Genomic DNA, 55,286 nt, shown 5'->3' with positions numbered 1-55,286 from the left:
ATCCAGACGGATGCGCTCTCGGGCATGCCGCCCGGTACGGCGAAATAGTCGCCGAGCGCGCTCAGGCGGATGGCGAAGGTCCGGCTGCGGCGCTGGGCTTCGGGATGAAACCGCAGGTTCTCGAGAAGCGCGATCGCGCCGTCGGGTGTTGCGGCAAGACCGGATTCGGCCACCGGACCGACACAGTCGCCGACGAAATGCACCGGAAGTCCAGTCAGTTGCTCAAGCGGTTCAACCAGATGGCGCAGCGACAGGGTCGGATTCACATCCCCACCCGGATTGTCATAGCCGGCGATCACCGCCACCCTGGCGCCGCGAACGGCGAGATCGCGCAGGCCGGCGGCGAAATGGGCATTGAGCCCTTGGCTCAGGTCGCAGCGGACCAGCACCGTCCGGTCCTGAAGGTCGGTCACGCCGCTCATGCCCCGGCCCTGCCTGTCAGTTCAAGCGCCAGTCCGGCAACCCGTTCGGCGGTGATGCCGAAATGCTCGTAGAGTTCCGCGGCGGGCGCGGATGCGCCGAAACCGTCCATGCCGACGAATGCGCCCTCCGGGCCGATCCAGCGGTCCCAGCCCATCCGGGCCGCGGCTTCGACCGCAATCCGCGGAGCGGTTCCAAGCACCTCGTCGCGGTAGCCCTGATCCTGCGCTGCAAACTTTTCCCAGCACGGCATCGAGACGACTGCGGCGCTGATCCCGTTGAGGTCGAGCAACTGCTCGGCCGCCTTGCGGGCGATCTCGACTTCCGATCCGGTCGCAAGCAGCGTGACATCGCGCTTGCCTTTCGGCTGGTGCAGCACATAGCCGCCCCGCGCCGAAAGGTTTTCGGACGACCCGCTCTCGCGCAGCATCGGCAATCCCTGACGCGACAGCGCCAGCACACTCGGCGTCGACCGGTCCCTGAGCGCCAGTTCCCAGCATTCCGCCGTCTCGATGATATCCGCGGGCCGATAGACATTGATGTTGGGCGTCGCCCGAAGCATGGCCAGATGCTCGACCGGCTGATGCGTCGGCCCGTCCTCGCCAAGCCCGATGGAATCGTGCGTCAGCACATAGACCACCCCCTGCTGCATCAGTGCCGACAGCCGCATGCCGCCGCGCGCGTAATCGGAGAACACCAGGAAGGTGCCGCCATAGGGAATGAACCCGCCATGCAACGCCAGCCCGTTCATTACCGCCGCCATGGCATGTTCGCGAATGCCGTAGTGAACGTACCGGCCCTTGAACCGTTTCGGCCGGATGCTCTCGGTCTGCGACGTCTGGGTCAGGTTGGAACCGGTAAGGTCCGCCGATCCGCCGATCGTCAGCGTCGTCGCGCCGTTGATCACCTCGAGCGCCATCTGCGAGGCCTGGCGGGTGGCGACCTTGGTCGCCTTCTCAAGATGCTCCTTGCGGAAGGCGGCCAGCTTGCGGAACACGCTCTCCGGCAGCTCTCCCGACAGCGTGCGGTCAAACGCAGCCGCATTGCGCGCCGCTGCATGCCGCTCCTGCCATTGCTTGCGGGCGGCAAGACCACGGTTCGCCACCGATTCCCAGGCGGATTTGATGCCGGCAGGAACGGCAAACGGCTCATGCGGCCAGCCGAGCGCCTCGCGGGCTCCGGCGATTTCCTCCTTGCCCAGCGGCGCGCCATGGGTCTTGTGCGACCCTTGCATTGTCGGCGCGCCCTTGCCGATCGTGGTCCGGCAGGCAATCAGGGAGGGCCTGGCGCTCTTGCGCGCCGTCTCGATGGCGGCGGCAACGGCCTCGGGGTCATGGCCATCGACCTTCTGAACATCCCAGCCCGCGGCCTTGAACCGCATGGGCTGGTTCATCGACGTGGAGAGGGAAGTGGCTCCGTCGATGGAGATTTCATTGTCGTCCCACAGCACGATCAGCTTTTTCAGCTTCAGGTGCCCTGCGAGATCGATCGCCTCATGGCTGATGCCCTCCTGCAGGCAGCCGTCGCCGGCGATCACATAGGTGAAATGGTCGACAAGCTTGCGGCCGAACCGGGCAGCCATCATTTCCTCGCCGAGCGCCATGCCGACGGCTGTCGTAATCCCCTGCCCCAGCGGACCGGTGGTGGTCTCCACGCCGAGCGTGTGGCCGTATTCCGGATGACCGGGGGTTTTCGATCCCCATTGCCGGAAGTTCCGCAGCTGGTCCATCGTCATGTCGGAATAGCCGACAAGATGATGGATGGCGTAGATCAGCATCGAACCGTGCCCGGCCGACAGAACGAACCGGTCGCGGTCGGCCCAGTCCGGCATCGACGGGTCGATGCTGATGAAGCGGTTGAACAGCACCGTGGCGACATCGGCCATGCCCATCGGCATGCCGGGATGGCCCGAATTGGCCGTCTGGACTGCGTCCATGGCCAGGAAACGGATGGCGTTCGCCATGTCGCGTTCGCTGGTGGTGCCGGAAGCTGCGATGGCTTGGGAAATGTTCATTTCTGCCTCCTCAGGACATGCGGCGCTTGCGCTCGACCAGCTTGTGGATCAGCGGCGTGAAGATGAGCTGCATGGCGAGATCGAGCTTGTCGCCCGGCACGACGATGGAATTGGCGCGCGACATGTAGCTGTTCTGGATCATCGACAGCAGGTAAGGGAAATCGATGCCGCGCGGATTGGCGAAGCGGATCACCAGGATCGATTCAGCCGGCGTGGGGATCCAGCGCGCGATGAAGGGATTTGACGTGTCGACGATCGGCACCCGCTGAAAGTTGATATCGGTCAGCGAAAACTGCGGGCAGATATAGTGAACGTAGTCCGGCATCCGCCTGAGGATCGTGTCAGTGACAGCCTCAGTGGAATAGCCGCGCGCCGCCTTGTCGCGATGGATCTTCTGGATCCATTCGAGATTGATCACCGGCACCACGCCGATCTTCAGATCGCAATGCTGCGCCAGGTTGACCTCGTCGGTGACGACGCAGCCATGCAGGCCCTCGTAGAACAGCACGTCGCTGTCGCCGAATTCCTCCCACTCAGTGAAGGTGCCCGGCGCCGTGCCATAGCGCTCGGCCTCCTCGTCGTCGTGGATGTAGTGCCGGGTCCGGCCCTTGCCGCGCCTTCCATACTCCTCGAACACGCTTTCGAGGATTTTCAGCTCGTTGGCTTCGGCGTTGAAATGGGTGAAGTCACGGCCTTGTGCCTTTTCCTCGGCGATCTTCTCCTTCATCGCCTGGCGGTCGAAACGGTGGAAAGCATCGCCCTCGATAAAGGACGCGGTGACCTTCTCGCGGGCGAAGATCTTCTTGAAGGTCTGCTCGACCGTCGTGGTGCCCGCGCCTGAAGACCCGGTGATGGAAATGATGGGAAATTTAGCTGACATGATGGATCAAACCCTGAAAAGACCGCGGTTACCGAACAAGGGCGAGCGCTCGCTGATCATCTCCGGATCGACGTGATAGCGGGCGATGCGCTCGACCTTAGATTTCGAACCGAAGACCAGCGGAATGCGCTGGTGCAGGCTGGTGGGCTGGATATCGAGGATGCGGTTGACGGAATCGGTCGCTGCACCGTCGGCCTGCTCGACCAGAAAGGCGATCGGGTTGGCCTCGTAGACCAGCCGGATGCGGCCCGAGCCGTAGCCCTTGCGCTTGTCGGCCGGATAGAGAAACACGCCGCCGCGGATGAGAATCCGGTAACAATCGGCCACCAGCGACGCGATCCAGCGCATGTTGAAGTCTTTCTCCCGCGGCCCCTCGCTGCCGGCGAAACAATCGTCGACATAGAGCCGGATCGGTTCTTCCCAATGCCGGTAATTCGAGACGTTGATTGCGAATTCCGACGCATTGTTCGGGATCGCCACCGAATCGTAAGCCTCGATGAAATCGCCGAATTTGCTCGAATGAATGAAGATCCGGGTGCCGGTGCCGACGCTCAGGACCAGCGCCAGTTGTGGTCCGTAGATGAAGAAACCGGCGGCCAGTTGCGTCGTCCCGGGCTGCAGAAAGGACCGCTCCGGATCGGATTTCGGATCACCGGTGACCGGTAGGATGGAAAAGATCGTGCCGATCGAGACGTTGGTCTCGATGTTGGAAGAGCCGTCGAGCGGATCGATCGCCAGCGCCAGCGGCTTGGCCGGATCGATCAGGATCGCGCCGGTGTTTTCCTCCGAGCCGTAGAGCGCCACCGGCACCTCCCGGATGGCCTGGAGAAAGATGCCGTCGGCAACGACATCAAGATCCTTCTGGATGTCGCCATCGGTGTTTTCGCTGCCGCGCGAGGCCGCAAAGCCTGCATTGAGCGCGCCCTGCGTCGTCAGCTTGCGGACCTCAAGCGCGGCCTTGGCCAGAGCCCCAATGGTTGCCGAAACGGCTTCACTGTGCGGCTTCTGGGTGAACGATCCTGAACGCAAGAATGCGAGTAAAGATTGCCCTGACATTGCGGTTCTCCTCCCGAGCCACAATGAATAGGCACTTCCACATATTTGTAAATTTTAACTTATTGACAGTTTATATAAGTTTTTCTTACACTTCATTGATGCTCAATATCTCCATCCGCCAGATGCACACGCTGCTCGCCATCCAGAAGCACGGCAAGATTTCCGCCGCGGCGAAGTCGCTCGGGCTGACCTCGCCGGCCGTGACGCTGCAATTGCAGCAGCTGGAACAGGAGCTTGGCTGCCAGTTGTTCCTGCGCTCCAAGTCCGGTGCACAACCGACCGAGATCGGCGAGATCGCCATTCAAACCGCGCGCCGCATTGTCAACGAGGTGACCTCGCTCGGCGAAACCGTCCAGGCTCACAAGGGCGTTGCTGCAGGCACGATCCGGCTGGGCGTGGTCTCGACCGGCAAGTATTTCGCGCCGCGCGTCATCGCGGCCTTCACGGCTCTCCATCCCGGCATAGCGATGACGCTGGTCGCGGCCAACCGCTCCGAAATCATTCAGAAGCTGCACGATCACGATATCGATATCGCCCTGATGGGGCGCCCGCCGACATCGTTCAGGGTCAACGCGACGCTGTTCGGCGACCATCCGCTGGTCTTCATCGCCAGTCCGGATCACCCGCTGGTCGGCAAACTCGACATCAGCAGGGAGGAACTGGCGGAGCAGAAGTTCATCGTCAGGGAGAGAGGCTCCGGCACACGCTCGTCATTCGAATTCTTCATGGCCGACACGATCGAGGGCATGCGCACGGTGCCCACGGAAATGGATTCAAACGAGACCATCAAGCAGGCGGTGATTGCCGGTCTGGGCATTGCCTTCATCTCCGGCCACACCATCGAACAGGAATGCCAGGCCGGCCGCATCGCCATCCTCGATGTGGTGGAAACCCCGATCCGCCGACAATGGTTCGCGATCCGGCACGCCAACCGGTCCGCCACTCCGGCGCTGCAGGCGCTGGACGATTTCCTCAGAGTCCGCGGCCCCAGCCTGCTGCCGGTGATGAGCAAGCCCTACCAGGCAATGCTGCCCGTACAGACCTGAGCGTCCCGCAGCCCAAGCCTGAGTTCGGCATACACTCAGGCAATCGCCTCACTTCGCCCCGCCTGCCGGCCCGAGAAGATGCAGCCGCCGAGGAAACTGCCTTCGAGCGCGTTGTAGCCGTGATAGCCGCCACCGCCGAAACCGCTGACCTCGCCGGCGGCAAACAATCCCTCGATCCGCTCTCCACGCGCATTGAGCACCTGGCCGTTGAGGTCGGTCTCGAAACCGCCGAGCGTCTTGCGGGTGATGATGTGCAGCTTGATCGCAATCAGCGGCCCGTTTTCAGGATCGAGGAAACGATGCGGCTTTGCCGTTCGCATCAGCCTGTCGCCGCGATAGTTGCGCGCCGCATGCACTGCCATCAGTTGCGCGTCCTTGGTGAACGGGTTGGCCACCTGACTGTCCCGCGCCACGATCTGCGCCCGGATCTTCTCCAGATCGACGAGGCCGCCGCCTTTCCGGTTCATCCCCTCGACCAGCTCCTCCAACGTGTTGGCAACGATGAAATCCTCGCCATGCCGCTTGAAGGCTTCGACCGCCGGTATGGCCTGCTTGTTGAGGATCCGCTGCCGGATCACCTTGAGCCAGCTTTTCGACGCAAAATCCGGGTTCTGCTCCGACCCCGAAAGCGCCACCTCCTTCTTGAGGATCTTCTGCGTCATGATGAACCAGGAATGGTCATGACCCGTCGACAGGATCTCCCTCAGTGTCGACAGGGTGTCAAATCCGGGCATGCAGGGCGGCTTCAGCCGGTTGCCTTCGGCATCGAGCCACATCGACGACGGACCCGGCAGGATGCGGATTCCATGGTTGGGCCAGATCGGGTTCCAGTTCTTCACGCCTTCGGTGTAGTGCCACATCCGGTCGGCATTGATCACCCGGCCGCCGGCGGCTTCGGTGATCGCGATCATGCGCCCGTCGACATGGGCCGGCACCCCGGCAATCATCTCGCGCGGCGGCTCGCCCAGCCGGTCACGCGGCCAGACCTTGCGCACCAGATCGAAGTTTCCGCCGATGCCGCCCGATGTGACCAGCACGCTCGGCGCGCGGATTTCGAAGTCGCCGCTGATCTCGCGGCTGGTCGACTGGCCGCGCTCCTTGATATCATCGACAAGCACTTCCCCCGAGACGCCCTTGACCGCATTGTTCTCGGTGATGATGGCCGAGCAGCGATGCCGGAACCTGAGCTCGATCAGGCCGGTCTTCACATGGGCCCGCACTCGCTTTTCGAACGGCTCTACCGTACCCGGCCCGACGCCCCAGGTGATGTGAAACCGCGGCACCGAATTGCCATGGCCGTTTGCAAACGAACCGCCCCGCTCGGCCCATCCCACGACCGGGAACCAGCGCATGCCCATATCGTAGAGCCACGGCCGCATCTCGCCGGCAGCAAAGTTGACATAGGCCTCGGCCCATTTGCGCGGCCAGTAGTCTTCCTTGCGGTCAAACTGTGCAGACCCCATCCAGTCGCCAAGCGCCAGCTCACGGCTGTCCTTGATGCCCATCCGCCGCTGCTCGGGCGTATCGACCAGGAACAGGCCGCCGAGCGACCAGAAGGCCTGCCCGCCGAGAAAGTTCTCAGGCTCCTGATCGAGAAGGATGACCCGTTTGCCCCGATCAGCGAGCTCTGCCGCCGCCACAAGCCCGGCAAGCCCGCCGCCAACCAAGATCACATCACAACTGTCCATTTGCCCTCGTCCCGATCCATGTCCGTGCACCCTGTCCCGATCTCTTTGGCTCAGGCAAGGCTGCTCATATCAGTAAACCATCTGATCCAAGCGGCAACCACCGCAGCAATCGCTAGAAGCTCTTGATAAGCTGGTTCGCCGAGAACGCGGCCCGGTAGAAGCCGGCTTTCAGGCCCCTCATCGTCTCGGGCTTCACCCCGGTCACCGGCATCGGCAGGTCCGCCTCGCTGCCGCCGGCAATCAGCTCGGCCATGGCCTTGCCGAACACCGTTCCCGGCGCAATCCCCCGACCATTGTAGCCGATCGGCGTGTAGAGCCCCTCGTCCAGCCGGTGAATGCGCGGCAGGTGGTCACCCGTCATGGCGATCTGCCCGTGCCAGCTTTTCTCGAATTCCACCGGTCCCAGACCGGGAAAAAGCCGCTTGAGCTTGCGCGCCGCCCAGCGCTCCGAAAGCCCTTTCTCGCCGCCGATTACAGCGCCCATCGAGCCGATGATCAGCCTGTCCGCCGCATCGCGCCGGAGCGAGAACATGATCTGCCCGGTGTCCCAGATCCCCTGCCGCTCGGGTAGAATGCCCTGAACCCGGGCGCCCAGTGGAACGGTCGCCACCTGGAAATAGTGGATCGGGACGAAGCTCTGTTTCAGTCCCGGCCAGAGATCATCGGAATAGGCGTTGGTCGCCAGCACCACCGACTTCGCCCGGACCACGCCCGCCCCGGTTTCGAGCAGCCAGCCATCCGGCTGCTTGACCAGTTTTGTCACCGCTGCGCCCGTGTGAATGCGCGCGCCGGCGGCGTGGGCGGCACGGGCCAGGCCACGCACATAGCCCATCGGGTTGATCGTTCCGGCACGGGCGTCCAGTAGGCCGCCATGAAACGCGCTCGACCCGATTTTCTCCTCGGCCTCCTGCCGCGACAGAAGCCGCACCGGCGCGCCGAGCCGGGTCCATTCCTCGGCGCGCCGCGCCAGATCCTTGAAACCGCTTTGGGAATGGGCCGCATGAATGGTGCCGGACCGGGTCAGTTCACAGCGGATCTGGTGCCGTTCGACCAGCGACATCACGCAGTCAGGCCCCTCGCCCAGGATATCCACCAGGCGCGCGCCGCGCTCGCCGCCAAGCTTCGCCCGCACGTCCTGCGGCGGCAGCCACAGCCCGGCATTGACCAGCCCGACATTGCGTCCGGACCCGCCAAAACCGATCTGCCGGGCTTCCAGCACGCAGGCGTCAAGGCCCTTTTCCGCCGCATGCAGCGCCGTAGAAAGACCGGTATAGCCTCCGCCAACGATCGCCACTTCGGTCTTGATATCAGCCGTCATCGGCAACGCCTGAAAGCCCTCCTCCGAGGTCTCGTCCCACAAGGACACTGCCGACGAACCTGTCATCACCTGGCTTCCTTCATTCTACTTGCGTCTGTTGGCGGCGACATAATCTGCCTCCCCGACTTCAGGACTGTTGAACCAAGCGCCCGGTTGCGTCAATCATGCGCACGAACCCATTTCACGTTTGAACAGGTATCCTCATGGCCAAGACCATAACCCCGGTAGCCGACCTTGTCGCGGCCGCCCGCGCCCGCATCGAGGAGATCGAAACCGAGGACGCCATCGCCATGGTCAGTGACCCCGAGGTCGTCATCGTCGATCTGCGCGATGTTCGCGAACGCCAGCGCTCGGGCTTCATTCCCGGCAGCTTCCACTGCCCGCGCGGCATGGTCGAGTTCTGGGTGGATCCGCAAAGCCCCTACTACAAGGAGGTATTCGGACAGGACAAGAAATTCGTCTTCCATTGCGCCTCGGGCTGGCGCTCGGCGCTGACAACGGCAACGCTCAATGACATGGGCTTCGACGCCGCCCACATCAAGGAAGGTTTCTCGACCTGGGAAGCCCAGGGGGGCCCCATCGAATTTCCACCCGAGCACAAGCCGTGACGTCACAAACCGCGGCGACTGCCCCGTCAGCAGATATCAGTGCTGGTTAAAATCGGTATCGATCCGCCACTTGACCCTGTCAGCCTCGAGAAAGTCGATCGAATGCACCACCGTGCTGTTCTCGTTGAGGAAACAGACATTGTAGTTCGGCGCCAGGTCACCGTACCCCATCCGGTTGATCTCGCCTGAAAACTCAGGCCAGCAGGTGTGATTGGTCGAGCGCGGAGCCGAATAGGGAATGCCGCAGACTGCGCCGCTGAGAGTATAGTGGCAGTGACCGAAAAACAGATGGGCGACGGTGTCTTTGTACTCCGAGAGCAGCGCCTGGAGCGCCCGCTCGTCGATGATCCCGATGATATCGGCATTGGCCACGTGCACCCGCACCGGATTGTGGTGCATGAACAGGTAAGCCCGCTGGCCTTTGGCCCTTGCTCCGTCGAGCACGGCCCTGAGCCAATCCATCCGCTGCTGGCAATATCGCCCGCTGTGCTTTCCCTGATCAACCGTGTCCATGTAGACAAACAATCCGGCCGGCGTTTCCTCCGTCCACTGGACAAAGCCCGCCGCGTCCCGGCTGGTTTCCGCAAACATCGAGGCAAACATCTCGCGATTGTCATGATTGCCGATCATCAGCCGGGGCGCGAGCTTGCCCTTGAGTGAACTGGCTTCGAGGATGACCTGGAGCTCACGGTAGCTCTCCTCAAGCCCGTAATGGGTCAGATCGCCTGTGATCACCACCCGGTCGGCATCATGGTCATGCGCCTCGACATAGGCCAGGCATTTCTTGAAATTCGCAATTGAATCATGACCAAGGATGGGCCCGGCGTTGATATGGATATCGGAAATATGCACCAGCTTCATGAAAGTCTCCTTTGCGGCGGCGCAAGGACTACCGGCAATGTGTTGCGGCGCTATGACGGACGCCTTGGCACCATCGACCACGAGGCAAAACGCTGCGCAAGTCCTCTCCATACTGATCCCGGTATTTGGCTTTCAAAGCTGCCCTGGCGCTGCGGTCAAACCACCACGGCCTTGACTTCGTTCAAACGCAAAACGCCGCGCCTGTCCCGTAAAAGACGGAAAAGCGCGGCGTCGGACTGGTATTCAGTCACTCCCGGCCATCGTGCCAGCCCCGCGGGGATGGCACACCGGCCCGGACAGCTCCTTAGAGCATGTCGAGGTTGATCCCGACGGTGATCGCACCGATCGGCTCACCGGTTTCCGGATCCGAAATGGTCACGCTGGCCTGCGACTGCAGCGCCTGGGTGGATTCGTCTTCCTCGACGCCATCGACAAAGACCACGCCGGGGCCGGCGCCGTAGGTCTTCTGCCACTTGGCTTCGTCACCCTGCCAGTAGTCGGAAGTGACATCGCTCTGGCCGACATTGAGGCCCTTGGCATCCATCACGAACATTTCGGTGATCATGCCCTGGCTGCCATCCTTCTTTTCCATCAGGAACTTCGACAGTTCGCGTGCAAGCACCTCGTTGACGAAAGGCTTGTCCGAAGCCGTCGCCTGTGCGCGCCACTCCTTGTCCAGCTTGTCGATTGCCGCCTCATCCAGGCCACTGGTCTTGGCGTTCTGCTCCTTGATCGCGCCAACCACGACCGGGTCGGTCAGCCAGGCTTCGACGTTCTGGCTGATAAATTCCTTGACCGGTGCCACATGTGCGTCTTCGGCCTGTACGGTCACCGGTGCAAACGCGATCGTGGCGGCCGCAAGCATGGCAGATGCAAAAAGCTTGGTTTTCATTGGGGTCTTCTCCTCGTTTTGAAGTGGTTTGCGATCACCTCTGATCGCTGTTGGCTTGGGTACGCGGGCTTAAAACTCTTCCCATGTCTCCGTGCTCTGAGCGAGCGCGGCATTGCCCTGGGTCTGGTACTGGGGCTGGGCGGACGGTCGTGCTGCAGCCGCTTTGGCCGCAGCCGCCGGAGCGGGTCTTGGCGTCCCGGCGGTTCGTGCCTGGGCCGCCGTTCCGGTCAACTTGAAAGACCTCACAACATCGGCCAGGCGTTCGCATTCACCCGCAAGATTCTGGGACGATGCGTTGCTGTCCTGGACCATGGCCGCGTTCTTCTGGGTCATGGTATCCATCTCGTTGATGGCCATATTGACCTGGGACAGCCCGGTCGCCTGTTCGCGCGAAGCCCGGGAAATGGCATCGATCTTCTGGGCGACCGCAGTGATCTGCTCCTCGATCTGCTCCATGGATTTTCCGGTCTTGTTGACCAGGTCGACACCATTGCTCACCTGGGCGCCGCTCTCCTCGATCAGGTCCTTGATCTCCTTGGCCGCATTGGCCGAACGCCCAGCCAGGTCACGCACCTCCTGCGCGACAACGGCAAATCCCTTGCCTGCCTCTCCGGCTCGCGCCGCCTCGACACCGGCATTGAGCGCCAGCAGGTTGGTCTGGAAGGCAATGTCATCGATCACCTTGAGGATCTGCGCGATTTTCGAGGAGGACTCCTCGATCCCGCCCATCGCCGTGATCGCCGAACGGACGATCTGCGAAGACGATGTCGCTGCATCGCGGGTCGAGCCGACAAGATCGCCGGCTTCGGTCGCCTGTTCGGACGAGGCCTTGACGGTTGCGGTGATCTCGTCGAGCGCCGCAGCGGTCTGTTCGAGCGCAGCGGCCTGCTGTTCGGTCCGGCGCGCCAGTTCGTCTGTCGAGCCGCCCAGGCTGTCGGAAGCCTGCTTGACGGCGTGCTGGGCGCTGTCGATGGTGCCGACAGTTGCCTCCAGCGCCGACAACGCCTTGTTGAAATTGTCCTGCAGCGCGGCGAACTCGCCACCAAGGTCTGGAACCCGGGCCGTAAGGTCTCCCGAAGCCAGCTTCTCCAGTGCGGTGCCGAGCTCTTCGACCACCTTGCGCTGGGCCTGTGACGACCGCTCGGTCTCACTCATGTTTGCCTGCCGCTCCGCATCAAGCTGCTCGCGTTGCCGGACCATCTCGGCATCGGCTTCGAGCTTCATCCGCGCGGCGTCGCAGAATTCCGTCAGGGCGCGCGCCACGACACCGATCTCGTCGCCTTTTTCAGCGTGCGGAACAGGCGTTGTAATGTCACCGGCTTGCAGCTCGCCTATGCGTCGATTGACATCGGCCAACGGCCTGCCGACAAACTTGCGCATGGCAAACAGCAGGATCGCAACAGCAATGATCAGCACGGCGATCTGGGAAGCCATCGCCTTGAGCGCAAAATCGCGCGACGACATTGCAATATCGGCTGTCGACCAGACAGTCTTGACCTGCCCCAGCGACACGCCGTCCTTGCCCGCTGGCAACGGTGCAGAAACCACGACCCAGGAGGACGCCTCCTCGATACTCGCTTCCTTCATTTCACCCGGATTGACATTCAGCGCCTGCGCAAGGGCCGAATCAGGCGTTTCGGAGCGCGACCAGACGTCGACCTGGTCTCCGGCCTGGTTGAAGGCGGCGAACCCGATCAGCGCAAGCTTCGGATCATCCTGGAAAATTTCATAGGCCGAGCGGATCGCTTCGGTCTTGCCCCACTTCACCCCGCCGGCGGCCTGGGCACCGATCTGGGCGGTGTCCTTGAGCCAGTTGCGTTCTGCAGTCGCCATCTGGCTCGCACCAGACATCTGCGAGATCGCAAAGCTGATGACGACAAGGCCAAGCAGATTGATCAGAATCACGGTGATTGCAATTTTCTGCGTGATGCTTCGCGCTGCCCCCTTGGCTTTTTCAGCCAGGCCCTTTGTCGGATTGAACCCCATGAAACCCCCTCAACAATTACAGTAGCCAGTTGCCGGTTGTGCAATCATTGCGGGCCGACAGACGTCATGTCCGCCGAATGGCCTAGCATTCAAGATCTCTAATCTGTTCGAGAGTGGTTTAATTACCCTTAATTGTTAGGGGGTCATAACTTGCTAAAATGTGTCGTTTTCGGTCAATTTGTCTCTTTTGCAGGACCTGCGCCCTTTGGTCTGTACCTTGCTTGAGAATTTGATGACAACATCACAGCAGGCGAGCCCTGCTCGGCGAAATGAAGCGCGGTTGTTTGTGACAAAGGCTGTCGGTACAGCTCAGGAGAGGATGCTTGAACGTCTAAACCGCAAGAGAAGCCGATGCCGAAAAAGAAGATCCGCAAAATCTACGACGCATTGATCGAGGGGGCCTACCAGGGACTCAGCGATGTCGAACTGCATGACTATGTTTTTGAGCAGTGTCCCAAGGCAACGAGCAAGCGTCTTGTCCGTGCCGCCCTTCTTGCCCTGAGCGACCCCCAGGTCCAGGACCGCAATGTACTCAATGTTATTTATGCGCTGGCGATCAAGCACCGCCTGGATGGCGGACCCGACAGTGACGAGGATGACGACTGAGCGCGCCAGGCCCCGTTGATCCATGTTCAGGACTGAACATCCGCCCTTTGCGTCAGGTAGCCAACCAGAGCCAGACCGGCGCGCTCCAGCGTCCCGGAATTGTCGATGACGACATCAGCCTCGAAGCCCGTTTCCAGCGCGGCAGCACGGACCAGCCTGGCTTCAATCTCCTGAGCGCTCTCCCTGCCTCGCGATTGCAGCCGCTGTGCCAGAATGGATCTATCCACCCGGATTTCAACCGCCACGGCAGTCGGGAACACCTGCCGGATAACACCCCATGCCCCTCTCGATCCGTTGACAACGGCCGGCTTGCCCTGGCCCAGATGAGCTTCGATCGTGCGCGGCAGCCCGTAGCGCAAACCGTTTGCTGCCCAGGTCAGGGAAAAGTCGCCACGGTCGATCGCCGCGTCGAACTCGACATCTGTCATCGGCAGATGGTCTTCACTGCCCGCATCCGCCGGTCGCGTGATGGTGCGCCTTACGAACAATACGTCGTCGCGCGCGGCAAGCTCGTTGCGTGCATAGGACATCAGCGTGTCCTTGCCCGAGCCGCTCGGCCCGAGCACCACGATCAGAGGTCCCGGCACCGTGCTCGTCAGTTTCCGGGATGCCTGCATCACGCCACCCGCTCGCCCTGACGCCAGACCGAACGCACCACCGGAACCCCACTCTCACGGCGCACCCTGACCAGGTCCGCGCGTTTGCCGGCCTGGAGACTGCCACGGTCATCGAGACCGACTGTCCTGGCAGGCGTTGCGGTCACCAGCCGGATCGCTGTCGGCAGATCGAGATCATCGATCTCGTCGGCCAGCACGAACGGCGCGTGGATGAGGCTGAACGGAACATAGTCCGACGAAAGCACGTCGAGAACGCCGGACCGTGCGAGATCGGTGGCGGCGATGTTGCCGGAATGCGATCCGCCGCGCACCACGTTCGGCGCTCCCATCAGAACACTCATGCCGGCCTTGTGGGAAGCCTTCGCGGCCTCGATGCTGGTCGGGAATTCGGCCAGCCTGACACCAAAACCCACGGCTTCGTCAACATGATCGAGCGTCGCATCATCGTGGCTCGCAATCGTGATGCCTCGCTCGGCGCAGGCGCTCGCGATCGCCCTGCGATGCGCCTCGGAATACTGCGCCGAAGCCTCCTGCCGCCGGTTTACAAAATGGGCAAACGCCTCGTCGGACAAACCACGCTTGGTCTTGTAGTAGAGCGTGTACTGCTCCATCGTCTGGAACTGCCGCTGACCCGGCGCATGGTCCATCAAAGACGCCAGCCGCACCTGGGTATCGGTCTGGAAGTCGGCAAAATGGTCGAGCACGTCCGACGCCGAGACCTCGCAGCGCAGGTGAATGAGATGATCGGCCCGCAGCCGGTTTTCCGATCTCGCCTTGGCGATGGCATCGGCAATCGCCCGCATCTCGCCCATCCGGAATCCGTCATCCTCATCCGAGCCAAGCCGCAGACAGTCAAACACCGTGGTGATGCCGGAGGAAGCGATCTGTGCATCATGCGACTGGATTGCCGAAATCGCGTTCCAGCGCACGCCTGGACGTGGCGAATAATGCGCCTCGAGATGATCGGTGTGCAACTCCACCAAACCGGGAAGAATGTAGTCCCCTTCCATGTCCACACCGCTTGCCGAATTGCCTTCGGCGATCTCGGCAATCACGCCATCCCTGAACACCAGGCTGCCGGCAACGATCCGGTCCTCGAGAACAAGCCGGGCATTGGTCAAAACTGTTTCGGTGGTCATTCAGGCAGTCTTTCTGTGCTGGCCGAGCGCGAGCGGCGTCCGGCGTCTGATTACGAATGGCGCGCCGGGTTCCGGCTCGACAAACAGGGCAAGTTCGCGCACGGCGACCGGACCGGCCAGAACCGACGCGAAATGGGCACTGGCGGCGGCCTCGACACGTGTGATCTGCGGCCCCGCAAGCCGCGTGGTCAGGGTCATGTGAAAGCGGAAGCGATCAAAAACGTAAGGATACCCCCACCGCATCAGGTTTCTCAGTTCCTCTGACGAGAGCGAAACGGGATTGCGGCGCTCGATCTCCCTGTCGGTCAGCGGTGCACGCAATGGTTCAAACGCTTCGACGACGGAATTGGCGAATGCATTGAGCGCAGGCGCCGGACCAGCCGGCACAAGCGCCAGGAAGCCTTCCAGCCGGCCAACCTTCAGCGCCGGAATCTCGAACGTGCTGGTCTGCTCAGCGAAGACTTCCATAGCGTCGGTCAGGTCCGTTTCGCTGGCACCTTCAGCCAGGCGAAACGGGGCCTTCAGAGTTGCGTGAAAGCCATAGCGGCGGGCTGGGCCGGTGATCTCGGCCAGCTCGGTTGCGCCGAGCCCTTCGAGGTTGGGATGCTCGACGGACTTTCCCATCGCCGCATCCCGGCCCAGCCAGCTGGCAGCCAGCGCTTCGAACGACGAAGCAGCCTCCGGTGCAAAATAGATCGCGTATCTCATGCGTGCCCCGTTCGTCCAATCAGGCGGCTTCTGAGCCAGCCCGACAACGTGTCCATCGCCATCACCATCAGCACGATCAGGATAATGTAGTAGCTCACCTCTTCCCAATCCTTCTGGGTGGCGATGGCCTGGGTAAGCAACAATCCGATGCCGCCGCCAACGATGGCGCCGATGATTGTGGCGGAGCGGGTGTTCGATTCGAAATAATACAGAACCTGACTCAAAAACACAGGCGTGACTTGCGGGATGACGCCAAAACGGGCCTGCTGAATGCGCGACGCACCCGTCGACTGGACGCCTTCCACCTGCTTGTTGTCGATGTTTTCCAAGGCCTCGGAGAAGGTCTTGCCGAAGGTGCCGGTGTCGGTCAGCAAAATGGCCAGCGCGCCTGTCATCGGCCCCGGCCCAAAGGCACGCGACAGGATGATGGTCCAGATCAGCCCATCGACGCCACGCAGGAAATCGAAGATTCGGCGCAGCGTGAACAGGATCGGACGCGACGGCGAAAAGTTCGTGGCTGCGAAGAACGCCAGCGGCAGCGCAATCATGGCCGCACCCATGGTGCCGAGGAAAGCCATCAGTACGGTCTCGAACAAAGCCCACGCCACATCGCCATGCCGCCACATCGCATTGGTCCAGAAGTCATGCAGCATAGCTGAGAGATTCGAGCGATCCGGCGTGATCCGTTCGCCAATCGTTGCAAGCTTGACGAGCTCGACGAATGACTTTCCGTAAAACGGGCTGTCCAGCGTGAAGAAGAACAGCTCCCACCCGGCCTGGTATTTGAACACTTCGGTGCGGTTGCGGGTGTAGCTGAAGCGTCCCTGTTCGGTGGTCACCGACACGCGGGTGTCCGATGCATTGATCCAGTCGGGGATTCCGCCCTCCGGCAGGACAAGTTGCAGCTTGCCTGCCTGGGGCGAAATGTCGATCACGCCGTAGCCGGGAACCGTGTAGCGCGCGCCATCAGCATCAAATATCACTTCATGGCCCCGGTCGAGGTCGATCCGCGTCACGCCGTCCTGCATGGTCACCCAGTCAGGCAGCATGCCTTCGGGATAGGTGCCCTTATTCTCGCCCTCGATGGCGACCGTCACTTCGTTGACGCGGTTGTCGCGCGTCACATGGGTCTTGTGGGACCAGAAGTCCGAAACCAGGATCGCCGCATTGTCGAGCCTTGCACGCGACGCGATGCCGGCAATGTCAAACGCGAAGAACACGTAAACCAGGTAGGCCAGGATCAGCGCGGGAGCGCCGAAGCCAATCATTTGCTTGCGGCTGAACCCCTTGAGCACGTGCTGGCGCAAATCGTCCGGTGTGAGCGTCGCCGTATCGAGAGTGGTCATGTCAGTGTCCTTTGACCAGACGGTTGCGGTAGTGGCTCGACAACTGGTCGAAGAACACGATTGTCACGAAAAGCAGGATGAAGATCGCCACCACTTCGTCGTAGCGCCCCTGCCCCCACTGCATGGCGATCCTGAGATCGTGACCAATGCCGCCCGAACCGACGAAACCGAGAATGGCGGAAGCGCGAATGTTGATTTCGAAACGCAGCAATCCGTAGGACAGCCAGTTCGGCGCGACCTGCGGGATGACCCCCAGCCACATTTTCTGGATCCAGCTCGCTCCCACCGACGACAAGCCCTCGACCGGCTTGAGATCAGCGTTCTCCGAGACCTCGGAAAAAAGCTTGCCGAGCGCACCCGCGGTGTGAAAGGCAATCGCGATCATCGCCGGGACAGGTCCGCCGCCAAGGATGAAGATCAGCACCAGCGCAATGACGATTTCCGGGATCGCGCGCATGCCGTCCATTGACCGCCGGAACAGCGGAATCAATCGCGGCCAGCGCGCCAGCCCCCTGGTTGAGAGCAGCGCCAGAACGATGGCAAAGGCGGCTCCGATCAATGTGGATACCGCAGCGATGTTCAGGGTTTCGATGAGCGACGGAAGGAATTCCAGAAACAACGCAGGCAGCAACGCCGCCTTCTCGATCCCCTCGGCCAGAACCTCCGAGGGAAAGTCAAACACCTGGGTAAAGCCGGTCCAGAAACCGCCGGCATTGCGCGCATCCGCAAGCTGAAAGCCTGACACCATCATTGCGATGAAGACGATCAGCAGGATACCGCCATACATCTGTTTTTGGCGGGCCATCGCCAGATAATTTTCGCGGATGGCCATCGAGGCGGCGCTGCCGCCATGATGTGTGGTCATATCGCTCATCGGCGGACGCCCTTCCTGAATAGAAAGCGGGGAGCCGGACGGCCCCCCGCGATAGTTTTGGAAACCTTAGTTGCTCTGCGCCTTGCGGACGGCGACGATGGTCTCGTAAGCGTCATGGGTGATTGGCTTGAAACCGGCGGTTTCGCCAGCAGCGATGTTGTAGGCGCACTGTGCGTCCTTCTCGTGCATCGAGCCGACGAGTTCGATCATCTTGTCCTTGACATCCTGCGGCAGCGCCTTGCGCAGAGTGACCGGACCTTCAGGGATCGGCTTCGACTTCCAGATTTCCACGATGTCATTCATGTCAACGAGACCGGAGTCGACTGCCTTGCGCAGTGCACCCGAATTGTAGCCGTCTTCCCAGTTGCCCTGGCCATCGGCCCAAGTCACGCCGGCGTCGATTTCGCCGTTTGCAACCGCAACAATGGTCTGCTCGTGACCGCCAGTGAACTTGACTTCACCGAAATAGTCGCCGCTCTCCATGGAGGCACCGGTTGCCTGGGGAATTTCGATCGATGGGATCAGGTAGCCCGAGGTCGAGTTGGGATCACCAAAACCGAAAGCCTTGCCCTTCATATCATCCAGCGAGGTGATGTTACGGTCCTTGCGGGCAAAGCCGATCGAGTGATAGCTGAACGAGCCGTCGAGGTTGGTCTTGACCAGAACCGGCTCTACGGCTTCAGGATCGGTCAGGAAGGCCTTGGCATAAGAGGAAGCTCCGAGCCACGCCATATCGATCGAACCACCGAGCATGCCCTGGATCACGCCATCATAATCGGCCGGCGTGAACAGCTTGACCGGAACGCCAAGGGCTTCCTCGGCATAGGCGCGCAGGCATTCGTTCGAGGTCAGACGGTCCTGGGCGTTTTCGCCGCCGAGGATGCCGATGCGGAATTCGGTGATCGCGTCCTGCGCGAAAGCGCTGGTGGACAAGAGGGCTGCCGTGGCGGCCACGAGGATGGTCTTCATCATAATCTAGTCTCCGTACAAGGGTTGACAGTGGGGTAGGAAAACTGGCGTCTCGGGCCGGAACCGCAGGATGGTCCCGGCAACCGCGAGGTCAGATCGATTCCAGCGCTACGCCGGAAGGAGTGAGTTTCGCTTTGACGTCGGCCGGACGCCCGCGTGCGTGCAGGCTGGTGGACGTCATCGATTCAGAGATTTCCTCGCCGTCGGCACCCGCTCCATAGATCGCGCGAACTGCTTCCGTGGTCAGCTCCTCCGGCCTGCCGTCAAAGACGACCTTTCCGGCTGCCATACCGATGATGCGCTCACAATAATTGCGTGCTGTGTCGAGCGTGTGAAGGTTGGTGACCACCGTGATACCTTCCTGCTCGTTGATGTCCTTGAGCGCATCCATGACGATCTGGGCATTGAGCGGATCGAGCGAGGCGATCGGTTCGTCAGCGAGGATAAGCTTCGGCGATTGCATCAGCGCCCGAGCGATCGCCACCCGCTGCTGCTGGCCACCAGAAAGCGCCTCGGCCCGCTTCGGCGCGTTCTCGGCGACGCCGAGCCGTTCGAGGATCGAGATCGCCCTGAGGATGTCCTCGCGTGGAAACAGGTTGAACATGGTTGCGAACGTCGAACGCATGTTGAGTGTCCCGTGCAGCACGTTGGACACCACATCGAGACGCGGGACCAGGTTGAACTGCTGGAAGATCATGGCGCAATCGCGCTGCCAGCTGCGCAGTTCGCGCCCGGTCAGCGTCGAGACCGGACGTCCGTGATGGGATATTACACCGCCGCTGACGCCGGTCAGTCGGTTGATCATTCTCAGAAGGGTCGACTTGCCGGCGCCGGAGCGGCCAATGATACCGACCATCTGCCCCTCGGGAATAGACAGGGTCACTGAGTCAACAGCGGTGTTGGCGCCAAAGCGGCGGGTCACATCGGTCAATTCAAGCATAAGCAAATCCCCATGGGTCACGGCGGGTTTCGTGACTTTCGAGGATTGGACTAGCCCAGCCGTATGAAGGGCCGATGTCGGTTTGATGTCAGTTTTGTTACGATCCACAGCTGCCCGTCCCGATATGTCAAAACCCTTTGTTTTCCTTGTTTTTCCGGCTTGCGCTCAGGCCCCGGTCATGACCCTATGGCTGCATCTGGTGCCTGCATTGTGCGGGAGAATCGGGAATCCGGTGCAATTCCGGAACGTGCCCAACGCTGTGACGGGGACGGCAAGCGCAAGACGCCACTGGGAAAGTCCCGGGAAGGCGCGCCTGCCGGCGGAACCGAAGTCAGAAGACCGGCCAGATGTCATAGCCTTGCCGCGCATGGACAGCGCGGCGGGTTTTCACGGATTGTTGGGGATCAGACAATGCCGAACACATCAATGCTGGCCGCAGCACAACCATTCACAACAGGTGAACGTGACGCCGTTTACAAGGCCATCTTCACCCGCCGCGACGTGCGCGACCAGTTCCTTCCGGAGCCGATACCGAATGATGTGATCCGGCGGCTGCTTGAAGCCGCGCACAACGCGCCGTCGGTTGGCTTCATGCAGCCCTGGAACTTCATCACCATCAGGAATCAGACCGTTCGCGATCGGGTCGCCGATGCCTTTGCCCGCGCCAATGAGGAAGCCGCGGCCATGTTTACCGGGGAGCGGCAGTCCAGGTACAAGTCCCTGAAACTCGAAGGCATCCGCAAGGCCCCGCTCAACATCTGCGTCACCTGCGACCGGGAACGCGGCGGGAAAGTCGTTCTGGGGCGTACCCACAATTCCTCGATGGATCTCTACAGCACCGTCTGCGCGGTGCAGAACCTGTGGCTCGCAGCCCGCGCGGAAGGCATCGGCATGGGCTGGGTCAGCATCTTCCGCGATGCCGATCTAAAATCCATCCTTGGCATTCCGGACCGCATCGAAATCGTCGCCTATCTCTGTTTGGGCTATGTCGACGAACTCTATGAGCGGCCGGAACTCGAGGTCAAAGGCTGGAACCGCAGGCTGCCGCTCGATGATCTTATCTTCGAGGACAGATGGCGGGGAGGCGATTAGGCTCTCCGGAATGGCGAGGCAGGCGCTAACGAACCTGCCTCGCCAGTATCACTTTGCGGCCATCGCCTTGATGTCGGCGGCGCTCGGCGTATTGCCGCCGATGCCCCATTGGCCGCTGCGGATCTCCTTGACGCGAACCCATGTCACGCCGCGCATGGCCTCGCCTTCCACTTCGACCATGGCGTTGGTGACCTTTTCGATCATCTGCGCCTTCTGGGCGGTATCGAACACACCCTCGATCACTTCGATGTCTACCAATGGCATTGTCTCTCTCCTGTTTCTGACCGGCACAGGCTGGGCCTGAAACCTGCTTCGGTCCACTCCGGAAAGTGAAGCGACCCGCTACAGATTCTGTACTGGACCGCACCGGCCCGCCATGACACCCTCACCTTGGAGGTGCATCATGCCGCAGTCCGCCTATCCGCTGTTTTGTCCCGTCGCCATGGCGGCCGAGATGATCGAACCACGCTGGACCATGCTCGTGCTGTGCGAGTTGTGGTCGGGCTCCACCCGTTTCAATCAGATCCAGCGAGGCGTTCCCGGAATGTCGCCGGGACTGCTTGCCAAGCGGCTACGTGACCTGGAAGCAAGGGGCCTCGTGGTCAAGACCGGCGCCAACGGCAAGGAGCATTCGGAGTATTGCACCACGCCACTTGCCGACGAGCTGGAACCGATTGTGCGCAAGCTCGGCGAATGGGCCCACCGCAACATCAACAGCGAGGTGTCGCTCGAGCGTCTCGACGCCAGGATGCTGATGTGGAACATCCGCCGCAAGATCAACCGGCTGGAGCTGCCGCCAGGCCAAAGCGTCATTCAGTTCACGCTGAACGATCCGCCCAACGACACCGTCAATTACTGGCTGGTCTTCAAGCCGGGGATGGAGCCGGACCTGTGCTATTCCGACCAGGGCTTCAATGTCGACCTGTTCATCGTCAGCCCGTTGCGCAACTTGACCTCGGCCTGGATGGGCCACACCAGCTTCGACAACGAGATCGCTGCAGGCAACATCACCTTGATCGGCCATCAGATCATGGCCCGCAATCTCACCAGGTGGTTGATTACCAGCAGCTACGCGGAGGTCTGCGGGACGGCCAGGAACAATCGTCCCGGATTGCGGGTGGCAGCCGAATAGCCGCCTCTAGACCGACCGGACGGCAACCCGCTTGCGCCGGAAATGGCGGCGCCTTCAGCCGCCGTGCCGCTCGAGAAATTCTTCGGCCGGCAGCGACCGGAAATCCTTGAGCGCCGCGTGCAGCTTCTCATGCTCCCAGTCCCACCAGGCGAGTGCATCGAGCCGGCTGGCGATAGCGTCTGAAAAGCGCTGCCGGATCGTCCGCGCCGGCACGCCGACGGCAATGGCGAAATCGGCAACGTCTTTGGTCACCACCGCGTTGGCGCCGATGCTGGCGCCGTTGCCGATTGTTACTCCGGGCATCACCACCGCGCCGTGGCCGATCCAGGTGTCGTGGCCGATCGTGATCCCCTGCCCGGCGCGCCAGTCGAAGAAATCCTGGTCGTCGCTCTCGCCTTCGAAATACCACGACGAGCGATAGCTGAAGTGATGCAGCGACGCCCGCTCCATCGGATGCATGCTGGCGTAAATCCGCACATGGGCGGCGATGTTGGCGAACTTGCCGATCGTCGCATAGGCGATCTGGGTTCCCTCGACGCAATAGGAATAGTCGCCCATGCTTGAATGCGCGACGGTGCAGCGGGCGCCTACTTCGGTGTAGCGGCCCAGCGTCGAGTCGACGATCTTCGCGGTGGGATCGACCAGCGGCGTGTCGGAGAGCCGGGTCATGCCGCGGCCTTCCCGGCGGCAAAGGCCGAGACGTCGATGACGTGATCCGCCACCGCGTTGCGGACATCATGATCGTGGAAAATCCCAAGCAGCGCCGTACCTTCCGCCTTCTTGCGGGCGATCAGCTCGATGACCACGGCCCGGTTCGCTGCATCCAGCGACGCGGTCGGCTCGTCAAGCAGCAGGATCGGATGGTCGGTGATGAAGCCGCGCGCAATGTTGACCCGCTGCTGCTCGCCGCCCGAAAACGTCGCCGGCGGCAGCGACCAGAGTTTTTCCGGCAGATTGAGTTCGGCAAACAGCTCCCGCGCCCGCTGATGCGCGATCGCCTGGCTCACGCCGCGGATCAGCAGCGGCTCGGCTGCCACGTCGAGCGCGGAAACCCGCGGCACCGCGCGCAAAAACTGGCTGACATAGCCGATCGTGTCGCGCCGGATTTCGAGCACGGTGCGCGGGGATGCGCTGGCGACATCGACATGGCGGCCATGGTGTTGAACCAGGATCTGGCCGCTGTCGGTGCCGTAATTGCCGTAGAGCATCTTCAGGATCGAGCTCTTGCCGACGCCCGACGGGCCGCCCAGCACCGCGCAGGAGCCGGCTTTCAGCGAAAACGACACATTGGCAACGACAGGCAGTTCGACACCGCCGCGCATGTGCATGATGAAGGTTTTTTTGACTTCCGAAGCTACGAGAACCGTGGTCATGGGTCAGACCTGCAGGATGGAGGAAACGAGGAGCTGGGTGTAGGGCGCGCGCGGATCGTCAAGCACCCGGTCGGTGAGGCCCGCCTCGATCACCCGGCCCTCTTTCATCACGATCATCCGGTCCGACAGAAGCCGGGCCACGGCGAGATCGTGGGTGACGACGATGACGGCGAGGCCGAGATCGGAGACAAGCCCGCGCAACAGGTCGAGAAGCCGAGCCTGAACCGAGACATCTAGACCGCCGGTGGGTTCATCCATGAACACCAGCCGCGGTTCGGTCACCAGGTTGCGGGCGATCTGCAGCCGTTGCCGCATGCCGCCGGAGAAGGTGCGCGGCTGGTCGTCAACCCGGTCCTCGTCGATCTCGACCCGCGACAGCCATTCAATCGCGGTGTTGCGGATGTTGCCGTAATGCCGGTTCCCCACCGCCATCAGCCGCTCGCCGACATTGGCGCCGGCCGAGACCGTCATCCGCAAGCCGTCGATCGGGTTCTGGTGCACGAAGCCCCAGTCGGTGCGCATAAGGTAGCGCCGCTCGGCCTCGGCCATCTTGTAGATGTCGGCAGTCGCGCCGTCGCGCATCCGGTAGTGGACCGTGCCGCAGGTCGGCGTCAGCCGCGAGGAAATGCAGTTGAGCAGCGTCGTCTTGCCGGAGCCGGATTCGCCGACGATCGCCAGCACTTCGCCCGGCCACAGGTCGAAGCTGACATCGGCGCAGCCGATGCGCTTGCCGTAGACCCGGGTCAGGCCCTCGACGCTGAGCAGCGGCTTGACCGGCGCCGCGATGCCGGCCGCGGCAAGCGCTTCAAGTGTGTCGGAATGGCTCATCGAATTGCCTCCTTTTCGGCGCCCGCGTCATCGCCGGCCCCCGGACTTTCGCCAAGCAGCGCTCCGCGGTGCCCATCAGCCTGGCGGCTTTCGCAATGGTGGGTGTCGGAGCAGACGAACATCCGTCCGCCCTTGTCGTCGAGCACCACCTCGTCGAGATAGACCTCGACGGCGCCGCACATGGCGCAGGGCTGATCGAAATGCTGGATCTCGAAAGGATGATCCTCGAAATCGAGGCTCACAACCTCGGTGTGCGGCGGGATCGCGTAGATCCGCTTCTCGCGGCCTGCGCCGAACAGCTGCAGCGCCTCGGACTGGTGCATTTTCGGATTGTCGAATTTCGGCGTCGGCGACGGGTCCATCACGTAGCGCCCCTCGACCTTGACCGGGTAGGCATAGGTCGTGGCGATGTGGCCGTTGCGGGCGATGTCCTCGTAGAGCTTGACGTGCATCAGGCCATACTCCTCGAGCGCATGCATCTTGCGGGTCTCGGTCTCGCGCGGCTCGAGGAACCGCAACGGCTCCGGGATCGGCACCTGGTAGACCAGCACCTGGCCTTGGGTCAGCGGCGTTTCCGGAATGCGGTGACGAGTCTGGATGATCGTTGCATCCGGCGTCGCGGTCGTCGTTGCAACGCCTGCGGTCTTGGCGAAGAAGGCCCGGATCGACACGGCGTTGGTGGTGTCGTCGGCGCCCTGGTCGATGACCTTGAGTACATCGTCAGGACCTATGATCGCCGCCGTCACCTGCACTCCGCCGGTGCCCCAGCCATAGGGCATCGGCATCTCGCGGGACGCGAACGGCACCTGGTAGCCGGGCACGGCGATCCCCTTGAGGATAGCCCGGCGGATCATCCGCTTGGTCTGCTCATCGAGATAGGCGAAATTGTAGGTCGCCAGATTCTGCGAACCCTCGTCCTGTGCCAGCGCGTTCATTCCGCAGCCTCCTTTGTGTCGTCCGTTGCGGATGTCTCGCCATCGGCCCTTGCCGCATTGGCGAAATGCTCGGCACGCATGCGCCGCACCAGGTCGAGCTCGGCCTGGAAGTCGACGTAATGCGGCAGCTTGAGATGCTCGACGAAGCCGGTCGCCTGCACATTGTCACAATGCGACAACACGAATTCCTCGTCCTGGGCGGGCGCAACGATGTCCTCGCCGAGTTCGCTCGCCCTGAGCGCCCGGTCGCACAGCGACATTGCCATCGCCTTGCGCTCGGCCTGGCCGAACACCAGGCCATAGCCGCGGGTGAACTGCGGTGGCACCTTGGCCGATCCCTGGAACTGGTTGACCATCTGGCACTCGGTCAGCTTGACCCGCCCGATCACCACCGTGAAGCCGAGTTCCGGGATCATCACCTCGACATCGACGTCACCAATGCGGATTTCGCCCACAAACGGGTGGGTGCGCGCATAGCCGCGCTGGGTCGAATAGGCGAGCGCCAGCAGGAAGCCCTCATCGCCCCGCGCAAGCGTCTGCAGCCGCGCGTCCCGGCCCATCGGATATTCGGTCGGCGTCCGCGTGATATCGGCGACCGGCAGCGAGGCATCCGTCACCGGATCGTCCTCAATCAGCCCCTCGTCACCGAGAATGTCTGAAACGCGGATCACCCGCTCGTTGCTGTCCTGACCGGTTTCGGGTGCGTCCACCGGCGCGTCACCGGCGAGCACCGGATCGAGCAGCCGGTGGGTATAGTCGAATGTCGGACCGAGCAGCTGGCCGCCGGGCAGATCCTTGTAGATCGCCGAGATCCGCCGCTCCACAAGCATCTCGCCTGTGTCCATCGGCTCCGAATGACCAAACCGCGGCAGGGTGGTGCGGTAGGCGCGGAGCAGGAACACAGCCTCGATCAGATCGCCGCGGGCCTGCTTGATCGCCAGCGCGGCCAGTTCCGGATCGTAGAGCGAGCCCTCGCCCATCACACGGTCGACGGCAAGCGACAATTGCCCGGCGATCTGCTCGAGCGTCAGCCCCGGCACATCCGCGTCGCCGCGGCGGCGCGCGGCGAGCAGGCGGTGGGCATTGGCGATGGCGGTTTCGCCGCCCTTGACAGCAACATACATGACTTACGCCTCCCTGCGGACTAGACGGGTGCTGCGCGGCAATGCCGCCACGCATCCCGGAGCTGCGAGGATCAGGTCGACGCCGCGCGGAAACGCCGCCCGGTTGGCCCGCCATTGGTTTTCGAAATGCTGCGGCAGCGGATCGGGCGCCAATTGCGCCTGGTCCTTGATCCCGGGACCTTCGAGCGTCAGCTGGGCACCGTCCGAAAGGGTCGAGACCTGCAGGATGATCGTCGTCGAGCGGTCCGGAAACTCCTGGGTGCCGAGCGAGAAGCCGTTCAGCGCCGAGAGATTCTGGGGTGCGGCGACCAGCGCGAATGCCGCATCGGACGGATTGCTTACAACCGGCGCGCCGGTGTGAAACACGATCCAGTCCCTGATGGCGGAGGATTTGGTCAGCGCCGCATCGAGCCAGACCGGCGTGTCGGCATCGGCAAGGGTCGCGATCAGCGCGGACGCCGAGGCAGACAACGGCGCCGGCGGGGCGGTCACATCCGGCAGGACCTGGATCGTACCGGGGCGCGCCATGGCGTCCATCAGCGCCCGGAAGACCACTTGCGAGGCGCCGACGGGATCGGAGAAACCGCCCTCATAGACAGCGTTTGTTTGCGGGATCGCGGTCATCAGTCTTCCCCTCGCACCATGGTGAAAAAGTTGACCCTTGTGGCCGCGGTTTCGCGGCGGGCCCTGGCGTCGCCGGCACCAACCAGCTGTTCGAGCGGCGCAACGATCTCGCGCTCGACCAGTTCGGCATGGCCAGGGTCCTGGGCGAGCGCATCGATGACGGCGACCAGTTGCGCCTTGCGCGCGTCGCGGCCGCTGATCATAGCATGCCCCACCTGCCCCGACCCGATCCGGACGGTCACGCGGGTGGCCGAAACCTCTCCGACATGAAACGGCTGACCGGTGCCGCCGGCGCGCCCCTGAAGTGCCACAAGCCCGGACTCCGGACCGCGCAGCAATTCAACGGAGGGGTCGAGGCCAGTCTGCTTCCAGCACGACAGCAGATCCTTGCCTGGCGCCTTTGCGAGCACTGACAGCAGCCTCTGCCGTTGGGCAAAGCCCATGCCGGAATCCTCACCCGGCGTTTCATCCAGCCCATTCCCTGAAAGCGCCATCGAAATCTCCTTATTTGTCTATTTATCTAGACAACCATATCAATTACGATACACTTAAACCGCTCATGTGACGAGCCTGTGACATCACGAAGGGAAACTCCGGTGAAAGCACTGCAGAGACGGACCGGGATCGCGCTCTGGCGGCAGGTTGCCGACCAGATCCGCCAGTCGGTTCTCACCGGACTGGCAGCCAATGAGCGGCTCCCGGCAGAGGCCGAACTGGCCAGCCGGTTCGGGGTCAACCGTCACACGGTTCGCTCGGCGATCGCGGCGCTTGAGAAGGAAGGTATCCTGCGCGCCGAGCAGGGCCGCGGCACCTTCCTCAACGACCGCAAGCGCCTGCGTTACCCGATTGGCCAGCGCACCCGCTTTTCCTCGGGCCTTCAGGATCAGGCCCGGACCCGGTCAGGCAGGCTGCTTTCGAGCGAGACCCTGCCCGCTCCGCCCCACATCGCGAAGGCCCTGTCCCTGCCTTCCGGTGCGCCCGTCATCAAGCTCTCGACGCTCTCGACCGCCGACGCCGTACCAATCTCGGCGGCTACCTCCTGGTTTGACGCCAGCCGGTTTGGCGAAATTGCCAGCCTCTACGCAAAGACTGGCTCGATCACCGCCTCGCTGGTCCGCCTCGGAGTGGAGGATTACACCCGCAAGTCAACGGGCGTGGAGGCCCGGCATGCCAGCAACGAAGATCTCGATCTGCTTGCCCTGTCGCCCGGCGCCATCGTGCTGCTGACCCGCGGAATCGACATCGATCCGGCAGGCAGGCCTGTCCTCTACGGCGAATCCCGGTTTGCCGCCGACCGCGTCGAACTCGTCATCGAGAACCAGGCCGCGGAAACACTTGCCTGATCAGCCTGCCTCGACGTGTCACAATGACCGTCACAAAACTGAGAACTGAATCGTGTTTAAGCCTGCCAGCAGGACGATAGCTCAAAGTTCAGGCGGGGCCAGTGACCCAGACTTACCGGACCATTTTTCTTTCCGACATTCACTTGGGTACCCCCGATTGCCAGGCGGAGATCCTGATCGACTTCCTGCGCCAGCATGACGCTCCGACCATCTATCTTGTCGGCGATATCGTCGACTGCTGGCGCATGAAGCGCAAAGGCTTCTATTGGCCGCAATCCCACAATGACGTGGTGCAGAAACTCTTGCGCAAGGCCCGCAAGGGCACCCGCATCATCTATGTTCCCGGCAATCACGACGAGTTGCTGCGCGAGTATCAGGGCGTTCATTTCGGCGGCATCGAGGTGCGCGAACGCGATGTGTTCGAGACAGCAGATGGCAAGCGCCTGCTGGTCATCCACGGCGACGAATTCGACATGGTGGTGATGAACCACCGCTGGCTCGCTCATCTGGGCGACATCGCCTACGGCTTCGCGATGTGGACCAACAAGTGGCACAACCGTTCCCGCAAGCTGCTTGGACTGCGCTACTGGTCGTTCTCCCGCTGGGCCAAGCTGAAGGTCAAGAGCGCAGTCAACTTCATTTCGGACTTCGAGGAAGTGCTGGCGGACGAAGCCCGCAAGCACGGCGCCGACGGCGTCATCTGCGGTCACATCCACCACGCCGCCAACGAGATGCGCGGCGGCATCCGCTACATCAACACCGGCGACTGGGTGGAGAGCTGCACGGCCGTGGTCGAGCATTCCGACGGCCGCATGGAGATCATCGACTGGTCGCGCCGGATTTCCGATAAAGCCGGACAACTGGCGAAGGTCGAACCTCTCAAACAGATCACCGGCACGCGGGACCAGGCGGCATGAAGTCCGCGCCCATTTCTCCGATGGAGTCTTGATAAATGACCATGATTGAAGCAACAGCCGTCGGCGCCCGCATCGATGGCGCGGTCGTGCGCAACACAGCCCTGTCCTCCACCGGCATCCTGGAACGGGTGTTCTCCGCAGCGTTTCGCGGCCTCGTCTATCCGCAGATCTGGGAAGATCCGCTCATCGACATGGAGGCGCTCGAGCTCAAATCCACTGACACGCTCGTCACCATCGCTTCTGGCTCCTGCAATGTCATGTCCTACCTGACGGCCAGTCCGGCCGAGATCATCGCAGTCGACCTGTCACCCGCCCATGTCGCGCTCGGCAAGCTCAAGCTCGCCGCCGCCACCCATCTGCCTGGCCACACGGCGTTCTCCAACATGTTCCGCCATGCCAATCTGAAGACAAATCTGGCACTGTATGACCGTCACATCCGCCCGCATCTCGATGACGAGACGCGCAGATACTGGGACGGACGGGAAATCAACGGCCGCCGACGGGTCAGCCGCTTCACCCGCGGCTTCTACACCACCGGCCTGCTCGGCCGCTTCATCTCGGTCGCCCATGTGCTGGGCAAGCTCTACGGCGTCGATCCGCGCGAGCTGCTGCGGATGGACAGCGTCGAAAAGCAGCGCGAGTTCTTCAACACCCGGATCGCGCCGGTGTTCGACAGCCGCAGCTTCAAGGCGCTGACCTCGCTGCGCGCCTCGCTGTTCGGCCTGGGCATCCCGCCAGCGCAGTATGAAGCTCTCGCCGGCGACTCGACCGACGGGATGATCGGGGCTCTGCGGATCCGCACCGAGCGGCTCGCTTGCGGGTTTCCGCTCAAGGACAATTACTTTGCCTGGCAGGCCTTTGGCCGCGGCTACCAGCCCGGCGAGGCCGCCAGCCTGCCGCCCTATCTCGAAGCCCGCCATTTCGAAACCGTTCGCCGCAATGCCGGCCGCGTGTCCGTCGTCAACGAGAGCATCACCACCCTGCTCGCAGCAAGGCCGGCAGCCTCCGTCGACGCCTTCGTGCTGCTTGACGCCCAGGACTGGATGACCGACGCCCAGCTCTCAGAACTCTGGGCCGAGATCACCCGGACGGCGGCACCCGGAGCGCGCGTCATCTACCGCACCGCCGCCGCTCCGTCTCCGCTGCCCGGACATGTTCCCGATGGCATTCTCGACAAGTGGAATTACCAGGCTGAGCGCAGTCTGGAGCTCGGCGCACGCGATCGCTCGGCGATTTACGGCGGTTTTCATCTCCACGTAAAGCGCGACCAGGCCGCATGAGCGCCGTCTCCGCCAATGCGTCGGTGATGGATGGCATCTACCGCCACCAACGCCACATCTACGATCTGACGCGCAAATACTACCTGCTCGGACGCAACGACTTGATCGCAGCGCTGAAACCGCCCGTCGGCGGCTCGGTGCTCGAAATCGGCTGCGGCACCGCGCGCAATCTGCTGCTGGCGGCGCGGCACTACCCCGATGCGCGGCTCTTCGGCATCGACATCTCGGCGGAAATGCTCAAGTCCGCCGAGGCGACCATCGCGAAAAACCGCATCGGCGATCGCGTCACCCTGGCCCAGGGCGACGCCACCCGGTTTGACGCGGACGACCTGTTCGCTGTTGGGCGGTTCGACCGGGTGTTCTTTTCCTACAGCCTGTCGATGATCCCCGGCTGGGAAGCTGCGCTCGACCAGGCGATCCAGGCCGTGGCACCCGGAGGCGAATTGCATGTCGTCGATTTCGGCCAGCAGATCGCCCTGCCCGGCTGGTTCGGCAGGGGATTGAAAGCCTGGCTCGCCCGTTTTCATGTCACGCCCCGCTCAAGCCTCGGCGACGCCATGGCTGCCATCGCGCAGCAGCACCACGGTGAGTTGAGATTTTCGACGCTGTATCGGGACTATGCCCGGATCGGCGTCATCAGGCTGCCGCGGGACTGACCCATTGGAGCGCCGTGCGTCCCAGTGGACCCCCAAAGCACGCTCCGGCACTTTGAAATTAGAGCACCTTGTCTGCGTTCAGACGGTTTCGCCTGAACGCAGACAAGATGCTCTAGCCGGCTCCGCCGACTTCCGACTGGGCAACCGCGACTGATTTCAAGATGGCGAAACAGTCTGCACCGGGCGCAAGCTCAAGCGCCTGTGCCGACCGCCGCGTGATCCGCGCCAGCAGCAGGTCGTCCCCTGCCCTGAGCTGAATGACCGCCCCCGGACCCTCGCCGAGCCGCACCGCGGTCACCGTTGCCGGCAGGATGTTGAGCGCCGACAGGCCCTCGGGCCGTGTTCGTGACAGGATCACGTCTTGCGCCAGAATTCGGATGGACAGACGCGCGCCGAGCGGCGCGTCCACATGCGGCAGGAACAGCGGGCCAGCCGATGCCTCGAGCCGTGTCAGCCCGTCCTCTTCCTGAGTGGTCACGGTTGCATGCAGCGAAGCTCCGGCGGCGCGAATTCCAAGCGCCGGCACATTTTCGGGATCGGAGAGCACTTCGTGAGCCAGGCCGGACCGGACCACCCGTCCCTTGTCCATCAGAACCAGTGTCGTCGCCAGCCGCGCCACTTCCGCCATCGAATGGCTGACATAGAGAACCGGGATATCGGTTTCACCCCGCAACCGCTCGAGATAGGGCAGGATCTCGGCCTTGCGTTCCTCATCCAGTGCTGCAAGCGGTTCATCCATCAGCAGCAGCCGCGGATTTGCCAGGAGCGCCCGGCCGATGGCCACCCGCTGTTTCTCGCCGCCGGACAATCCGGCCGGCCTGCGCTCAAGCAATCCGTCGATGCCGAGCATGCCGACCACGTGATCAAAGCTCTCCCCCGGTCTGCGCGGCGCGAACCAGCGACTGTAAGTGAGGTTCTGCCGCACGCTGAGATGCGGAAACAGACGCCCTTCCTGAAACACGTAGCCCAGACGGCGCTGGTGCACCGGGACCCAGATGCGCCGCTCCGCGTCGAACAGCACGGTCTCCCCCAGCTGGATGCGCCCCGCCTCGGGTCTGATCAGCCCTGCCACGGCATTGATCACCGAGGTCTTGCCCGACCCCGAACGGCCGAACAGGGCGGTCACACCCGCGGGCGCCTCGAACGCAACGTCGAGAGAGAAATCGCCGAAGCGATGCGCGAAGCGGACCGAGAGGCTCATGAACCCGCAATCCTGCGCGCCACGGCCCGCCCGACCCATTCGGACAGCAGCAGCGCCAGAAGCGCGATTGCCACCGCGATCAGCACCAGTTGCGCCGCCTGGGCGTCGCCACCCGGGACCTGCAGGAAACTGTAGATCGCCGACGGAAGCGTCTGGGTCTGTCCGGGAATGTTGGAGACGAAGGTAATCGTCGCGCCGAACTCGCCCATCGCCTTGGCAAAGGCGAGGATCGCCCCGGCGATCACGCCGGGCAGGATCAGCGGCAGGGTGACCGTGACAAACACCCAGCCCGGGGATGCGCCGAGCGTCGACGCCGCCTGTTCGAGCTTTGGATCGACTGCCTCGATGGCCAGCCGGATCGCCCGCACCATCAGCGGAAACGCCATCACCGCAGCCGCCAGTGCAGCACCGGTCCAGCGGAAGGCGAACACCAGTCCAAAAGTGTCTTCGAGGAAACTACCAACAGCGCCACGCCGGCCGAATGTCAGCAGGAGCAAATATCCAGTCACCACCGGCGGCAGGATCAGAGGCAGATGCACCAGGCCGTTGAGCGCCTGCTTGCCCCAGAATTCACGGCGCGCCAGGACATAGGCCACCGCTACGCCCACCGGCAGGCTCAGGGCCGTTGCCCAGAACGACACCTTGAGCGACAGGGTCACCGCGCTCCACTGGTCCGGTGTGAGCCAGTCAGCCATTGCCCTGCCCGAAAAGGGGCGTGAATCCCTGCGCCTTGAACACCTCTTCCGCCGCGGGACTGCTCAGATAGGAAAAAAAATTGTCTGCATCGGGGGCAACAGAGGTCGCCACAATCGCCCCCGGATAGATAATCGGAGCGTGTGAACCTTCAGGAAACCCGGCCACCACACTGACACCGGCATCGGCCATGGCATCGCTGGCATAGACAATCCCGAATGGCGCTTCGCCGGAGGACACCAGCGCCAGTGCCGCGCGGACATTGTCGGTCTGCGCCACCTTAGAGACGACCCGGTCCCAAAGACCGAGGCTGCTCAGCGCCTGCTTGCCGTAAACCCCTGCCGGTACGGAATCGACCAGCGCCATCACAAGCCGTCCGTCACCGAGCAATTCTGCCAGGTCGGCACCTGCCTCCAGATCGACATCGGCAGCCTCCCGGCCGTGCGCGATCAGCACCAGACGGTTGCCGAGCAACTCCCTGCGGCTGCCGGTTCGGATCATTTCCGCTGACTGAAGATAGTCCATCCAGTCCACCGACGCCGAGATGAAGATGTCGGCAGGCGCGCCCTGCTCTATCTGACGTGCCAGACTGGAGCTGCCCGCATAGGAAATCGTCACGGTCTTGCCGGTTCGCGCGCGCCAGTCCTCGGCGATCTGGTCAAGAACGGTTTTCAGGCTGGCTGCGGCGAACACCAACAGGCCCTCCGCCCGCGCCTGTGCGGGCAAGACCAGCAACCAGGCCAGCACAAGGGCCGCGGCCATCCGGACCAACGAACGGGAAAACATCAGATACGCTCCGGCTCACTCATGTCCAACCGACGTACCAGCGCGGCCCCTGCACTGGCAAGCTTTATGCGGCAGAACGGCCGGCCTCGATCAGCCAGCCGTCAGCTACCGGAAGCGACGCCATCCGCTTCCGGTCGTTTTGCAAGGATGCACAGGGTCAGCCGAACATGTCTGCGGTAATGCCCGCATACCAGCCCACCGACTCCTCGTAGTTGGCCTTGCGCAGCGCATCCTCCTCGTTCATCTGGCTGATGAAACTCTGGGTCGATGCGATCTTGCCGTCTCCGGGCGCATACTGCGCACCGACCTTGATGGCGTCTCCGGTCTCGATCAGGCTCCAGCAGGTATTGGCATACTTCGCCGGGAACACCTTCGATCCGACCAGGTCGCCACGAATGTTCATCGAAGCAACCTTGGCCTGGCTGTTGGCGGAGAAGCCCGATTTCGGCATGTCGCCGGCGATGCAGGCATCTCCGATCACGAAGATCGCCTCGTCGACAGTCGAGCGCATGCTGGCGGCATCGATGGGACAGAAGCCACTGTCATCCGTCAGACCGGCACTGGCGGCGATTTCACCCGCTTTCTGTGCCGGAATTACGTTCATCATCGCCCCCTTGAAAGTATCGAGACCGGTTTCAACGGTGCCGGCATTCACATCGATCCCCTCGATGCCGCCATGCACGTCCGGCCCGTACCATTCGATCATGCCGGGATAGTATTTTTCCCAGCCCTCCTGGAAGACGCCCTGCTTGGAGAATTTCGGCTTCGGATCCAGAATGATCACCTTCGCATCCGTGAGCCCCTTCTCTTTGAGCACATGCGCCATCATCGAAGCCCGTTCATAGGGACCGGGCGGGCAGCGGTAGGGATTGGGCGGAGCCACCATCAGGATCTGCTGTCCGTTCTCGATCGCATCGAGCTTGGCCTTGAGCAATTGCGTCTGCGGCCCTGCCTTCCATGCGTGCGGGGCAATCTCCGACAATTCCTCGGAATAGCCCGCCACCGAATCCCAGATCAGATCGATACCCGGCGAGACCACCAGCCTGTCATAGGGGATCGAGGAGCCGTCAGCCATCGTCACCGTCTTCGCGGCGCGATCGACGCTGCTCGCCCGTCCCGTCACCTTGGTGATGCCGTAGCTCGATTGCAGCGTGTCATAGCTGTGGGTGATCGATTCGAAGCTGCGGTACCCCCCGACATAGAGGTTGGAAAAGAAGCAGGTGGTGAACATTTCCGAATCATCGATCAGCGTGACGTCGATCGCACCGTCCGAATCCTTGGCGATGTAGCGCGCTGCCGTGGCTCCGCCGGCCCCGCCGCCGATGACGACCACACGCGGCTTTCCCTGCGCACGCAAATAGGTTGGAAGCGAAAGCGCCGCGGCACTCGCACCGGCAAACAATCCGAATTGGCGTCTAGTCAGGCCTGTCATGATATCCTCCCGGGTTGCAAATTCTTTCTCGGTTTCTCTTTATTGCGGTTCAAGCGAACTGAAGTAGGCCGCCAGCGCCGCAATTTCCTCGTTCGAGAGGTTTGCGACGCGCAATTTCATCACGTCATTGGAACGCACATTGTTGAGATATTCAAACAGTGAAGTGACAAAGTAATCCTTTGGCAGTCCGACAATCGATGGAATGCCATCGGCATGCCCGGAGGCCTGGTGACAGGTCACGCACTCTCCGGCGAGATACTCGCCATATTCCGGATCGCCGTCCATCTGAAGCACGATATCGGCAAAGCCGCTCACCGGCCCGGAAGTGGAAACTTCCTCGACTGTGGGGTCAGCCGCTGGTGCTTGTTGTGTCGCGGTTTCAAGCCATGAAATCAGCGCCTGGCGATCCGCCGGATCGGCCATGCCCCGGAACGACATGCGGTTGCCCTTGATGAAATCGCGCGGCCTCTCGAGGTACTGGTCGAGTGTATCCGCGGTCCAGACCAGACCTGCCTCGCCCGCCGCCCGCATGCTTTCGGAATAGCGGAAATCGTCAAGCCCGCCGGCCTTCCGGCCAAACAGCTCGTCGAGATGCGGACCGACCTTGTGCTTCGCTCCCTCACCGATTTCATGACAGGTGGCGCAGCGCTTGTAGAGCGTCTCGGGTTCGGCTGCACCCACTCCATGCGGAGACGCCGCCCAGAGCACAATCCCAATGAAAATGGCAGGCACCGATGCGGGCAAACTCGAGATGTGCCAACGGTACCTGCCAAATGCTGCCATGTAGTGTCTCCTCCGGGAGTGCCCTCCAGCACGCCCCTTGTATTTCCCGTCAGTCGATACTGCCTCCGGAGTTCTCGTCGCCTTCCCCCTCCGGCGTCACGTCGATGACCTGTGCGCGGGCGGTGATTTCCACCGGACCCGGCTTGCAGTCGGTCATGCACGGCTCGACGCTCTTTGCGTAATGCGGCTCGTCCGCCCGGCCATCCGCAATGAAGTTGGCTTCATTTGGCAACCGCACGGACGCAAAGTTCTCCTTGGAAAGTTCAAACTCTTCATCATCGACCACGTCGTTAAGATACAACAGATAGGCCGTCAGCGCATAGACGTCATCGTCAGACATCGACCGGGCATTGCCGAACGGCATGGCCCGGCGGACATAATCGAAGACGGTCGACAGATAGGGCCAGTAGGACCCGATCGTCTTTTCGGGACGATCATTGCGAAGTGTATCCTGTCCACCGGCCAGCACAGGCCAGCGGCCGGCACCCTCGCCGAAATCGCCGTGACAGACAGCGCAGTTGTCGGTGTAGATCGGCTCGCCCTGGGCTACGGTGCCGCTCCCTTCGGGAAGGCCGGTCCCATCCGGACGGATATCGATGTCCCAGGCAGCAATTTCCTCGGGAAGTGCCTTGCGACCCAGTCCGAAGGCACCCTGGCTCTTCTCGACGACCATGTCCGCAGCGGGTGCAGGCTCGGGCGGAGCGGCCGCAGCGGCAGTTTCAACAGGTGCTTCACCGGTTTCCGCCGCCGCCGGGGCCGCCGCCGCCTCCTGGGAGAAGGTTCTGAGATACGCGAGCACATTGGCGACTTCGTCATCCTTCTTGAGCCCTGCAAAGGCCATCTTCGTGCCCTTGATCATGCCCTTCGGGTTGGTCAGATACTCGCCCAGCGTCGCCGCATCCCAGACCAGACCGGCGTCACCGGCCTCGATCATCGCCTTGGAGTACTTGTAGCCCTCAGCCGATCCGGCCGCGCGGCCGAAGATCTCGTTCAGCTCGGGGCCGACCTTGTGCTTGGCGCCTTCGCCGACAGCGTGGCAGGCGGCGCATTTCTTGAACACTTTCTGGCCCGCATCGGCGTCACCCTCGGCGAGCGACGGACTGGAAAGCGTAGCGAGCGCCAGAACGGCAAACGCCGCAGACTTAGGAAACTTCAACATTTTCAACCACCCCGTCGTTGTTGACGTGCCATGTCTGGATGCCATTGTTGTGATAGATCGAGTTCTCGCCACGCGCCAGGCGCAGCTCGTTCTTGGTCGGCTGAACCAGCCCCTGGTCATCCATGGCACGCGATTGCAGCAACAACTCCGAACCGTCCCAGTTGATGTCGAGATAGAACCGGTGCAGCGCCTTGGGCAGGCTTGGGCCGTCAAGCCGCGCGGTTTGCCAGGTCCGACCGCCGTCGAGCGTGACATCGACGCGTTTGATGGTGCCGTTTCCGGACCAGGCGAGACCCGTGATGACCAGCGGCCCCTTGCCATGGGTTACCGGCGCCTGCGGACTCGGGCTGGTGATGACCGATTTCACGTCCATCACCCAGGTGTGGCGGCGTGCTTTGCCATCGGCGAGAAGGTCGGTGTATTTCGAGGTTTCCTCGCGCTGGGCCCAGGGCTCGTCACCCACTTCCAGACGGCGCAGCCACTTGACCCACATGTTGCCTTCCCAGCCGGGAACGCAAAGCCGGAGCGGATACCCCTGCTCGGGGCGCAGCGCCTCGCCGTTCATCTTGAACGCGACAAGGCAGTCGTCCAGAGCCTTTTCCATCGGGATAGAGCGGGTCATCGCCGAAGCGTCAGCACCCTCGGCAAGCAACCACTTGCCGTTGGTCTTGACGCCGGCCTCTTCCAGCAGATAGCGCAACGGAACACCGGTATAGACCACGCAATGGATCATGCCGTGGGTGAACTGGCAGCCGTTGAGCTGAGCGCCGCGCCACTCCATGCCGCCATTGGCGGCGCATTCGAGGAAGTAAACGCGGTTTTCGCGCGGGAACCGTTTCAGGTCTTCCATGGTGAAGACGAGAGGCGTGTCGACCAAGCCGTTGATCATCAGCCGGTGATCGGCAGGGTTGATGATCGCGGTGCCGCCATGGTGACGCTCGAAACACAGGCCATTGGGCGTGATGATGCCATCAAGCTCATGCAGCGGTGTGAAATTGATCGAGGAAACCGGATCGGCGGTCAGCCACGGCACATTGCGGCGCACGACATTGGCTTCAAACTCCGAAGGCTTGCCATAGGGCGCGACATCGACACCTTCGCCAAGATAGCGGTTCCAGTCCTGGATCTCGGTGATCAGCGGGTCGCCCGCCGCCCGCGCGGCACCGGCGCTGGCTGCCACAGCCGCGCCGCCAAGCAGCCCGGCCTTGAGGAAGTCGCGACGCGACGCTGCCTTTTTCGTCGGTTTCGGGTCGGTGATATCTACCATGAGATCCTCCCGGTTTGCTTGTTCAGCATTGTTGTCTCCGTCTTCATCGCCGCGGCGTCATGGCCCGGCCTTTCAGTCGCGATCGGCATCACCGGATCACCCGGACGGCCGCAGCCTCCGGATCCAGCGAAACCACCGATTTCTTGGTGATGTAGTCTTCCATGAGGTCGTAGATCGCAGGACCTTCGACCCCTTCATTGACCGACGCCCAGCCACCGACCACATAAGTCTTGTCCGCTTCGATCGGCTCGCCGCTGCCTGTCAGCCGCATCTCCGAAATCCGGTCACCCATTTCCGCTTCCGGCGCGCAGGCGTAGCTGAACCCGCCAACCCGGACCATGTCGCCACCCTGCTGCAGGAACGGGTCCTTGTTGAACAGGTTGTCACAGACATCTTCCATGATGTCCTTGATCTGCGCTCCGGTGAACTCCAACCGATAGACGGAAGGGTAGTTCATCGAGGTTTCACTATAGAGATCGTCGATGGTGATGTCGGAGCCCGGCAGCAGTGTCGTGCCCCAGCGGAAACCGGGCGACAGCGCAATCTGCGTGTCGCGTTCTTCCATGATGCCCTGACAGATCAGGTCATCCCAGGTTCCGTTGAAATTGCCGCGCCGGTAAAGCAGGCTGTCGGTCCGCCCGATCACGCGTTGCGTTTCGGCCTCGTAGGGTGCGCGCACCTCGTCGATCTTGGCTGCCATCTCAGGATCCGGCGTGATGACATCCGAGAAGACCGGGATGAGATTGGAGCTGTAGCCCGCCACCTTGCCATCCTTCACCTCGAGATCGATGCGGCCGAGATACTTGCCGTGCGATCCCGAAGACATCAGCAGCGTGCCGTCGACCTCAAGCGCAAAGGGTGTCGCATCATGGGTGTGGCCGGTGACGATCACGTCCAGCCCGCTGACCGTTGAGGCGATCTTGCGGTCGACATCGAATCCGTTGTGCGACAGCATCACCACCACCTCGGCGCCTTCGGCGCGGGCGGCATCGACATTTTCCTGCAGCACTTCGGGGCGGATGCCGAAAGACCATTTCGGGAACATCCAGCTTGGGTTGGCAATCGGCGTGTAGGGCATGGCCTGGCCGATGACGGCGACCTTGACCCCGCCCCGCTCGAAATAGGCAGTCGGCTCGAACGCCGGCTCGTCCCACTCGGCGTCAAAGATGTTCGACGCCAGGAACGGGTAGCCCATGGCTTCGATCAGTTCGAGGAAGCGGTCTTCGCCGAAGGTGAATTCCCAGTGCCCGGTCATGGCGTCGGGCTTGAGCAGCTTCATGCACTCGACCATGTCCATGCCGTTGGTCTTCAGCGACGTGTAGGAACCCTGCCAGGTGTCGCCGCCGTCAAGGAACAGAACCTTGTCGTCACCGCGATCGGCACGGATCGCCTTGACCAGCGTCGCCGTGCGGTCAAGACCGCCAAGCTTGCCGTAGGTCCGCGCCAGATCGACATAGTCGACCATTGTGTGCGCGTAGGCGTAAGGGCTGCCTCTCTCGATGTTGAAGTAATCGAGGAATTCCTGCGCCACCAGGTGCGGCGGAACCCCTGCATAGGCGCCAACCCCGATATTGGTGTCCGGCGGCCGGAAGTAGACCGGCTTGAGCTGCGCATGGCAGTCGGTAAAATGCAGCAGCGTCACCTGCCCCTTGGAATCGAACTTGAGCAGGTCGTCCTGCGTCAGCTTCTGCTGCGCCAGCGCGCGCGTGGGGTTCGCCCCCAGCCCGGCGGCGCCGAGCACGAAACCGGCATTCAGGGCATATTGCAGAAAATCTCGCCTGGTATGCATCCCATTCTCCATTTGGGGTGAAAAACGGACAAACGACCTCGCTCCAGCAAATGCCAGAATCCGTATTTTCTTTTATTTTCAATCCGTTAACGCAAAACTCTTCAAGTCGTGTCGATCTGAAGAACGGTGATCGCGTATTGCTCCAGCAGCAAATCTGCTGGCACTGCAGGCCCCGAGGGGCACTTCTGTCAGGGGCTGGAGGCGCCGAAACGCCTCCAGCAAATTCAAGGCCTACTGGCGGACCGACGGGGTTTCGACCGAAAGGCCGGTACCGCGCCATGTCACGTAGGTTTCAAGCGCCATCAAATCGTCCGAGAATGCCTTGGGCTGCTCGGCGCGGGTATCGCGGATACAGCCGCGGAACCGCTGATGAAGAGATGTCAGACCACTCTTCAGACGATAGGTCGGGAACCCGTTGACCTGACCCTGGCTCAGATGGTCAGCGCGGATCATCTTGCCCATTGCTGTTTCGTGGCAGCTGGCGCAGGCGAGGTTCAACTGGCCTGTACGGGTGTAGTAGACGTCCTTGCCCTTTTCCCACCAGCTCTGCATGTCGCCCTGAGAAAGGTCCATCTCCACCGGCAAGCCAAGCGACTGATGCTTGATGTAGGCGGTCAGTTCCTGCTGGCCGCCCTTGTTGAAGGGCAGCGCTTCAGCGCCCATCTGCTCGGTCAGGCACTTGTTGATCTGCAGCTCGACATTGATCGGTTTTTGCGAATCCGCATCCCATTTCGGAAACTTCGCGCCAACACCCTTCATGCTCACAGCAGCATCTTCATGACAGGTCGCGCAGGACTTGCCTTCAGTGCCCATGACCGTATTCCACAGCGCCTCGCCATCTTCGACAGCGATCATGCCAGGGTTCTCGAACGAATCACGCGACAAGTCGCGGGTTTCGCTCTCACGGAAAAGCCAGCCCGAATACAGTTCATCGAAGGGATGCCCCTCGGGCGCAGCTGTCCGCGTGATGATTGGCGTGCCATCGATCTCGAGTGTATCGTCCACTGGATCGGCCAAAACCGGACCAGCCCCCGCGAATGTGGCTGCCAACACGACGCCGGCTATCAAAAGTCTTTTCATAACGTTCTCCGTCCTCCCGGGACTTCCCGTTGCAGGAACCTCCCCCGCCCGGGATCCCTCCCAAAGTTACTTGACTTCGATCGGCGCCTCGGCCTCGTAGACCGACCCGTCATCATCGAGCCAGGTGAACTTGAATGTCCCGCTGGAGGGCACCTTGGCGTTGAACTCGAAATAAGGGTTGGCGGAAACTGCCGGATCCAGATCGCACTCGAACACCATTTGCCCCTCGAAGGTGCAGGTGAATTTGTTGATGATCTGGCGCGGGATGGGGTTGCCATCCTTGTCCTTGCGCTGGCCTGATTCCATCTCGTGGCTGATCAGGGTCTTGATGGTGATCACCTCACCGGCCGAAGCCGACTTGGGCACCTTGATGCGTGGTTTTGATGCCATTTTCGTAAATCCTGTCCTGGCTCAGCCGCCGCAGCCGCCGATGGTTACCTTGACTTCCTTCTTGTCCATGAAGACCGAACCGTCTTTCATCTTCGCAACAGCGATGACGTTCTGGGTCTTGGCAAGTCGGATACGGGTCGTTGCGAGTGCTTCACCGCTCATTTCGGTAAAGTGGAACGTGGCGACGGCCGGGTTCGGGTTTCCATCGGCAAAGATGATGACCGATTCCACCAGATCGTCGCCTTCCATGGCGCTTTCGACAGTGACCGAAACCGGCACGGTATTGCCGTTCTCGGCAATTTCCGGCGTGTTCAGCGAGACCTTGCCTTCGCCGGGGGTAACACCACCGGTGAAGTCCATGACCATCTTTTCAGCATCTTCAGCGGATGCCAGAGCCGGCGAAAACCGTCCGCCGGCCATTGCGAAAGCAGCCGCACCGGCTGTCAGTCCTAAGACATTTCGTCTTGTCAGTTGCATTGGGTTCGAGCTCCTTTGCTCCGGTTTATTCCTTGAGTGTACCGAGATAGGCGACAACATCCTCAACCTGCTGCGCGGTCAGGATCGTCTTGCCGACGAAATCTTTGGCCACATCTTTCCCGGCATCCAGCGAATAGAAGCCGGGCATGACGGTCTCGTCGGTGAAGACGTGCTTCGAATTGACCACGATGGCCCTCAGCATCGGCTCTTCCCAGCGATCTGCCACACCATCAAGCTCGGGCCCGACATTGCCGTGAAACAACTCACCCGCCATATCGGCATTCGCATGGCAGGCCAGGCAATTGCCGAGACGGCGGTTCTTGAACGCCTCCGCACCGGCAACCGGGTCGCCGGCCACACCGGTCAGCGATACAGCCACGCCGTCATCGGTGAACTCCACCGTCTCGGGCGAAACCTCGCTCGCAATGGCTGCAGTCGACAGCGCAACTGCCGCTATCGCCCCCAGTGTGATTTTCATTCGCCTTGTCATCTGGCGCTCCCTCCTCCAATTGCCCGGACACATTACGTCCGGATCCGCTCCGATTCCAAGATACCCATACTTTGCCGCACAATCAATGCAAAAATATGATTTCTTGAATGTATGACTTGCGGGGATTACTCCGCCTCAAGCCGACCCTGTGCCCGCAATTCGTTAATGATCCGGGCATGGTATTTCTGAAAATGCTCGTCACTGTCGTAGCCTTTCTCGGCTACCCATTTGAACATATTGAGAAATGTCCACTTTCCGAAGGCGCCCGGCATGGTCGCAACCGCAGCTTCGGCGACGGTCATCCCTTCCGGCGCCTCCTCCGGCAGGAACACCAGCGTCGGCGTGAACACATAGCCCCATTTACGTGCCGCGGTCTTCTCTGTCAGCACGTCGCCGTCGAGATCGGTGACTTCCTCATCGCCAAACATGTTGTATTGCACGACCTTGAAGTTCGCCTTGATGAAATCCGAGACTTCCGGGTCTGACAACAGATCCTCGTGCATCTTGGCGCAATAGATGCAGCCGCGCTGTTCGAAGACCATAACCAGCCGCTTGCCCTCGTCCTTCGCGGCCTCGATGTCTTCGGCCACGTCCCGGAATGTCAGGGCAAACCAGTCCTGCTTGTGCAGACCATCCTCGCCGATCTCCGCCGACCATGCCTGGACGGAAAAGGCTACAAGGGCAACAGCTGCAATTATCACGCGTCTGATCATCATGTGTCTCCTATCCAATCGTAGCGAATGCCGGGAACATCTCAAGCAGCCATTGTGCGATCCGTGACATCTGACCGGTCATGAACAGGATACCGGTGATCACCAGAAGTAGGCCCATGGCTTTTTCGATGACAGCCATATGTTTCTTGATTCGGGTCGAAAACCGGATGAAACGGCTCGCGAAAAAGCCCGCGATGACAAAAGGGATGCCGATTCCGAGTGCGTAGAGCCCGAGCAGAAGCGCCCCCTGCCCCGCACTCTCCTTGGCCGCGGCCATGAACAGGATCGCCGCAAGGATCGGTCCGACGCAGGGTGTCCAGCCGAAGGCAAAGGCCAGCCCCATGACATAGGCGCCAACCATGCCCGCGGGCTTGCGCTCGACCTGTACCCGGGCTTCCCGGTAGAGCAGCGCAAAGCGGAACACCCCGAGAAAATGCAGTCCCATCAACAAGATGAGAACGCCAGCGACCACCGCAAGGACATCGAAATAGCGGGCGACGGACTGACCGATGACGCTGGCGGTCGCGCCAAGAGATACGAAAACGGTGCTGAAACCCAGAACAAAGGCTACGGAGGCCAGCGCGATCCGGCGCGAGGCCACGTTGTCTGCATCCGCATTCTTGACCTCATTGAAGCTCATGCCGGCCAGGTAGGCCAGATACGGCGGCACGATCGGCAGCACGCAGGGCGAGAAGAACGACAACAACCCCGCCAGAAACGCGGCGCCGTACCCGACATCGATCATCAGAAACCCTCCCCTGGCGCCGACTGTCGGATCTGACCCGCCGGAACCAAACAATTATATGAACCTGGTGCATGCCGGGTCTGCTCCTGCCATATCAATTGCACGAAACAAACACATTGTTATCCTGCCCCATCGCGCCTCCCGCAAACCGGGGGCAAACCAGAATGCGATTGCAAGATATGCAAAATTGCATATATATTGCAATCACTATTTTCAAAAGATCGGACCGGCCTCATGAGCACTGTCTATGCCGCTGCACTGGCCCTCGGCCTGGCTCTCTCGACCCCGGTCATGGCCGCCGAAATGATCATGTTCGAGCAAGCCGGCTGCGCCTGGTGCCAGCGATTCAACGAGGAGATCGCGCCCGCCTGGCCAAAGACCGAGCAGGGCCAGCGCGCGCCGCTGCGCCATGTCGACATTCACCAGCCCCTCCCCGAGGATCTCGCCGGCATCCCGATCGAGCGGTTTACCCCGACCTTTGTTCTGGTCGAGGACGGCCGGGAGATCGCAAGGTTGCGCGGCTATCCCGGCGATCAGTTCTTCTGGGCGCTTGTCGATGAAATGCTGGCGAAGCTGGAGCAATGACACCCGAACAGTCGGCAGGCCAGAATTTCAACGGGCAGAACATCACCCTTCTTGCCGGCCAGGCCCGCAAGGCCAGCGACATTCTCAAGGCACTGTCCCATGAAACCCGGCTGCTGATCCTGTGGCTTCTGTCGGAGAATGAAAAGACCGTCTCCGAACTGGAGCACTTGCTGGCGCTGCCGCAAGCGGCGGTCTCGCAACAACTGGCGCGGTTGCGGCTTGATCACCTGGTCAGCACCCGCCGCGAAGGCCGTATCATCCACTACTCGATCACCGACCCCGGCATCTCGGCGGTCGTGACCTCGCTTTACGAACTGCTGTGTGATGCCGATGAGCAGGACGGTTGACACCCAAGCATCGCTTGCGCCCGCACCGGTCACTGCATAAGCTTTGCTTCAGGGCCTGTGGGACGGCCCTCAAATGGAGGAGAAAACCATCATGATCGATTCAGGATGGCTGCTTTCGCTGTCGGGCTGTCTGGTCGGCGCGATCATCGGTTATGCCGCGAGGCGGAGCCACTTCTGCACCATGGCAGCGCTGGAGCGCCACTGGTATGCAAACGACGATGGCCCGTTGCGCGCCTGGGTTCTCGCCGCCATGACCGCACTGGTCGCAACCCAGCTGTTGAGCGCCGCGGGCATCGCCTCCATAGATACCTCGTTCTACCTGACCGAACCCCTGCCGATCGCCGGCGCGATCATCGGCGGACTGATGTTTGGCGTCGGCATGGCGCTGGTCGGCACCTGCGGCTTCGGAGCGCTGGTCCGGCTCGGCGGCGGCAATCTGCGCGCGCTGGTGGTACTGACCGGGCTCGGACTGGCTGCCCTCGCCGCCCAGCGCGGCGTCACCGCCCACATCCGCGCAAACCTGCTTGATCCTCTTTCAATTGACCTGACAGACTTTGGCGGACAATCGCTGGGCGCCTTGCTGTCACACGCGAGCGGGTTGGAAACCAGCCTTCCGCTCGCCTTGGTGATCGGCGCCTTCGGCTTCTACTGGGTTTTCAGATCCGCCAGTTTCCGCGCCGATCGGAGCCGGCTGAGCGCCGGTGTCATCATCGGGTTGTGCATCGCGGCAGGCTGGGTGATTACCAGCAACTTCGCGGCCCAGGCCTACTTCCCGGTCCAGGTCGAGGCAGGTTCCTTCGTCATGCCGGTCGGTGAAACCATCCTGCAGATCATAACCGTCACCGGCGAACTCCCCGACTACGGCGTCGGCCTCGTCGTCGGCGTCTTCCTCGGCGCTGCGGTCTCCGCATTTCGTTCCGACGACATGCGCTGGGAAGCCTGCGACGATGCGCGCGAACTCAGCCGTCACCTGCTTGGCGCCTTCCTGATGGGAACCGGCGGCGTCTTCGCGCTGGGCTGCACCATCGGCCAGGGCGTCAGCGCGTTTTCCGTGATGGCGATCTCCGCCCCAATCGTCATGATCTCGATTGCGGCTGGCGCCCGCATGGGGCTGGGCATGCTGGTCGAAGGCACGCCGTTCAGCTTTATCGCCGACTGGCGTGCCCCCAAGGTCTAGGCGGAAGCGACGAACCTGTAAGCCGAACCATCCCGTTCAACCCTGCCCTCGCCCGGTTTGGGCAGGTGATAGGCAGTCAGCATCGCCTTGTCCGCAGCCAACCGGTCGAGCAGCTTGAGCCGGGTGGCGACACCCTTTTCCGCATCCTGATCGGACCCGCTGGGCCAGCCCGGATGCGCGAATGACACCGCGAAATGAGTGATCGCGTCGCCGGCGATCAACACCGGACTGCTGCCGCCATGCACCATGTAGGACATGTGGCCGGGAGTATGGCCGGACGTGTCGACCGCCTCCACCCCGGGCACGACTTCCGCGCCGGGCTCGAACAGGTTGATCATGTCGGCGAGAACGGCCAGCCGGTTCTGCGCCCCGACCGCGAAGGTCTTGCGCTCTTCCGGCATGGCGTCGACCGTGCCCGGGTCGCTCCAGAACTCCCACTCGGCCCGCCCCATGTGGAAACTGGCATTTGGGTAGACGATTTCATCGAAATCATCGATCAGCCCCCAGAGGTGATCGGGATGGCCATGGGTGAAGATCACATCTGTCACATCCGCCGGATCAAATCCCGCCTCCGCCATATTGTCGAGCAGCTTGCCAGCCGACGGCATGAAGTTGGAACCCGAGCCGACATCGAACATGATCAGCCGGTCAGCCGTTTTCAGGATCGGCACATTGCAGTCGGGCGTCAGTGAATCGGTTGGCTCGCCGTTCTTTTCAAGCAGTGCAACGAGTTCGTCCTGCGGCGCATTCGGATAGGAAAAGCTCAGCGGCAGAACCAGATTGCCGTCGCTGACGCTGGTCAGCACCGCATCTCCGATTTCAAATGCATTGGCACCCTTGAGCCAGGCCGGCGAGGCCAGCGTCGCGGCCGCAGCCATGCCGGAGTGCAGGAATGTGCGGCGTGTCTGAATGAACGGTGCCATGATCTTTCTCCCATATAGATTTATATGAATATTTGCCTTTGTCTTGACCCAGGTCAATGCCCTGGACCGCAATAAGGTGTTCTTGGCCTCATGGGGGTGATACCATGAACCTTGAGTTTCTGGCTGACCATTTCGGCGACAATTTTGCACTTCTGATCGGCGGCGCAGTGATCGGCGCGATTTTTGGCGCTTTTGCGCAACAGAGCCGGTTCTGCCTGCGCGCTGCGGCAATTGAATTCTCGCGCGGACACGTTGGCGGCAAGGTCGCCATCTGGCTGATCGTCTTCTCCACGGCCATCGCCGGAACCATGTTGCTCAGCGCATTCGACCTCTTTACCGCCACCGAAGCACGGCAACTGGCCTCGCCGCAAAGCCTTTCGGGCGCCGCCATCGGCGGCCTCATGTTCGGCACCGGCATGGTGCTGGCGCGCGGATGCTCGTCCCGGCTTCTGGTACTTTCGGCGACCGGCAATTTGCGCGCCCTGCTTTCAGGCCTGGTCTTCGCCGTCGTCGCCCAGGCCAGCCTGCACGGCTTTCTCTCACCGCTTCGCGAAGCTCTTGCAACACCGTTGACCACCCTGTCGATCGGATCAAACGATCTGCTGGTGCTTTCCTCCGTGTCCGAACAGACCGCTCTCGGCCTCGTTCTGGCCGGCCTTGCTGCAAGCTTGTTTCTGGCGTTGTGGCGCAAGGTCGGGATCTGGAAAACCACCGCGTCCTTCGCAGTCGGTGCCTGCATTCCGCTTGCCTGGTGGTTCACCAATGCCATGACCTCCATAGCCTTCGAGCCGGTTCAGCTCGAATCGCTCAGTTTCACCGGACCGTCCGCCGACACGCTGATGCTGTTCCTGTCCTCTCCCGGCTCGATGATCGACTTCGACGTCGGCCTGGTTCCGGGGGTCTTCATCGGCGCTTTCCTGGCCGCCTGGGTGACCGGTGAACTCGAACTGCAGGGCTTTGAGGGTGGCGGCTCGATGCGACGCTATCTGGCCGGCGCGGCCCTGATGGGCTTTGGCGGCATGCTGGCAGGCGGCTGCGCCGTCGGCGCCGGCGTGACCGGGGCGAGCATCTTTGCGCTGACCGCCTGGGTGACCCTGTTTGCGATCTGGATCGCGGCAGCTGTCACCGACTGGGTCGTCGACCGCAAGATGGCGGGCCGGACTGTTCCGCCGCAGGCCTTGGCTGCCAGCCCCGACGCCCGGGGCAGCGAGCTTCAGCCCGGAATCTGAAAGACCGCCAGGCGAAGCGCTATCCGTACATCCGGGATGAGCGGCTTGCTGCCTGACGGCCTTCAAAGCGCTCTTTTCGAGCGTCGTTATGATCCCCTCTGGATCTGGCTTGTCAGATGCATGAACCGTGCCAATTTCAGAACACCCTCGAGATTGAGGCTCTCCGCCGTTTCAGACTGAACGTGTTGAAATCGTTGCACTTGCAATGAGCAAGAGCAGCACGGAAAATGCGGCACCCGCCCAAATTCCGGGCAGTCCGGCCGCTGCCTGGGCTCAGACCGAAACCGCCGCCCGCAGGGTTTCCTTGCTCAGGCTTTCGCGGTCGCCAGCCATTTTCACTTCTCCGCGCTCGATCACGCAGAACCGGTCGGCAAGGCCGTAGGCAAACTCGAAATACTGCTCGACCAGCACGATCGCCATCTCGCCCTGATCCCTCAAAAGCGCGATCACCCGCCCGATCTGCTGGATGATGTTGGGCTGAATGCCCTCGGTCGGCTCATCGAGCAGAAGCAGTTTCGGCCGGGTGATCAACGCCCGGGCGATCGAAAGCTGCTGCTGCTGGCCGCCCGACAGGTCGCCGCCACGGCGGTTGCGCATGTCTTTGAGCACCGGGAACAGCTCGTAGATGTGATCCGGAATTTTCCGTTCCGGGCGCGGCAGGCAGGCAAACCCGGTCTCCAGGTTCTCGGTGACCGTCAACAGGGGAAAGATATCGCGGCCCTGCGGCACATAACCAACACCCTTCGCGGCCAGTTGGTAGGCCGGAAGCTTTCCGATCGTCTCGCCCGCCAGCGAGTAGGCGCCACCGGAGCGGTGATGCACGCCGGAAATCGCCTTGAGCAGGCTGGTCTTGCCGACCCCGTTGGTGCCCATCACGCAGGTGACCTGCCCGACATCGGCCTTCAGCGAAATCCCCTTGAGGATCTGGGACTGGCCGTAATGCAGGGTCAGGTTTTCAACATTCAACATTCTCTAGCGCCCCAGATAGACATCAATGACCTCGGAATTGCCGGTCACATGATCAAGCGACCCTTCCGCCAGAACCGACCCTTCATGCAGCACCGTAACCTTGCAATCGAGCCGGCGGACAAACTCCATGTCATGCTCAACCACGACGACCGCGCGGGTTTCGGCCGCCCGGCGCAACAGGTCGGTGGTGTGTTCGCGTTCGCCAAGCGTCATCCCTGCAGCCGGCTCGTCAACCAGCAGCAGCTTCGGATCCTGCGCCAGAAGCATGCCGATCTCGAGCCATTGCTTCTGCCCGTGCGAGAGTTCGCCTGCGGTGCGGTCGAGTTCGCCCGACAGCCCGATCTCCCCGGCAAGCGCCGCCACCCGCGCCGCGTCTTCCTTCGAAGCCTTGTAGCGCAGCACCGAAAACGGCAGCCGGTCATTGCTCAGCGCCATCATCAGATTGTCGCGCACGCTCTGCGCCTCGAACACCGTTGGGCGTTGGAACTTCCGTCCGACCCCTGCCCGCGCGATCTGGCTTTCAGACAGCCTGAGCAGATCGAGCTGTGGTTCGCCGAACCGCACCCGGCCCTCATCCGGCCTTGTCTTGCCGGTGACGATGTCCATGAAGGTGGTCTTGCCCGCCCCGTTCGGCCCGATGATGGCGCGCAACTCCTGCCCGCCGATTTCGAACGACAGGTTGTTGATCGCCTTGAACCCGTCGAACGAAACCGAGATCGATGTTACTTCCAGAAGCGCGCTCACGATGCGGCATCCTTCCTGACCAGCTTGTCAAACAACCCGCCAATGCCCTTCGGCGCGAACAGCGTGACCAGCACGAAGCCCAGGCCCAGCAGCACCTGCCACCAGTCGACCCAGTTGACGGTGTAGAAGCCCAGCGGGATGCTCGGCGCCTGCCCGCCGGTGAACCAGGACGACAGAAGCGACACCAGCGCCGCGCCGATGACCGCGCCGTAAAGCCGCCCCCGGCCGCCGATTGCCACCCAGACTGCGAGGTAGATCGAGGCAATCGGCGCGATCTCGGCCGGATTGATGATTCCCGCCTGCGGATAGTAAAGCGCCCCGGCAATCGCCGCGATCACCGCGGTCAGCGTGAACACCACCAGCTTGTAGGCCTCCACCGGGTATCCCATGAAACGGATGCGCGCTTCGTCGTCGCGGATCGCCCGGATCACATTGCCGAACTTGCCCGAGACCACCCACGCAGCCACCAGATAACCCAGCCCCAGGGCAAAGGCCGAAGCCAGGAAAAACCAGACGGAGACCACCGATTGCGGCACTTCGGTCAGGCCGGGAATGTTCTGCAATCCCGAAAGGCCGTTGTTGCCTCTGAGGCCCGAGTCGTTCTGGAACAGATAGAGTGACAGCGCCAGGGTCATCGCCTGGGTCAGGATCGACAGATACACCCCGGTCACACGGCTGCGGAACGCCAGCCAGCCGAAGACCAGCGCAAGCAATCCAGGCACCAGCACCACCAGCGCCAGCTGCGCGAACAGGCTGTCGGCAAAGTACCAGACCATGGGAATCTCCGCGCCGCCGACGACACCGAAGATCTGGGTGCCGATGCCTTCGCGGATTTCTTCGGGCGTTGCCGGCAGTTCCCCGCTCGACAGCGAGGCGATGACGATATCCTTGGTCCGCTCGTACATCAGCCACATGCCGATCATGTAGCCGCCGAGGCCGAAGAACGCGAAATGGCCAAGCGACAGGATCCCGCAATAGCCCCAGACCAGATCCATGGCGATGGCGATCAGGCACAGGCACAATGTCTTGCCAAGGATCTTGATGAAGCTGGTTGAGACGATGCCGAGCCCGAAACCTTCCGAAAGAATGGTGATCACGATGGTGAACACCGCCAGAAGGCCGATGAAGATGAGCACCGAGGGCTGCCGGGCAAGAAGGGAGCGTTCCATGATCTAATCCCCCGCCGCACGGCCCTTGAGCGCGATGATGCCCTTGGGTCTGAACTGGATGAAGATGATGATGAAGATGATCATGTAGGTCTGCGCGGCGAGTGTGTTGGACGGATTGAAGAACTCGATCACCTTCTGCAGCGAGCCGATCATCCCGGCGCCCGCAAGCGTCCCCCAGATGTTGCCGACCCCGCCGACCACCACGGTCATGAAGCTTTGCACGATGTAACCGGAGCCGAGTTCCGACGTGACCTTCGCAAACAACCCGATGGCGACGCCTGCGATACCGGCGATGCCGGAGCCGAGGCCGAAAGTCAGCATGTTGATCCGGTCGGGATTGATCCCCATCGACGAGGCCATGCGCGGGTTCTGCGTCACCGCCCGGACCTCAAGCCCGAGCCGTGTGCGGTTGAGAATGAACAGCAGCAGACCCAGAAAGGCGAGAGCGAGAACGAAGATCGCGATCCTGATGTAGCTGATCGACACCACGTCATTGAGCACCCAGGCGCCATCGAGCCAGGACGGCGATGTCAGTGGACGCGCCTGTGTGCCGAAAATGTTCTTGGCGATCTGCTGGAGCGCAATGGAAATGCCGAACGTCGCAAGCAGCGTTTCAAGCGGCCTGTGCGCCAGATAGCGGATCACCAGCCGTTCCAGTGCCACCCCCGCCAGGAAGGCAACCGTGAAGGCCAGCGGCAGCGCCACGATGATCGACACGGTGTAGTTCGGGATGAACTGCTGCACGACATAGCCGGTATAGGCGCCGATCATGATGAACTCGCCATGCGCCATGTTGATCACACCCATGACGCCAAAGGTGATGGCAAGCCCGATCGCGGCCAGGAAGTAGATCGACGCCAGCGACAGCCCGTCAAGCGCCAGATCGACGAACTGGTACAAACCGACCGTACCGCTGATGTTGGCGAGCGTTTCCCGCGCGGCCGTGGTCAGCACCGGGTCTTTTTCGGCGTAGATCTCGGCAAACACGTGATTGGCGACTGCAGAACGCTGTTCGTCCGGGGTGACCAGTGGCGGCACGCTGCCGTCGGCCGCCAGCGCCAGATAGGCCCGGTCGCGTGCGGCCTGCGTCACCAGCTCGGCGACCGGAGTACCGGCAACCATGCCATTCTCGATATTGTCGATCAGCGCCTGCTTGCGGTCGGCCATCGGAACCACAGGCCGCGCCTTGCCGGCATCGACCAGCATTTGGTAGGCCGACTGGGGCTCGATGTCGCTGCCCGGCGTCAGCAGCCTGGCGACGTTGAGGCCCTCGGGCACCGCATCGAACACTTCCACTCTGGTCGCAAGCAGCGGATTGAGCGCCGCGCGCGCATCGACGCCGGGATCACCGGCAAAACTTTCGATAGCAGCCACCCTGTTTGCCTGGTCACTGCCGAACTGGATGGTCAAGAGCCGCTGCAGCCGCTCCTTCCGCGCCTTGATGGCCGGATCAGATTCTGATTCAATCGCCCCTCTGAGAATGCTCAGATGCGAAGCTTCGGGATCGCGCTCCAGCGCTGTCAGCGCCTGCAGCCGCCGTTCCGGATCAGGGTCCGAAAGCTGGAACTGCACCAAGGCTCCGGCTATCACGCCACGGACGCCACTGTTGGGCTTGAGGTTGTCGAGATCGTTCTTGTCGGCAAGCCCGGCCTCCGCGCCGCTGTCGACATCGATCAGCATCACCTTGCCGTCGGTAGCATCCTCGACAAAGAAGAACCGCCCATCGCTTTCCCGCTGCCACACCTCCTTCTCCCGCCATTTCTCCAGGAACACCGGCACGGCGGGCAACTGGCTGTCGACCAGGTCTTCAAGCACCGGTCCGATGGTGGTGCGCGAAGGCTTTTCGATATTGGCCCGGTAGGTCTCGAGCAGCGCGTTGAGATCAGCGTCCTGCGCTTTGGCGGGCGCAAACGCAGTCAGAGCGGCAAAAACAAAAAGGATGATGCGAAGCATGGGAGAACAATGACCAATTGGGAAGGTGGAAGGGGGCGCAAGGCCCCCTTCCCTTGGTGAAGATCAATAGTTGGAATTGAGCTGCACGCAGGTCTTGGTCTCGGTGTTGTACATGCCGCAGGCGAGTTCCTTCCAGTCCGATTCCAGCACGGCGGATTCGGGCAGGAAGTCGGTCCAGGCGTCGCCGGGAACCGGCTCGGTCTGGCTGACGATGTCGAACTGGCCGTCCTCCTGGATTTCGCCGATGAGCACCGGCTTGGTCAGGTGATGGTTGGGCAGCATTTCGGCTTCACTGCCGGTCAGGTTCGGAAACTTCTGGCCATACATGGCGGTGCGCACGGCATCGACATCGGTGGTGCCGGCGGCCTCGACCGCATTCACCCACATGTTGAAGCCGATATAGTGGGCTTCCATCGGGTCATTGGTAACCCGCTCTTCGCCGGCGAAGGCTTTCCATTCCTTGATGAATTCGGCATTCACCGGAGCATCGGCGGACTGGAAGTAGTTCCAGGCAGCAAGATGACCGACGAGGTTGGTGGTGTCGAGACCCGACAGTTCTTCTTCACCCACCGAGAAAGCCACGACCGGAATGTCGTCGGCGGAAATGCCCGCAGCGGCAAGCTCCTTGTAGAAGCCGATATTGGCGTCGCCATTGATGGTGGAGATCACGCCGACCTTCTTGCCGTCTGCACCGAGCGCAACCACGTCGGCAACGATCTTGGACCAGTCGGAATGACCGAAGGGCGTATAGTTGACGAAAATGTCCGCTTCCGCGATGCCCTTGTCCTTGAGGTACTGCTCAAGGATCTTGTTGGTTGTGCGCGGATAGACATAGTCGGTGCCCAGCAGTGCGAATTTCTCGACCCCGAGCTCTTCAAGGAAATAGTCGGTTGCAGGAATGGCCTGCTGGTTGGGCGCTGCACCCGTGTAGAAGACGTTCTTGGATGATTCTTCACCCTCATACTGCACCGGGTAGAACAGAAGCCCGTTCAGCTCCTCGATCACCGGCAGAACCGACTTGCGGCTCACCGACGTCCAGCAGCCGAACATGACATCGACATTCTGAACCGTCATGAGTTCGCGTGCCTTTTCCGCAAACAGCGGCCAGTCGGATGCCGGATCGACCACGACGGCCTCAAGCTGCTTGCCCAGCAGACCACCCTTTGCATTCTGCTGTTCAATCAGCATCAGCATGGTGTCCTTGAGCGTGGTCTCCGAGATCGCCATCGTGCCCGACAGCGAGTGCAGCACGCCGACCTTGATCGTTTCCTCCTGCGCATATGCCGTTTGGGTCAGGATTCCTGTTGTAATAAATGCCGCCGCCCCTGCGATACGCAATTTCGTGGTAAATTTCATGTCAGCCTCCGTGCTGTTCGTGTCCACGAGGGTGATCAATGCAAGCCCCTTGCCAGTTGCGAGGAAAGCCGGATTTTAACGGTTTCTTAATCCGCCAGGCCAGGATGGTGGAAAACGAATGTTCAAAAAGGCGCACATTTCTGCCTACAATTTAGGCGGCGTCCATTTTTTATACATTCTTGTCGCAGCCATCAGGCGCGGGATACAGGAGAAGGAAGCCCTCCGGAAAACAGTTCCGCCGGCAAGACTTGCGTAATCGTCATTTTTCGCTTCTTATCTGCCCAGATGAGGCGCTCGGCCTCTTGAGCAACACAAGACAAGGAGACCTATGCAAACCATGAGCGTACCTCTTTTCATGCTCGCGGCTCTGGCTGCCTTGTTCACATTTCTGTCTCCGGCGCTGGCTTCTACCTGGCTCAAGACGGGCAAACAGACCACCCGGCCTTACGGGCACGTGGAGTACTGTACACGCAATGCTTTCGATTGCCGCGGACGTTCGGCCGATGCCGCATTGCCGCCCGCCCGAAAGAACCTCCTCAACGGCGTCAATCGCGCGG

The 55,286-nt window shown here is 61.9% G+C and carries 58 protein-coding genes and 1 riboswitch (2 of these 59 running past the window's edge); of the genes, 14 read left to right on the top strand and 44 right to left on the bottom strand.

Going from position 1 to position 55,286, the window contains the following annotated elements; all coding sequences use genetic code 11:
* The 4 genes in view from pgk to GTW23_RS06125 are tightly spaced (at most 10 nt apart) and all read right to left on the bottom strand, a layout consistent with a single transcriptional unit that may run on beyond the window.
* Positions 1-422, bottom strand: the 5' portion of a protein-coding gene (gene pgk, locus GTW23_RS06140; protein ID WP_252915085.1) for a phosphoglycerate kinase. Its footprint begins 61 nt before the window's first position; 422 of the gene's 483 nt are visible here — the first part of the coding sequence; it begins with the start codon at positions 420-422; its stop codon lies off the left edge, out of view.
* Positions 419-2,434, bottom strand: coding sequence for a transketolase (gene tkt / locus GTW23_RS06135; protein ID WP_252915084.1), 2,016 nt, complete (start codon positions 2,432-2,434; stop codon positions 419-421). Before tkt ends, pgk begins: the two co-directional genes overlap by 4 nt.
* 10 nt (positions 2,435-2,444) lie before the next feature.
* On the bottom strand, positions 2,445-3,314 hold the full coding sequence (locus tag GTW23_RS06130) for a phosphoribulokinase (protein WP_252915083.1): 870 nt from the start codon (positions 3,312-3,314) through the stop codon (positions 2,445-2,447).
* 6 nt (positions 3,315-3,320) lie between these two features.
* A complete protein-coding gene (locus tag GTW23_RS06125; protein ID WP_252915082.1) occupies positions 3,321-4,370 on the bottom strand; it encodes a class 1 fructose-bisphosphatase in 1,050 nt (349 codons plus the stop codon).
* A 98-nt stretch (positions 4,371-4,468) separates the two neighbouring features.
* On the opposite strand from GTW23_RS06125, the gene GTW23_RS06120 reads away from it, so the two are divergent.
* Complete coding sequence (locus GTW23_RS06120) at positions 4,469-5,416, top strand: LysR substrate-binding domain-containing protein (RefSeq protein ID WP_252915081.1); 948 nt, start codon at positions 4,469-4,471, stop codon at positions 5,414-5,416.
* Between the two features lie 35 nt (positions 5,417-5,451).
* Here the strand turns inward: GTW23_RS06120 and GTW23_RS06115 are convergent, their stop codons facing one another.
* Entirely contained in the window at positions 5,452-7,104 is a 1,653-nt protein-coding gene (locus GTW23_RS06115; RefSeq protein ID WP_252915080.1) for an FAD-binding dehydrogenase, read from the bottom strand.
* Between the two features lie 112 nt (positions 7,105-7,216).
* On the bottom strand, positions 7,217-8,488 hold the full coding sequence (locus GTW23_RS06110; RefSeq protein ID WP_252915078.1) for an NAD(P)/FAD-dependent oxidoreductase: 1,272 nt from the start codon (positions 8,486-8,488) through the stop codon (positions 7,217-7,219).
* 137 nt (positions 8,489-8,625) lie between these two features.
* Here GTW23_RS06110 and GTW23_RS06105 point away from each other — a divergent pair, with 137 nt between their 5' ends.
* Entirely contained in the window at positions 8,626-9,030 is a 405-nt protein-coding gene (locus GTW23_RS06105) for a rhodanese-like domain-containing protein (RefSeq protein WP_252915076.1), read from the top strand.
* Positions 9,031-9,066: 36 nt separating this feature from the next.
* Here the strand turns inward: GTW23_RS06105 and GTW23_RS06100 are convergent, their stop codons facing one another.
* From GTW23_RS06100 to GTW23_RS06090, 3 genes are all read right to left on the bottom strand, one after another.
* The gene (locus GTW23_RS06100; protein ID WP_252915074.1) at positions 9,067-9,891 is read right to left on the bottom strand and encodes a metallophosphoesterase; all 825 of its coding nucleotides are present in this window, start codon (positions 9,889-9,891) and stop codon (positions 9,067-9,069) included.
* Between the two features lie 304 nt (positions 9,892-10,195).
* Complete coding sequence (locus tag GTW23_RS06095; RefSeq protein ID WP_152008258.1) at positions 10,196-10,783, bottom strand: hypothetical protein; 588 nt, start codon at positions 10,781-10,783, stop codon at positions 10,196-10,198.
* 69 nt (positions 10,784-10,852) lie between these two features.
* Entirely contained in the window at positions 10,853-12,769 is a 1,917-nt protein-coding gene (locus tag GTW23_RS06090; protein WP_252915072.1) for a methyl-accepting chemotaxis protein, read from the bottom strand.
* A gap of 351 nt (positions 12,770-13,120) precedes the next feature.
* Here GTW23_RS06090 and GTW23_RS06085 point away from each other — a divergent pair, with 351 nt between their 5' ends.
* On the top strand, positions 13,121-13,375 hold the full coding sequence (locus tag GTW23_RS06085) for a hypothetical protein (RefSeq protein WP_152008256.1): 255 nt from the start codon (positions 13,121-13,123) through the stop codon (positions 13,373-13,375).
* A 26-nt stretch (positions 13,376-13,401) separates the two neighbouring features.
* On the opposite strand, the gene phnN is transcribed toward GTW23_RS06085, so the two are convergent.
* The 7 genes from phnN to phnC form a co-directional block, all read right to left on the bottom strand.
* Positions 13,402-13,992, bottom strand: a complete 591-nt coding sequence (phnN, locus tag GTW23_RS06080) for a phosphonate metabolism protein/1,5-bisphosphokinase (PRPP-forming) PhnN (protein ID WP_152008255.1) — start codon at positions 13,990-13,992, stop codon at positions 13,402-13,404.
* The gene (locus tag GTW23_RS06075) at positions 13,992-15,131 is read right to left on the bottom strand and encodes an alpha-D-ribose 1-methylphosphonate 5-triphosphate diphosphatase (protein ID WP_252915071.1); all 1,140 of its coding nucleotides are present in this window, start codon (positions 15,129-15,131) and stop codon (positions 13,992-13,994) included. Before GTW23_RS06075 ends, phnN begins: the two co-directional genes overlap by 1 nt.
* Positions 15,132-15,839, bottom strand: coding sequence for a DUF1045 domain-containing protein (locus GTW23_RS06070; protein ID WP_252915069.1), 708 nt, complete (start codon positions 15,837-15,839; stop codon positions 15,132-15,134).
* Positions 15,836-17,185 carry a phosphonate ABC transporter, permease protein PhnE gene (gene phnE, locus GTW23_RS06065; RefSeq protein WP_252915068.1) on the bottom strand — a complete coding sequence of 450 codons (1,350 nt, stop codon included), beginning with the start codon at positions 17,183-17,185 and terminating at the stop codon, positions 15,836-15,838. The genes GTW23_RS06070 and phnE (GTW23_RS06065) overlap by 4 nt, the downstream gene beginning before the upstream one ends.
* Position 17,186: 1 nt before the next feature.
* Positions 17,187-18,059, bottom strand: coding sequence for a phosphonate ABC transporter, permease protein PhnE (gene phnE, locus GTW23_RS06060; RefSeq protein WP_152008251.1), 873 nt, complete (start codon positions 18,057-18,059; stop codon positions 17,187-17,189).
* 66 nt (positions 18,060-18,125) lie between these two features.
* Positions 18,126-19,031, bottom strand: a complete 906-nt coding sequence (phnD, locus tag GTW23_RS06055; RefSeq protein WP_210385775.1) for a phosphonate ABC transporter substrate-binding protein — start codon at positions 19,029-19,031, stop codon at positions 18,126-18,128.
* Between the two features lie 88 nt (positions 19,032-19,119).
* On the bottom strand, positions 19,120-19,968 hold the full coding sequence (gene phnC, locus GTW23_RS06050; protein WP_152008250.1) for a phosphonate ABC transporter ATP-binding protein: 849 nt from the start codon (positions 19,966-19,968) through the stop codon (positions 19,120-19,122).
* Between the two features lie 180 nt (positions 19,969-20,148).
* Positions 20,149-20,330: riboswitch (cobalamin riboswitch) on the top strand.
* A 49-nt stretch (positions 20,331-20,379) separates the two neighbouring features.
* Between phnC and bluB the strand changes: the two genes are divergently transcribed.
* Positions 20,380-21,060 (top strand): 5,6-dimethylbenzimidazole synthase, encoded by a 681-nt coding sequence (gene bluB, locus GTW23_RS06045; protein WP_252915066.1) that lies wholly within the window; start codon positions 20,380-20,382, stop codon positions 21,058-21,060.
* Positions 21,061-21,108: 48 nt separating this feature from the next.
* Here the strand turns inward: bluB and GTW23_RS06040 are convergent, their stop codons facing one another.
* A complete protein-coding gene (locus tag GTW23_RS06040; protein WP_035530824.1) occupies positions 21,109-21,324 on the bottom strand; it encodes a tautomerase family protein in 216 nt (71 codons plus the stop codon).
* 139 nt (positions 21,325-21,463) lie between these two features.
* On the opposite strand from GTW23_RS06040, the gene GTW23_RS06035 reads away from it, so the two are divergent.
* Positions 21,464-22,192, top strand: coding sequence for a winged helix-turn-helix transcriptional regulator (locus GTW23_RS06035; protein WP_252915065.1), 729 nt, complete (start codon positions 21,464-21,466; stop codon positions 22,190-22,192).
* A 54-nt stretch (positions 22,193-22,246) separates the two neighbouring features.
* On the opposite strand, the gene GTW23_RS06030 is transcribed toward GTW23_RS06035, so the two are convergent.
* From GTW23_RS06030 to phnG, 7 genes are read right to left on the bottom strand one after another with little or no spacing between them, the layout of a single operon-like run.
* Complete coding sequence (locus GTW23_RS06030) at positions 22,247-22,861, bottom strand: DapH/DapD/GlmU-related protein (RefSeq protein WP_252915064.1); 615 nt, start codon at positions 22,859-22,861, stop codon at positions 22,247-22,249.
* On the bottom strand, positions 22,858-23,565 hold the full coding sequence (phnL, locus tag GTW23_RS06025; protein ID WP_252915062.1) for a phosphonate C-P lyase system protein PhnL: 708 nt from the start codon (positions 23,563-23,565) through the stop codon (positions 22,858-22,860). The genes GTW23_RS06030 and phnL overlap by 4 nt, the downstream gene beginning before the upstream one ends.
* A 3-nt stretch (positions 23,566-23,568) precedes the next feature.
* The gene (gene phnK / locus GTW23_RS06020; RefSeq protein WP_252915060.1) at positions 23,569-24,393 is read right to left on the bottom strand and encodes a phosphonate C-P lyase system protein PhnK; all 825 of its coding nucleotides are present in this window, start codon (positions 24,391-24,393) and stop codon (positions 23,569-23,571) included.
* Positions 24,390-25,328: an alpha-D-ribose 1-methylphosphonate 5-phosphate C-P-lyase PhnJ gene (locus GTW23_RS06015; RefSeq protein WP_152008245.1), complete on the bottom strand. Its 939-nt coding sequence runs from the start codon at positions 25,326-25,328 to the stop codon at positions 24,390-24,392. The genes phnK and GTW23_RS06015 overlap by 4 nt, the downstream gene beginning before the upstream one ends.
* Positions 25,325-26,452, bottom strand: a complete 1,128-nt coding sequence (locus tag GTW23_RS06010; RefSeq protein WP_252915059.1) for a carbon-phosphorus lyase complex subunit — start codon at positions 26,450-26,452, stop codon at positions 25,325-25,327. The genes GTW23_RS06015 and GTW23_RS06010 overlap by 4 nt, the downstream gene beginning before the upstream one ends.
* Before the next feature lie 3 nt (positions 26,453-26,455).
* Positions 26,456-27,076, bottom strand: coding sequence for a phosphonate C-P lyase system protein PhnH (gene phnH, locus GTW23_RS06005; RefSeq protein ID WP_252915057.1), 621 nt, complete (start codon positions 27,074-27,076; stop codon positions 26,456-26,458).
* Positions 27,076-27,570 carry a phosphonate C-P lyase system protein PhnG gene (gene phnG, locus GTW23_RS06000; protein WP_252915055.1) on the bottom strand — a complete coding sequence of 165 codons (495 nt, stop codon included), beginning with the start codon at positions 27,568-27,570 and terminating at the stop codon, positions 27,076-27,078. Before phnG ends, phnH begins: the two co-directional genes overlap by 1 nt.
* Positions 27,571-27,672: 102 nt before the next feature.
* Here phnG and phnF point away from each other — a divergent pair, with 102 nt between their 5' ends.
* The 4 genes from phnF (at position 27,673) to GTW23_RS05980 (ending at position 31,272) form a co-directional block, all read left to right on the top strand.
* Positions 27,673-28,419, top strand: a complete 747-nt coding sequence (gene phnF / locus GTW23_RS05995; protein WP_252915053.1) for a phosphonate metabolism transcriptional regulator PhnF — start codon at positions 27,673-27,675, stop codon at positions 28,417-28,419.
* 101 nt (positions 28,420-28,520) lie between these two features.
* On the top strand, positions 28,521-29,336 hold the full coding sequence (locus tag GTW23_RS05990) for a UDP-2,3-diacylglucosamine diphosphatase (RefSeq protein WP_252915051.1): 816 nt from the start codon (positions 28,521-28,523) through the stop codon (positions 29,334-29,336).
* 35 nt (positions 29,337-29,371) lie between these two features.
* On the top strand, positions 29,372-30,616 hold the full coding sequence (locus GTW23_RS05985) for a BtaA family protein (RefSeq protein ID WP_252915050.1): 1,245 nt from the start codon (positions 29,372-29,374) through the stop codon (positions 30,614-30,616).
* A complete protein-coding gene (locus GTW23_RS05980) occupies positions 30,613-31,272 on the top strand; it encodes a class I SAM-dependent methyltransferase (protein WP_252915049.1) in 660 nt (219 codons plus the stop codon). The genes GTW23_RS05985 and GTW23_RS05980 overlap by 4 nt, the downstream gene beginning before the upstream one ends.
* Before the next feature lie 112 nt (positions 31,273-31,384).
* On the opposite strand, the gene modC is transcribed toward GTW23_RS05980, so the two are convergent.
* The 14 genes from modC to GTW23_RS05910 all read right to left on the bottom strand — a co-directional run bounded on the left by modC (position 31,385) and on the right by GTW23_RS05910 (position 44,277).
* Positions 31,385-32,473, bottom strand: a complete 1,089-nt coding sequence (gene modC, locus GTW23_RS05975; RefSeq protein ID WP_252915047.1) for a molybdenum ABC transporter ATP-binding protein — start codon at positions 32,471-32,473, stop codon at positions 31,385-31,387.
* Entirely contained in the window at positions 32,470-33,168 is a 699-nt protein-coding gene (modB, locus tag GTW23_RS05970; protein WP_252915045.1) for a molybdate ABC transporter permease subunit, read from the bottom strand. The genes modC and modB overlap by 4 nt, the downstream gene beginning before the upstream one ends.
* On the bottom strand, positions 33,161-33,952 hold the full coding sequence (gene modA, locus GTW23_RS05965; RefSeq protein ID WP_252915043.1) for a molybdate ABC transporter substrate-binding protein: 792 nt from the start codon (positions 33,950-33,952) through the stop codon (positions 33,161-33,163). Before modA ends, modB begins: the two co-directional genes overlap by 8 nt.
* Before the next feature lie 157 nt (positions 33,953-34,109).
* A complete protein-coding gene (locus GTW23_RS05960) occupies positions 34,110-35,384 on the bottom strand; it encodes an NAD(P)/FAD-dependent oxidoreductase (protein WP_152008234.1) in 1,275 nt (424 codons plus the stop codon).
* A 39-nt stretch (positions 35,385-35,423) separates the two neighbouring features.
* Entirely contained in the window at positions 35,424-36,167 is a 744-nt protein-coding gene (locus GTW23_RS05955; protein ID WP_252915041.1) for a c-type cytochrome, read from the bottom strand.
* 49 nt (positions 36,168-36,216) lie between these two features.
* Positions 36,217-37,326: a c-type cytochrome gene (locus GTW23_RS05950; RefSeq protein ID WP_152008232.1), complete on the bottom strand. Its 1,110-nt coding sequence runs from the start codon at positions 37,324-37,326 to the stop codon at positions 36,217-36,219.
* Positions 37,310-38,593, bottom strand: coding sequence for a sulfite dehydrogenase (gene soxC / locus GTW23_RS05945; protein ID WP_152008231.1), 1,284 nt, complete (start codon positions 38,591-38,593; stop codon positions 37,310-37,312). The genes GTW23_RS05950 and soxC overlap by 17 nt, the downstream gene beginning before the upstream one ends.
* Before the next feature lie 88 nt (positions 38,594-38,681).
* Positions 38,682-40,382 carry a thiosulfohydrolase SoxB gene (soxB, locus tag GTW23_RS05940; protein WP_252915038.1) on the bottom strand — a complete coding sequence of 567 codons (1,701 nt, stop codon included), beginning with the start codon at positions 40,380-40,382 and terminating at the stop codon, positions 38,682-38,684.
* Positions 40,383-40,613: 231 nt separating this feature from the next.
* Positions 40,614-41,462 carry a sulfur oxidation c-type cytochrome SoxA gene (gene soxA, locus GTW23_RS05935; RefSeq protein ID WP_252915036.1) on the bottom strand — a complete coding sequence of 283 codons (849 nt, stop codon included), beginning with the start codon at positions 41,460-41,462 and terminating at the stop codon, positions 40,614-40,616.
* 66 nt (positions 41,463-41,528) lie between these two features.
* Positions 41,529-41,852 carry a thiosulfate oxidation carrier complex protein SoxZ gene (gene soxZ, locus GTW23_RS05930; protein WP_252915034.1) on the bottom strand — a complete coding sequence of 108 codons (324 nt, stop codon included), beginning with the start codon at positions 41,850-41,852 and terminating at the stop codon, positions 41,529-41,531.
* 21 nt (positions 41,853-41,873) lie between these two features.
* Complete coding sequence (gene soxY / locus GTW23_RS05925) at positions 41,874-42,329, bottom strand: thiosulfate oxidation carrier protein SoxY (protein ID WP_152008227.1); 456 nt, start codon at positions 42,327-42,329, stop codon at positions 41,874-41,876.
* Between the two features lie 25 nt (positions 42,330-42,354).
* On the bottom strand, positions 42,355-42,807 hold the full coding sequence (gene soxX, locus GTW23_RS05920) for a sulfur oxidation c-type cytochrome SoxX (protein ID WP_152008226.1): 453 nt from the start codon (positions 42,805-42,807) through the stop codon (positions 42,355-42,357).
* Positions 42,808-42,944: 137 nt separating this feature from the next.
* Positions 42,945-43,532: a thioredoxin family protein gene (locus GTW23_RS05915; protein WP_252915033.1), complete on the bottom strand. Its 588-nt coding sequence runs from the start codon at positions 43,530-43,532 to the stop codon at positions 42,945-42,947.
* 10 nt (positions 43,533-43,542) lie between these two features.
* Positions 43,543-44,277 carry a cytochrome c biogenesis CcdA family protein gene (locus tag GTW23_RS05910; protein WP_252915031.1) on the bottom strand — a complete coding sequence of 245 codons (735 nt, stop codon included), beginning with the start codon at positions 44,275-44,277 and terminating at the stop codon, positions 43,543-43,545.
* Positions 44,278-44,511: 234 nt separating this feature from the next.
* Between GTW23_RS05910 and GTW23_RS05905 the strand changes: the two genes are divergently transcribed.
* The 3 genes from GTW23_RS05905 to GTW23_RS05895 all read left to right on the top strand — a co-directional run bounded on the left by GTW23_RS05905 (position 44,512) and on the right by GTW23_RS05895 (position 46,386).
* Complete coding sequence (locus tag GTW23_RS05905; protein ID WP_152008223.1) at positions 44,512-44,862, top strand: thioredoxin domain-containing protein; 351 nt, start codon at positions 44,512-44,514, stop codon at positions 44,860-44,862.
* The gene (locus tag GTW23_RS05900) at positions 44,859-45,209 is read left to right on the top strand and encodes an ArsR/SmtB family transcription factor (RefSeq protein ID WP_252915029.1); all 351 of its coding nucleotides are present in this window, start codon (positions 44,859-44,861) and stop codon (positions 45,207-45,209) included. Before GTW23_RS05905 ends, GTW23_RS05900 begins: the two co-directional genes overlap by 4 nt.
* Positions 45,210-45,300: 91 nt before the next feature.
* Positions 45,301-46,386: a YeeE/YedE family protein gene (locus GTW23_RS05895; RefSeq protein WP_252915027.1), complete on the top strand. Its 1,086-nt coding sequence runs from the start codon at positions 45,301-45,303 to the stop codon at positions 46,384-46,386.
* Here the strand turns inward: GTW23_RS05895 and GTW23_RS05890 are convergent.
* Complete coding sequence (locus tag GTW23_RS05890) at positions 46,383-47,309, bottom strand: MBL fold metallo-hydrolase (RefSeq protein WP_252915025.1); 927 nt, start codon at positions 47,307-47,309, stop codon at positions 46,383-46,385. The genes GTW23_RS05895 and GTW23_RS05890 overlap by 4 nt on opposite strands.
* 104 nt (positions 47,310-47,413) lie before the next feature.
* Here GTW23_RS05890 and GTW23_RS05885 point away from each other — a divergent pair, with 104 nt between their 5' ends.
* Entirely contained in the window at positions 47,414-48,538 is a 1,125-nt protein-coding gene (locus GTW23_RS05885) for a YeeE/YedE family protein (RefSeq protein WP_252915023.1), read from the top strand.
* A 273-nt stretch (positions 48,539-48,811) separates the two neighbouring features.
* Here GTW23_RS05885 and urtE read toward each other — a convergent pair whose 3' ends face one another.
* The 5 genes from urtE to urtA form a co-directional block, all read right to left on the bottom strand.
* Entirely contained in the window at positions 48,812-49,507 is a 696-nt protein-coding gene (urtE, locus tag GTW23_RS05880) for an urea ABC transporter ATP-binding subunit UrtE (RefSeq protein ID WP_252915021.1), read from the bottom strand.
* Between the two features lie 3 nt (positions 49,508-49,510).
* Positions 49,511-50,251, bottom strand: a complete 741-nt coding sequence (gene urtD, locus GTW23_RS05875; protein WP_152008217.1) for an urea ABC transporter ATP-binding protein UrtD — start codon at positions 50,249-50,251, stop codon at positions 49,511-49,513.
* Positions 50,248-51,420: an urea ABC transporter permease subunit UrtC gene (urtC, locus tag GTW23_RS05870; RefSeq protein ID WP_252915019.1), complete on the bottom strand. Its 1,173-nt coding sequence runs from the start codon at positions 51,418-51,420 to the stop codon at positions 50,248-50,250. The genes urtD and urtC overlap by 4 nt, the downstream gene beginning before the upstream one ends.
* A gap of 3 nt (positions 51,421-51,423) precedes the next feature.
* Positions 51,424-53,373, bottom strand: coding sequence for an urea ABC transporter permease subunit UrtB (urtB, locus tag GTW23_RS05865; RefSeq protein ID WP_252915017.1), 1,950 nt, complete (start codon positions 53,371-53,373; stop codon positions 51,424-51,426).
* A 63-nt stretch (positions 53,374-53,436) separates the two neighbouring features.
* Positions 53,437-54,729 carry an urea ABC transporter substrate-binding protein gene (urtA, locus tag GTW23_RS05860; RefSeq protein ID WP_152008214.1) on the bottom strand — a complete coding sequence of 431 codons (1,293 nt, stop codon included), beginning with the start codon at positions 54,727-54,729 and terminating at the stop codon, positions 53,437-53,439.
* A 337-nt stretch (positions 54,730-55,066) separates the two neighbouring features.
* Between urtA and GTW23_RS05855 the strand changes: the two genes are divergently transcribed.
* A protein-coding gene (locus GTW23_RS05855) for a transglutaminase-like cysteine peptidase (RefSeq protein ID WP_252915016.1) crosses the window boundary here: on the top strand, positions 55,067-55,286 show its 5' portion. The gene runs 350 nt beyond the window's last position; 220 of the gene's 570 nt are visible here — the first part of the coding sequence; the start codon lies at positions 55,067-55,069; its stop codon lies beyond the right edge, outside the window.

The organism is Parahoeflea alexandrii, assembly GCF_024105735.1.
Lineage (GTDB): Bacteria > Pseudomonadota > Alphaproteobacteria > Rhizobiales > Rhizobiaceae > Hoeflea > Hoeflea alexandrii.
This window is presented reverse-complemented; position numbering and strand designations above follow the sequence as displayed.

Bases quoted from the DNA above. Each gene is read 5' to 3' on its own strand.
- tkt (WP_252915084.1), bottom strand. From the start codon at position 2,434: ATGAACATTTCCCAAGCCATCGCAGCTTCCGGCACCACCAGCGAACGC.
- GTW23_RS06130 (WP_252915083.1), bottom strand. From the start codon at position 3,314: ATGTCAGCTAAATTTCCCATCATTTCCATCACCGGGTCTTCAGGCGCG.
- GTW23_RS06125 (WP_252915082.1), bottom strand. From the start codon at position 4,370: ATGTCAGGGCAATCTTTACTCGCATTCTTGCGTTCAGGATCGTTCACC.
- GTW23_RS06120 (WP_252915081.1), top strand. From the start codon at position 4,469: ATGCTCAATATCTCCATCCGCCAGATGCACACGCTGCTCGCCATCCAG.
- GTW23_RS06115 (WP_252915080.1), bottom strand. From the start codon at position 7,104: ATGGACAGTTGTGATGTGATCTTGGTTGGCGGCGGGCTTGCCGGGCTT.
- GTW23_RS06110 (WP_252915078.1), bottom strand. From the start codon at position 8,488: ATGACAGGTTCGTCGGCAGTGTCCTTGTGGGACGAGACCTCGGAGGAG.
- GTW23_RS06105 (WP_252915076.1), top strand. From the start codon at position 8,626: ATGGCCAAGACCATAACCCCGGTAGCCGACCTTGTCGCGGCCGCCCGC.
- GTW23_RS06100 (WP_252915074.1), bottom strand. From the start codon at position 9,891: ATGAAGCTGGTGCATATTTCCGATATCCATATCAACGCCGGGCCCATC.
- GTW23_RS06095 (WP_152008258.1), bottom strand. From the start codon at position 10,783: ATGAAAACCAAGCTTTTTGCATCTGCCATGCTTGCGGCCGCCACGATC.
- GTW23_RS06090 (WP_252915072.1), bottom strand. From the start codon at position 12,769: ATGGGGTTCAATCCGACAAAGGGCCTGGCTGAAAAAGCCAAGGGGGCA.
- GTW23_RS06085 (WP_152008256.1), top strand. From the start codon at position 13,121: ATGCCGAAAAAGAAGATCCGCAAAATCTACGACGCATTGATCGAGGGG.
- phnN (WP_152008255.1), bottom strand. From the start codon at position 13,992: ATGCAGGCATCCCGGAAACTGACGAGCACGGTGCCGGGACCTCTGATC.
- GTW23_RS06075 (WP_252915071.1), bottom strand. From the start codon at position 15,131: ATGACCACCGAAACAGTTTTGACCAATGCCCGGCTTGTTCTCGAGGAC.
- GTW23_RS06070 (WP_252915069.1), bottom strand. From the start codon at position 15,839: ATGAGATACGCGATCTATTTTGCACCGGAGGCTGCTTCGTCGTTCGAA.
- phnE (WP_252915068.1), bottom strand. From the start codon at position 17,185: ATGACCACTCTCGATACGGCGACGCTCACACCGGACGATTTGCGCCAG.
- phnE (WP_152008251.1), bottom strand. From the start codon at position 18,059: ATGAGCGATATGACCACACATCATGGCGGCAGCGCCGCCTCGATGGCC.
- phnD (WP_210385775.1), bottom strand. From the start codon at position 19,031: ATGATGAAGACCATCCTCGTGGCCGCCACGGCAGCCCTCTTGTCCACC.
- phnC (WP_152008250.1), bottom strand. From the start codon at position 19,968: ATGCTTGAATTGACCGATGTGACCCGCCGCTTTGGCGCCAACACCGCT.
- bluB (WP_252915066.1), top strand. From the start codon at position 20,380: ATGCCGAACACATCAATGCTGGCCGCAGCACAACCATTCACAACAGGT.
- GTW23_RS06040 (WP_035530824.1), bottom strand. From the start codon at position 21,324: ATGCCATTGGTAGACATCGAAGTGATCGAGGGTGTGTTCGATACCGCC.
- GTW23_RS06035 (WP_252915065.1), top strand. From the start codon at position 21,464: ATGCCGCAGTCCGCCTATCCGCTGTTTTGTCCCGTCGCCATGGCGGCC.
- GTW23_RS06030 (WP_252915064.1), bottom strand. From the start codon at position 22,861: ATGACCCGGCTCTCCGACACGCCGCTGGTCGATCCCACCGCGAAGATC.
- phnL (WP_252915062.1), bottom strand. From the start codon at position 23,565: ATGACCACGGTTCTCGTAGCTTCGGAAGTCAAAAAAACCTTCATCATG.
- phnK (WP_252915060.1), bottom strand. From the start codon at position 24,393: ATGAGCCATTCCGACACACTTGAAGCGCTTGCCGCGGCCGGCATCGCG.
- GTW23_RS06015 (WP_152008245.1), bottom strand. From the start codon at position 25,328: ATGAACGCGCTGGCACAGGACGAGGGTTCGCAGAATCTGGCGACCTAC.
- GTW23_RS06010 (WP_252915059.1), bottom strand. From the start codon at position 26,452: ATGTATGTTGCTGTCAAGGGCGGCGAAACCGCCATCGCCAATGCCCAC.
- phnH (WP_252915057.1), bottom strand. From the start codon at position 27,076: ATGACCGCGATCCCGCAAACAAACGCTGTCTATGAGGGCGGTTTCTCC.
- phnG (WP_252915055.1), bottom strand. From the start codon at position 27,570: ATGGCGCTTTCAGGGAATGGGCTGGATGAAACGCCGGGTGAGGATTCC.
- GTW23_RS05985 (WP_252915050.1), top strand. From the start codon at position 29,372: ATGACCATGATTGAAGCAACAGCCGTCGGCGCCCGCATCGATGGCGCG.
- GTW23_RS05980 (WP_252915049.1), top strand. From the start codon at position 30,613: ATGAGCGCCGTCTCCGCCAATGCGTCGGTGATGGATGGCATCTACCGC.
- modC (WP_252915047.1), bottom strand. From the start codon at position 32,473: ATGAGCCTCTCGGTCCGCTTCGCGCATCGCTTCGGCGATTTCTCTCTC.
- modB (WP_252915045.1), bottom strand. From the start codon at position 33,168: ATGGCTGACTGGCTCACACCGGACCAGTGGAGCGCGGTGACCCTGTCG.
- modA (WP_252915043.1), bottom strand. From the start codon at position 33,952: ATGTTTTCCCGTTCGTTGGTCCGGATGGCCGCGGCCCTTGTGCTGGCC.
- GTW23_RS05960 (WP_152008234.1), bottom strand. From the start codon at position 35,384: ATGACAGGCCTGACTAGACGCCAATTCGGATTGTTTGCCGGTGCGAGT.
- GTW23_RS05955 (WP_252915041.1), bottom strand. From the start codon at position 36,167: ATGGCAGCATTTGGCAGGTACCGTTGGCACATCTCGAGTTTGCCCGCA.
- GTW23_RS05950 (WP_152008232.1), bottom strand. From the start codon at position 37,326: ATGTTGAAGTTTCCTAAGTCTGCGGCGTTTGCCGTTCTGGCGCTCGCT.
- soxC (WP_152008231.1), bottom strand. From the start codon at position 38,593: ATGGTAGATATCACCGACCCGAAACCGACGAAAAAGGCAGCGTCGCGT.
- soxB (WP_252915038.1), bottom strand. From the start codon at position 40,382: ATGCATACCAGGCGAGATTTTCTGCAATATGCCCTGAATGCCGGTTTC.
- soxA (WP_252915036.1), bottom strand. From the start codon at position 41,462: ATGAAAAGACTTTTGATAGCCGGCGTCGTGTTGGCAGCCACATTCGCG.
- soxZ (WP_252915034.1), bottom strand. From the start codon at position 41,852: ATGGCATCAAAACCACGCATCAAGGTGCCCAAGTCGGCTTCGGCCGGT.
- soxY (WP_152008227.1), bottom strand. From the start codon at position 42,329: ATGCAACTGACAAGACGAAATGTCTTAGGACTGACAGCCGGTGCGGCT.
- soxX (WP_152008226.1), bottom strand. From the start codon at position 42,807: ATGAAAATCACACTGGGGGCGATAGCGGCAGTTGCGCTGTCGACTGCA.
- GTW23_RS05915 (WP_252915033.1), bottom strand. From the start codon at position 43,532: ATGATCAGACGCGTGATAATTGCAGCTGTTGCCCTTGTAGCCTTTTCC.
- GTW23_RS05910 (WP_252915031.1), bottom strand. From the start codon at position 44,277: ATGATCGATGTCGGGTACGGCGCCGCGTTTCTGGCGGGGTTGTTGTCG.
- GTW23_RS05905 (WP_152008223.1), top strand. From the start codon at position 44,512: ATGAGCACTGTCTATGCCGCTGCACTGGCCCTCGGCCTGGCTCTCTCG.
- GTW23_RS05900 (WP_252915029.1), top strand. From the start codon at position 44,859: ATGACACCCGAACAGTCGGCAGGCCAGAATTTCAACGGGCAGAACATC.
- GTW23_RS05895 (WP_252915027.1), top strand. From the start codon at position 45,301: ATGATCGATTCAGGATGGCTGCTTTCGCTGTCGGGCTGTCTGGTCGGC.
- GTW23_RS05890 (WP_252915025.1), bottom strand. From the start codon at position 47,309: ATGGCACCGTTCATTCAGACACGCCGCACATTCCTGCACTCCGGCATG.
- GTW23_RS05885 (WP_252915023.1), top strand. From the start codon at position 47,414: ATGAACCTTGAGTTTCTGGCTGACCATTTCGGCGACAATTTTGCACTT.
- urtE (WP_252915021.1), bottom strand. From the start codon at position 49,507: ATGTTGAATGTTGAAAACCTGACCCTGCATTACGGCCAGTCCCAGATC.
- urtC (WP_252915019.1), bottom strand. From the start codon at position 51,420: ATGGAACGCTCCCTTCTTGCCCGGCAGCCCTCGGTGCTCATCTTCATC.
- urtB (WP_252915017.1), bottom strand. From the start codon at position 53,373: ATGCTTCGCATCATCCTTTTTGTTTTTGCCGCTCTGACTGCGTTTGCG.
- urtA (WP_152008214.1), bottom strand. From the start codon at position 54,729: ATGAAATTTACCACGAAATTGCGTATCGCAGGGGCGGCGGCATTTATT.